This window comes from Alphaproteobacteria bacterium (assembly GCA_017308135.1).
In the GTDB taxonomy this organism is placed as follows: domain Bacteria; phylum Pseudomonadota; class Alphaproteobacteria; order CACIAM-22H2; family CACIAM-22H2; genus Tagaea.
The window spans coordinates 113,377-168,090 of the sequence record JAFKFM010000009.1 but is presented as its reverse complement, the minus strand read 5'-3'; the positions used below and the strand labels follow the sequence as shown (position 1 = coordinate 168,090).

The 54,714-nt window shown below is 64.5% G+C and carries 66 protein-coding genes (2 of these 66 cut by a window edge); 24 read left to right on the top strand and 42 right to left on the bottom strand.

What is annotated here, in order from left to right; translation table 11 throughout:
* The 34 genes from J0H39_14020 to J0H39_13855 form a co-directional block, all read right to left on the bottom strand.
* Positions 1-286: the 5' portion of a hypothetical protein gene (locus J0H39_14020; GenBank protein ID MBN9497869.1), read on the bottom strand. It extends 254 nt beyond the left edge of the window; only the first 286 of its 540 coding nucleotides appear in the window; the start codon lies at positions 284-286; its stop codon lies off the left edge, out of view.
* Between the two features lie 3 nt (positions 287-289).
* Complete coding sequence (locus J0H39_14015) at positions 290-682, bottom strand: peptidase M15 (protein MBN9497868.1); 393 nt, start codon at positions 680-682, stop codon at positions 290-292.
* 1 nt (position 683) lies between these two features.
* On the bottom strand, positions 684-893 hold the full coding sequence (locus J0H39_14010; GenBank protein MBN9497867.1) for a hypothetical protein: 210 nt from the start codon (positions 891-893) through the stop codon (positions 684-686).
* A complete protein-coding gene (locus J0H39_14005) occupies positions 890-1,561 on the bottom strand; it encodes a hypothetical protein (protein ID MBN9497866.1) in 672 nt (223 codons plus the stop codon). Before J0H39_14005 ends, J0H39_14010 begins: the two co-directional genes overlap by 4 nt.
* Positions 1,558-2,439, bottom strand: coding sequence for a hypothetical protein (locus J0H39_14000; GenBank protein MBN9497865.1), 882 nt, complete (start codon positions 2,437-2,439; stop codon positions 1,558-1,560). Before J0H39_14000 ends, J0H39_14005 begins: the two co-directional genes overlap by 4 nt.
* Before the next feature lie 207 nt (positions 2,440-2,646).
* The gene (locus tag J0H39_13995; protein MBN9497864.1) at positions 2,647-4,788 is read right to left on the bottom strand and encodes a hypothetical protein; all 2,142 of its coding nucleotides are present in this window, start codon (positions 4,786-4,788) and stop codon (positions 2,647-2,649) included.
* Entirely contained in the window at positions 4,775-6,103 is a 1,329-nt protein-coding gene (locus tag J0H39_13990) for a hypothetical protein (GenBank protein MBN9497863.1), read from the bottom strand. Before J0H39_13990 ends, J0H39_13995 begins: the two co-directional genes overlap by 14 nt.
* Positions 6,104-6,113: 10 nt before the next feature.
* Positions 6,114-6,983, bottom strand: a complete 870-nt coding sequence (locus tag J0H39_13985) for a hypothetical protein (protein MBN9497862.1) — start codon at positions 6,981-6,983, stop codon at positions 6,114-6,116.
* A complete protein-coding gene (locus tag J0H39_13980; protein MBN9497861.1) occupies positions 6,980-7,384 on the bottom strand; it encodes a hypothetical protein in 405 nt (134 codons plus the stop codon). Before J0H39_13980 ends, J0H39_13985 begins: the two co-directional genes overlap by 4 nt.
* Positions 7,378-8,211 carry a hypothetical protein gene (locus J0H39_13975; protein ID MBN9497860.1) on the bottom strand — a complete coding sequence of 278 codons (834 nt, stop codon included), beginning with the start codon at positions 8,209-8,211 and terminating at the stop codon, positions 7,378-7,380. Before J0H39_13975 ends, J0H39_13980 begins: the two co-directional genes overlap by 7 nt.
* A 5-nt stretch (positions 8,212-8,216) precedes the next feature.
* Positions 8,217-8,591, bottom strand: a complete 375-nt coding sequence (locus J0H39_13970; protein MBN9497859.1) for a hypothetical protein — start codon at positions 8,589-8,591, stop codon at positions 8,217-8,219.
* Positions 8,588-10,075, bottom strand: coding sequence for a hypothetical protein (locus J0H39_13965; protein MBN9497858.1), 1,488 nt, complete (start codon positions 10,073-10,075; stop codon positions 8,588-8,590). Before J0H39_13965 ends, J0H39_13970 begins: the two co-directional genes overlap by 4 nt.
* A 2-nt stretch (positions 10,076-10,077) precedes the next feature.
* On the bottom strand, positions 10,078-10,731 hold the full coding sequence (locus J0H39_13960; GenBank protein MBN9497857.1) for a hypothetical protein: 654 nt from the start codon (positions 10,729-10,731) through the stop codon (positions 10,078-10,080).
* Positions 10,732-10,743: 12 nt separating this feature from the next.
* The gene (locus J0H39_13955; GenBank protein ID MBN9497856.1) at positions 10,744-11,067 is read right to left on the bottom strand and encodes a hypothetical protein; all 324 of its coding nucleotides are present in this window, start codon (positions 11,065-11,067) and stop codon (positions 10,744-10,746) included.
* A 17-nt stretch (positions 11,068-11,084) separates the two neighbouring features.
* Entirely contained in the window at positions 11,085-12,011 is a 927-nt protein-coding gene (locus J0H39_13950; protein MBN9497855.1) for a hypothetical protein, read from the bottom strand.
* A gap of 71 nt (positions 12,012-12,082) precedes the next feature.
* Complete coding sequence (locus tag J0H39_13945) at positions 12,083-12,337, bottom strand: hypothetical protein (GenBank protein ID MBN9497854.1); 255 nt, start codon at positions 12,335-12,337, stop codon at positions 12,083-12,085.
* Between the two features lie 80 nt (positions 12,338-12,417).
* On the bottom strand, positions 12,418-13,611 hold the full coding sequence (locus tag J0H39_13940) for a hypothetical protein (GenBank protein MBN9497853.1): 1,194 nt from the start codon (positions 13,609-13,611) through the stop codon (positions 12,418-12,420).
* Positions 13,612-13,642: 31 nt separating this feature from the next.
* On the bottom strand, positions 13,643-14,545 hold the full coding sequence (locus tag J0H39_13935) for a hypothetical protein (protein MBN9497852.1): 903 nt from the start codon (positions 14,543-14,545) through the stop codon (positions 13,643-13,645).
* A gap of 49 nt (positions 14,546-14,594) precedes the next feature.
* Positions 14,595-16,622, bottom strand: a complete 2,028-nt coding sequence (locus J0H39_13930) for a hypothetical protein (protein MBN9497851.1) — start codon at positions 16,620-16,622, stop codon at positions 14,595-14,597.
* Positions 16,623-16,625: 3 nt separating this feature from the next.
* Positions 16,626-17,897, bottom strand: coding sequence for a PBSX family phage terminase large subunit (locus J0H39_13925; protein MBN9497850.1), 1,272 nt, complete (start codon positions 17,895-17,897; stop codon positions 16,626-16,628).
* Positions 17,845-18,120 carry a hypothetical protein gene (locus tag J0H39_13920; GenBank protein ID MBN9497849.1) on the bottom strand — a complete coding sequence of 92 codons (276 nt, stop codon included), beginning with the start codon at positions 18,118-18,120 and terminating at the stop codon, positions 17,845-17,847. Before J0H39_13920 ends, J0H39_13925 begins: the two co-directional genes overlap by 53 nt.
* A 147-nt stretch (positions 18,121-18,267) precedes the next feature.
* Positions 18,268-18,705, bottom strand: a complete 438-nt coding sequence (locus J0H39_13915; GenBank protein ID MBN9497848.1) for a hypothetical protein — start codon at positions 18,703-18,705, stop codon at positions 18,268-18,270.
* Between the two features lie 3 nt (positions 18,706-18,708).
* Positions 18,709-18,858, bottom strand: coding sequence for a hypothetical protein (locus J0H39_13910; protein ID MBN9497847.1), 150 nt, complete (start codon positions 18,856-18,858; stop codon positions 18,709-18,711).
* Complete coding sequence (locus tag J0H39_13905) at positions 18,855-19,055, bottom strand: hypothetical protein (GenBank protein MBN9497846.1); 201 nt, start codon at positions 19,053-19,055, stop codon at positions 18,855-18,857. The genes J0H39_13910 and J0H39_13905 overlap by 4 nt, the downstream gene beginning before the upstream one ends.
* Positions 19,052-20,107, bottom strand: a complete 1,056-nt coding sequence (locus J0H39_13900; protein ID MBN9497845.1) for a DUF1376 domain-containing protein — start codon at positions 20,105-20,107, stop codon at positions 19,052-19,054. The genes J0H39_13905 and J0H39_13900 overlap by 4 nt, the downstream gene beginning before the upstream one ends.
* A complete protein-coding gene (locus tag J0H39_13895; GenBank protein ID MBN9497844.1) occupies positions 20,104-21,018 on the bottom strand; it encodes a DNA cytosine methyltransferase in 915 nt (304 codons plus the stop codon). Before J0H39_13895 ends, J0H39_13900 begins: the two co-directional genes overlap by 4 nt.
* On the bottom strand, positions 21,015-22,502 hold the full coding sequence (locus J0H39_13890) for an AAA family ATPase (protein MBN9497843.1): 1,488 nt from the start codon (positions 22,500-22,502) through the stop codon (positions 21,015-21,017). The genes J0H39_13895 and J0H39_13890 overlap by 4 nt, the downstream gene beginning before the upstream one ends.
* On the bottom strand, positions 22,499-22,651 hold the full coding sequence (locus J0H39_13885) for a hypothetical protein (GenBank protein ID MBN9497842.1): 153 nt from the start codon (positions 22,649-22,651) through the stop codon (positions 22,499-22,501). The genes J0H39_13890 and J0H39_13885 overlap by 4 nt, the downstream gene beginning before the upstream one ends.
* On the bottom strand, positions 22,648-23,175 hold the full coding sequence (locus J0H39_13880; protein ID MBN9497841.1) for a hypothetical protein: 528 nt from the start codon (positions 23,173-23,175) through the stop codon (positions 22,648-22,650). The genes J0H39_13885 and J0H39_13880 overlap by 4 nt, the downstream gene beginning before the upstream one ends.
* The gene (locus J0H39_13875; GenBank protein MBN9497840.1) at positions 23,175-23,891 is read right to left on the bottom strand and encodes a hypothetical protein; all 717 of its coding nucleotides are present in this window, start codon (positions 23,889-23,891) and stop codon (positions 23,175-23,177) included. Before J0H39_13875 ends, J0H39_13880 begins: the two co-directional genes overlap by 1 nt.
* Before the next feature lie 20 nt (positions 23,892-23,911).
* Positions 23,912-24,508, bottom strand: a complete 597-nt coding sequence (locus J0H39_13870) for a hypothetical protein (GenBank protein ID MBN9497839.1) — start codon at positions 24,506-24,508, stop codon at positions 23,912-23,914.
* Complete coding sequence (locus tag J0H39_13865) at positions 24,505-24,810, bottom strand: hypothetical protein (protein MBN9497838.1); 306 nt, start codon at positions 24,808-24,810, stop codon at positions 24,505-24,507. Before J0H39_13865 ends, J0H39_13870 begins: the two co-directional genes overlap by 4 nt.
* Positions 24,810-25,133 carry a hypothetical protein gene (locus J0H39_13860; GenBank protein MBN9497837.1) on the bottom strand — a complete coding sequence of 108 codons (324 nt, stop codon included), beginning with the start codon at positions 25,131-25,133 and terminating at the stop codon, positions 24,810-24,812. Before J0H39_13860 ends, J0H39_13865 begins: the two co-directional genes overlap by 1 nt.
* A 67-nt stretch (positions 25,134-25,200) precedes the next feature.
* Entirely contained in the window at positions 25,201-25,551 is a 351-nt protein-coding gene (locus J0H39_13855; protein ID MBN9497836.1) for a hypothetical protein, read from the bottom strand.
* Between the two features lie 311 nt (positions 25,552-25,862).
* Here J0H39_13855 and J0H39_13850 point away from each other — a divergent pair, with 311 nt between their 5' ends.
* The gene (locus tag J0H39_13850) at positions 25,863-26,261 is read left to right on the top strand and encodes a hypothetical protein (protein MBN9497835.1); all 399 of its coding nucleotides are present in this window, start codon (positions 25,863-25,865) and stop codon (positions 26,259-26,261) included.
* 2 nt (positions 26,262-26,263) lie between these two features.
* On the opposite strand, the gene J0H39_13845 is transcribed toward J0H39_13850, so the two are convergent.
* On the bottom strand, positions 26,264-26,524 hold the full coding sequence (locus J0H39_13845; GenBank protein MBN9497834.1) for a helix-turn-helix domain-containing protein: 261 nt from the start codon (positions 26,522-26,524) through the stop codon (positions 26,264-26,266).
* Positions 26,525-26,619: 95 nt separating this feature from the next.
* On the opposite strand from J0H39_13845, the gene J0H39_13840 reads away from it, so the two are divergent.
* On the top strand, positions 26,620-27,243 hold the full coding sequence (locus J0H39_13840; protein ID MBN9497833.1) for a helix-turn-helix domain-containing protein: 624 nt from the start codon (positions 26,620-26,622) through the stop codon (positions 27,241-27,243).
* Here the strand turns inward: J0H39_13840 and J0H39_13835 are convergent.
* Positions 27,240-27,812, bottom strand: a complete 573-nt coding sequence (locus tag J0H39_13835) for a hypothetical protein (protein ID MBN9497832.1) — start codon at positions 27,810-27,812, stop codon at positions 27,240-27,242. The two genes, J0H39_13840 and J0H39_13835, sit on opposite strands and share 4 nt — an antisense overlap.
* Positions 27,813-27,969: 157 nt before the next feature.
* Here J0H39_13835 and J0H39_13830 point away from each other — a divergent pair, with 157 nt between their 5' ends.
* The 11 genes from J0H39_13830 to J0H39_13780 all read left to right on the top strand — a co-directional run bounded on the left by J0H39_13830 (position 27,970) and on the right by J0H39_13780 (position 35,397).
* Positions 27,970-29,445: a hypothetical protein gene (locus J0H39_13830; protein ID MBN9497831.1), complete on the top strand. Its 1,476-nt coding sequence runs from the start codon at positions 27,970-27,972 to the stop codon at positions 29,443-29,445.
* 11 nt (positions 29,446-29,456) lie between these two features.
* Positions 29,457-29,798, top strand: a complete 342-nt coding sequence (locus J0H39_13825) for a hypothetical protein (GenBank protein ID MBN9497830.1) — start codon at positions 29,457-29,459, stop codon at positions 29,796-29,798.
* A 4-nt stretch (positions 29,799-29,802) separates the two neighbouring features.
* Complete coding sequence (locus J0H39_13820; protein MBN9497829.1) at positions 29,803-30,087, top strand: hypothetical protein; 285 nt, start codon at positions 29,803-29,805, stop codon at positions 30,085-30,087.
* 100 nt (positions 30,088-30,187) lie between these two features.
* Positions 30,188-30,463: a hypothetical protein gene (locus tag J0H39_13815; GenBank protein MBN9497828.1), complete on the top strand. Its 276-nt coding sequence runs from the start codon at positions 30,188-30,190 to the stop codon at positions 30,461-30,463.
* A gap of 4 nt (positions 30,464-30,467) precedes the next feature.
* Positions 30,468-30,731, top strand: coding sequence for a hypothetical protein (locus tag J0H39_13810; GenBank protein MBN9497827.1), 264 nt, complete (start codon positions 30,468-30,470; stop codon positions 30,729-30,731).
* The gene (locus J0H39_13805) at positions 30,728-31,072 is read left to right on the top strand and encodes a hypothetical protein (GenBank protein MBN9497826.1); all 345 of its coding nucleotides are present in this window, start codon (positions 30,728-30,730) and stop codon (positions 31,070-31,072) included. The genes J0H39_13810 and J0H39_13805 overlap by 4 nt, the downstream gene beginning before the upstream one ends.
* Positions 31,073-31,088: 16 nt before the next feature.
* Positions 31,089-31,853, top strand: coding sequence for a hypothetical protein (locus J0H39_13800; GenBank protein ID MBN9497825.1), 765 nt, complete (start codon positions 31,089-31,091; stop codon positions 31,851-31,853).
* Between the two features lie 12 nt (positions 31,854-31,865).
* The gene (gene bet / locus J0H39_13795; GenBank protein ID MBN9497824.1) at positions 31,866-32,903 is read left to right on the top strand and encodes a phage recombination protein Bet; all 1,038 of its coding nucleotides are present in this window, start codon (positions 31,866-31,868) and stop codon (positions 32,901-32,903) included.
* Between the two features lie 154 nt (positions 32,904-33,057).
* Positions 33,058-33,249 (top strand): hypothetical protein, encoded by a 192-nt coding sequence (locus tag J0H39_13790; protein MBN9497823.1) that lies wholly within the window; start codon positions 33,058-33,060, stop codon positions 33,247-33,249.
* On the top strand, positions 33,249-34,883 hold the full coding sequence (locus tag J0H39_13785) for a DUF853 family protein (protein ID MBN9497822.1): 1,635 nt from the start codon (positions 33,249-33,251) through the stop codon (positions 34,881-34,883). Before J0H39_13790 ends, J0H39_13785 begins: the two co-directional genes overlap by 1 nt.
* A complete protein-coding gene (locus tag J0H39_13780; protein ID MBN9497821.1) occupies positions 34,876-35,397 on the top strand; it encodes a hypothetical protein in 522 nt (173 codons plus the stop codon). Before J0H39_13785 ends, J0H39_13780 begins: the two co-directional genes overlap by 8 nt.
* Before the next feature lie 2 nt (positions 35,398-35,399).
* Here the strand turns inward: J0H39_13780 and J0H39_13775 are convergent, their stop codons facing one another.
* Positions 35,400-35,648 carry a hypothetical protein gene (locus J0H39_13775; GenBank protein ID MBN9497820.1) on the bottom strand — a complete coding sequence of 83 codons (249 nt, stop codon included), beginning with the start codon at positions 35,646-35,648 and terminating at the stop codon, positions 35,400-35,402.
* Here J0H39_13775 and J0H39_13770 point away from each other — a divergent pair.
* On the top strand, positions 35,642-36,013 hold the full coding sequence (locus J0H39_13770) for a hypothetical protein (protein ID MBN9497819.1): 372 nt from the start codon (positions 35,642-35,644) through the stop codon (positions 36,011-36,013). The genes J0H39_13775 and J0H39_13770 overlap by 7 nt on opposite strands.
* A gap of 199 nt (positions 36,014-36,212) precedes the next feature.
* Complete coding sequence (locus tag J0H39_13765) at positions 36,213-37,307, top strand: site-specific integrase (protein ID MBN9497818.1); 1,095 nt, start codon at positions 36,213-36,215, stop codon at positions 37,305-37,307.
* A 504-nt stretch (positions 37,308-37,811) separates the two neighbouring features.
* On the opposite strand, the gene J0H39_13760 is transcribed toward J0H39_13765, so the two are convergent.
* The 4 genes from J0H39_13760 to J0H39_13745 form a co-directional block, all read right to left on the bottom strand.
* Positions 37,812-38,885, bottom strand: a complete 1,074-nt coding sequence (locus tag J0H39_13760; GenBank protein MBN9497817.1) for a UvrD-helicase domain-containing protein — start codon at positions 38,883-38,885, stop codon at positions 37,812-37,814.
* Complete coding sequence (locus J0H39_13755; protein MBN9497816.1) at positions 38,872-40,470, bottom strand: AAA family ATPase; 1,599 nt, start codon at positions 40,468-40,470, stop codon at positions 38,872-38,874. The genes J0H39_13760 and J0H39_13755 overlap by 14 nt, the downstream gene beginning before the upstream one ends.
* A 163-nt stretch (positions 40,471-40,633) precedes the next feature.
* On the bottom strand, positions 40,634-41,779 hold the full coding sequence (locus tag J0H39_13750; GenBank protein ID MBN9497815.1) for a site-specific integrase: 1,146 nt from the start codon (positions 41,777-41,779) through the stop codon (positions 40,634-40,636).
* Between the two features lie 460 nt (positions 41,780-42,239).
* Positions 42,240-45,062 (bottom strand): MobA/MobL family protein, encoded by a 2,823-nt coding sequence (locus J0H39_13745; protein ID MBN9497814.1) that lies wholly within the window; start codon positions 45,060-45,062, stop codon positions 42,240-42,242.
* A gap of 335 nt (positions 45,063-45,397) precedes the next feature.
* Here J0H39_13745 and J0H39_13740 point away from each other — a divergent pair, with 335 nt between their 5' ends.
* Positions 45,398-45,967, top strand: coding sequence for a hypothetical protein (locus J0H39_13740; protein MBN9497813.1), 570 nt, complete (start codon positions 45,398-45,400; stop codon positions 45,965-45,967).
* 235 nt (positions 45,968-46,202) lie between these two features.
* On the opposite strand, the gene J0H39_13735 is transcribed toward J0H39_13740, so the two are convergent.
* Positions 46,203-47,117 carry a LysR family transcriptional regulator gene (locus tag J0H39_13735; GenBank protein ID MBN9497812.1) on the bottom strand — a complete coding sequence of 305 codons (915 nt, stop codon included), beginning with the start codon at positions 47,115-47,117 and terminating at the stop codon, positions 46,203-46,205.
* Positions 47,118-47,333: 216 nt separating this feature from the next.
* Between J0H39_13735 and J0H39_13730 the strand changes: the two genes are divergently transcribed.
* The 8 genes in view from J0H39_13730 to J0H39_13695 are tightly spaced (at most 25 nt apart) and all read left to right on the top strand, a layout consistent with a single transcriptional unit that may run on beyond the window.
* On the top strand, positions 47,334-47,744 hold the full coding sequence (locus J0H39_13730; protein ID MBN9497811.1) for a hypothetical protein: 411 nt from the start codon (positions 47,334-47,336) through the stop codon (positions 47,742-47,744).
* A 25-nt stretch (positions 47,745-47,769) separates the two neighbouring features.
* Complete coding sequence (gene dctP / locus J0H39_13725; protein ID MBN9497810.1) at positions 47,770-48,801, top strand: TRAP transporter substrate-binding protein DctP; 1,032 nt, start codon at positions 47,770-47,772, stop codon at positions 48,799-48,801.
* Positions 48,802-48,825: 24 nt separating this feature from the next.
* Positions 48,826-49,338 (top strand): TRAP transporter small permease, encoded by a 513-nt coding sequence (locus J0H39_13720; protein ID MBN9497809.1) that lies wholly within the window; start codon positions 48,826-48,828, stop codon positions 49,336-49,338.
* A 7-nt stretch (positions 49,339-49,345) separates the two neighbouring features.
* Positions 49,346-50,635: a TRAP transporter large permease gene (locus J0H39_13715; GenBank protein MBN9497808.1), complete on the top strand. Its 1,290-nt coding sequence runs from the start codon at positions 49,346-49,348 to the stop codon at positions 50,633-50,635.
* Positions 50,608-51,819 (top strand): CoA transferase, encoded by a 1,212-nt coding sequence (locus J0H39_13710; GenBank protein MBN9497807.1) that lies wholly within the window; start codon positions 50,608-50,610, stop codon positions 51,817-51,819. The genes J0H39_13715 and J0H39_13710 overlap by 28 nt, the downstream gene beginning before the upstream one ends.
* A complete protein-coding gene (locus J0H39_13705; protein ID MBN9497806.1) occupies positions 51,812-52,993 on the top strand; it encodes a CoA transferase in 1,182 nt (393 codons plus the stop codon). The genes J0H39_13710 and J0H39_13705 overlap by 8 nt, the downstream gene beginning before the upstream one ends.
* Entirely contained in the window at positions 52,977-54,146 is a 1,170-nt protein-coding gene (locus J0H39_13700) for a CoA transferase (protein ID MBN9497805.1), read from the top strand. Before J0H39_13705 ends, J0H39_13700 begins: the two co-directional genes overlap by 17 nt.
* A protein-coding gene (locus tag J0H39_13695) for an MmgE/PrpD family protein (protein ID MBN9497804.1) crosses the window boundary here: on the top strand, positions 54,143-54,714 show its beginning. It continues 817 nt past the right edge of the window; only the first 572 of its 1,389 coding nucleotides appear in the window; it begins with the start codon at positions 54,143-54,145; the stop codon falls past the right edge of the window. Before J0H39_13700 ends, J0H39_13695 begins: the two co-directional genes overlap by 4 nt.

Below are 54,714 nucleotides of genomic sequence, written 5' to 3'. Positions count from 1 at the left end.
ATTCCGCGCGCATCGTCTCGTTGACGGCCTTGAGCCGGTCGGTTTCCTCGCGCCAAAGGAACGCCTCATGCGTGTTCCAAGATTCCTGCATTTTGAGCGCAAGGGCCGGGTCCGCCTGGATTGCCGCCAGCGCGGCCGCACCGTCCGGCTTACCTGTGACGGACTTTGCAACGCCGATCAGCTTGTCGGCGGCATCGGCGGCCTTCGATTTGTCGTCGCCTGAAATCCAGCGAATAGCCGTCGGCACGAACTGGGCAAGGCCCAGCGCGATCGTGATCGGGTCCATGGCTCAATAGCTCCAGCAGGTCGGACGCGGCTGCCCCTCGGCCGGGGGCGCATCGTCGAGGTGGATAAAGCGCGGTTGCCCCGCACGCTGGCTGATGCCGACGCCCGTAAAGCCAAGCTCGACGGCCAGCGACATTAGCTTGAACGCATCAGGCCCCGCACACGGGATATCGACCGCGCGGCCCTGGCGATGCGCGCCAACGGTCGTCTTGCCCATTTCGCTGATGTGCTTCTCGCAGCGAAAGCCCGACGATATCGCCAGCGGCTTGCCGTAGCGCTCGCGCAGCCGGTCAAGGCGCTCGACCGTGCCCGCGTCCATTTCCGAGCGCCCGCCGCAGTTGCCGCACTTGCACGCGAACTCCTCGGGCTTGAAGTATTTGGCGTTCCAGTCGGTCATCTCAATCATCCTTCCGGCGGCCCATGCGCTCGTTGCGCGTGCGCCATTTGTGGATCTCGTTGGCGAGCCGGAATCCCATCCACACGACCGTCAGCACGGTCGCGATGTGGGGCAGCCAGCCCAGCGCCACGGCGCCGAGCGTCGCCACGCTGGCCGCATCCGCCATGCGCGCGACGGGCTCGTTCTGGTCGATGATCTGGTTGAGGTTCATGCTGGCCCCCATGAGGCGATCACCAGCGCCTGGGGCGCATTGTTCGAGGCTTGCGTCGCGGTGATCGAGCGCGCGGATTGCGCCGACGCGAAATCGTCGCAGGCCGTGGAAAGCGTGTTGTTGCCGGCACCGCCTTGGTCGGTGCGCTCGGTCAGATTCGTCCAGGTGTAGGTCGTGTTGCCGTTGTCGTAAGCGGCGGCGATCGCCACGCCGTCGGCGGGAATATCGATCGCCGCCGACACGGCGGCGCTGCTGTTCGTGGCGCTGGAAGTCGCGTGCGCGGTCGCGGCCGCATCGAGCAGGCGGAACACCGAAACCGAGCAGCGCAGATGCCCGGTGTTGAAGGTGACGACGACATTGCCGCTTGTGCCCGTGGGCACGGCGGCGGCCCAAAGCTCGACCGTGTGATCGTTGCCGTTGCCGGTCTGCTGCACCTTGACCCGCGACGCCGAAATACCCGCGACCGTCACGCTGGAGACCTCGGCGGGCGAACCCAAGCGCTGCCCCGCGATCGCGACGACGATCCGGCGCGTGGCGTCGGCCGCCCCCAGCGACAGCGACGAAAACGTATAGGTCGTCAGCGCGGTGTTTTGCGTGTCGTGCGCGACGTTCGTGACCGAGGCGGGAGTCGAGGCGGGCGGCGCCACGATGGGGAACGGGAACGTCATTGCAGCGCCTGGATATGCAGGTGCATGAACCCGTTGCATCGCGTGATGTAGCACATGAAATCGTCGCCGTTCGTCGTCGTGAACGAGCCCGTGACCTTCGTGAATCCGCTGGTCGTGACGGCACCCGCCGAGCCGTTGTTCGTGTACTGGACGACCATCGTGCAATCCGAGGCGGGCGGCGCCAGGGTGTGCGCCCCGCCGTTCGTCGCGTATTGGAAATTGCCGTTGGCCGGATCGGGCGTGAACGTGCCCGAGGATTTTGTGCCCGCGCTGTAGGGCGTGGCGCTGTAGCCGACCGCGCCAACGGTGCCGCCGCCGAGCTTCGCGGCGGGCACGGTCGGCACGACAACGGGGGTGCCGTCGGCCTTCACATAGGCCACCACGCGCATGTTGGCTGTCGTCTCGGCGCGCACCCGGGCAACGTCGCCGGCCGCCGTCGTGATGTTCGCGCCGCCGGGCAGGATCAACGATGTGGCGTGATGCGTCAGGGTCAGAACGTCGTCGAAAACGATGGTCCGTTCGGCGCCCGTGTTGGGGGCCGTGCCGAGGCCGGTGATCGTCGTCGTCCCGGTGACGTGGAGATAGTCGCCATCAGCGCCCGCCCAAATGTCGCAGGACGTTGCCGACGCGACGCTGGCGCCCTTCTTCACGCCCAAGGCCGCCAGGGCTGCGGCGGCAGACGTTGCCCCCGTCCCGCCCGCCGCGATCGGCCACACATCGCCCGACGTGCCGGCGTACATGGCCTTCAGAATCGCCATCATCTGACGTTGGGCGTTGTTGAGCCCCGACATCGGGCAGTTTTCCCCGATATTCACACCGCCGATGTCGGTGTTGTTCGCGGCCGTGGCGTCGAAATCGCTGATCTTGTCCTTGGACATCGGCTTGCCCCACGAAAAAGCCCGGCGTGGCGGCCGGGCTGTGGTAGGTTTCTCGGATGATGCGTTGGCACTACACGGCGAGCGGTTTCGTGGTGATGATGTCCACGGGCATGCTCATGTGTCTGATCGGCTGGGTCGTCGCGGGACGGCCCGAGCGCGGCCTTGCTTACGCGTTCTGGTTCCTGGTTTTGGTGATGCCGTTCTGTGTCATCGCGGATTGGCGCTCGGCTCGGAAAGAGCGGGCGGCGCAAAATCGGCTGGCGAGCGCAGCGGGGTCATTCCCGCCGTCGACTGTCCGAGAAGTTGCGCCGCGAGTTGCAGTGCCGCCTCGGATTTCGGGCCCAGCATCCTGAGTTTTTTCAGCGCGTCGAGATTGTTCGGGTCGGTCACGGCCTGAGCGAGTTTCAGCATGCCCTCGTCCGACATGCGCGAGGCCACGCGATCGCCGATGGCGCCGCCGACATCGAGCATGCGTTGCGGCGAGGTCAAGCGCCCGGCGGCGCGCGCGGCACCGCCGAACTGATCGCGCAGCGCCATCAGCCCGGTGATATCCGTCGCGGTCGGCGAGCCCTCGGGCAACGTGACCGCGACATGATCCAGGGTTTGCATCAGGCGCTGGAAGCCCTGCCATTGCACGGGCGTCATCGCGGCGCGCAGCACGTCGCGTTCGCGCTGGTTCGCCTCGTTGCCCCACACGCGATTGATGAACTGGCGCGGCGAGCCGTTGGCCGCGGCGAATTGATCGCGCAGATAGGTCGAGAGCCCGGCATTCCATTGGTCGATCTGCTGGGCGCGTTCGAATGCCGCGCGGGCCTGGGCGACGCCTTGCGGGCCGATCCGGCGAAAATCGAACAGGGCGCCGGCGTCGCGCGCGAGATTCGGCGTTTCCTTGTCGGCGAGCTGGCCGACGGGGCCGCCGGTCAGCGCATCGATCTCGGGCGACTTTCCGGCGAAAGCCTTGCGCGCGGCGGCGTAGTCCGGGTTCGCCGCGTCGAGGATCTTCAGCATTTCGTCTTTGGTGCGGGCGACGGCGCGACCGACGGAGTTGACGCCGGTCACGGTCTTATTGCCCTCGACCACGCTGTCCAGGCCGCGCTTGATGTAGTCCCAGGCGCGCCAATCGGGCGCCGATTGCAGCACGAGCTTGCCGTCGACTTCCTTGAAATACTGCGGCAGATCGCGCCCTTCCTCGGCCGCCAAACGCTGTGCCGAGGTCCAGGCGTCGCGCATCGACGGCCGTTTCATCAGCGTAGCCAGCGCGTCGTTCATGAAGGGCGGGGCTTCGTCGAGCGCCTTTTCGTAGGCCGGGCGCGCGACCGCGCGGCGCTCGTCAACCGCCTTCTGCACGGCCTTACCCGCCCCCTCGCGCAGCAGGCGCGCACCTTCCTCGGTCGATTGCACGGGCGAGATCGCGCCGGTCACGTCGTCCACGGCGCGCGAGACCTGACCGCGCTGGTTCTGGAAGAACTGGCGCATCACGTCCATCGCCGCGTTGTCGCGGGCAAGCTGGCGCTCGGTCACCATCGAACTCGGCAAGCGCGTGGCCTGCCCGAACGACAGATCGACGCCGATCGATTTGGCGTCGTCGCGCGCCTGCTGCGCGGCGGCTTGCGTTTGAGGCGCCGTCGCGGCCTTGCGATCGAACGGCGCGATTTTGAGCGGATTGCGCGAGAGCAGCGCCGAAATCCCGCGCGCGATGGCTTGACCGCCGCCACCCATCGCGGCTTGGCCCAGCGCGTTGTAGCCGTCGATATCCAGCGCATCGCGACCCGCGACCATGTTGCCGACCGCTTGGCGCGCAACGTCGGTCGCACCGGCGGCAGCGGTTGCGCCTGGCACGCCGCCCAGGAACGGCGCGGTCGCGATTCCCGCCGCACCGGCGGCCACACCGGGCAAAGTCGGGCCGAATTCGCTGCCGAGCCACGGCCCGAGGCGTTTGACCGCATCGATCGGTCCGGTCGCGCCGCGCACCGACGGGATCGCGCGATTGATCCGGCCGTCCTTGCCGACATAGACGATATTGCCGTCGATCACGCCGAATTGCTGTTCGGGAATGCCCATCTGGCGCGACAGCACGCGGATCTTGCCCTTGTCGTCGGGCGGCAGGCTCGACAGCACGGCGGCCCCGCCGGACGCGCCGAACGCGGGGTCGTCGCGGATGACGGTCGAATCCGGGATTTTCGTGCCCGCCGGGGCGGCGCGCAGCTCCGCGCCCGGCAACGCGCCGGGCTTGTCGAACGGGTCGACGAAATTGCCCGCGCCTTGCGGCGGACCGGGCGGCAGCGCGGCGGCACGCGCGGCCAGCGCCGCCGGCGCATCGAACGGATCGACGAACTCAGCGGCGGCCATATTTCACCCGCCACTGGTTCAGGATTTCGCCGTCGCTGACATTGGGATTCGCGTCGCGCGCCTTCTCCATGAATTCCGGCAGGAACACCGGCAGATTGCTGTTCGGGTTGACGCCGAGCAGCGGGGTCTTGTTGCGCCAGTCGCGCCACGCGATGGCCGCACCCTCGAAGGATTTCTTCGGGCTGCTGGCGCGGTACTCCTCCCAGAATTGATGCTGGTACTGGTCGAGCTGGGCCAGCGCATCGGCCGAGCGCAGCAGGAAATCGCGGGCGGCGGGCGTGTTGCCCAGGCTCGACACCGTGCTTTCGATGCGCTTGGCGTCGTTCTCGGTCTGCGGGCCTTTCTGCGCCTGCATCTTGGTCAGCACGAGGTTTTGCATCGTGCCGACGAAGGCCTGGCCGTCGGTCACGCGACCCAGCAATTGCTTGGCGGCGGGCGATTCCGTGTTGAAGCCGAGTGCCGCCGCCGCGTTGCCGATCTGCATTTGCAAGGCGGAGGGCAATTCGCGGCCGTCCGGGCCGGTCGTGGCGATGGTGCGCGCCATGGCGAGCTGATTGCGCGCGTCGTTCGCCGCGTTGCCGCGCTCGCGCACCGTCTTGTATTCGTCGACCAGCGCTTTGCCGTAATCGGACGCCTCGGCGCCGTCCTGCTTTTGATCGATCGTCACGGTCGTGCCCGGCGGCGTGCCCAGGCGCGTCACGTAGTCGCGCGCCGCCTTCTGATATTCGGGCGTGCCGGGTTGCAGGCCCGCCGCCGACAGTGCCGTTTCGAAGCTGTTCGGCGCATTCGGCTTGGCGGGCGCGGTGAAGATCGGCGCCTTCGACAGCGGATCGAGCAGCGTATCGCCCGCCGAAAGCTTGATCGGTTCGCGCTTGGTCAACGTGCGTTGCGCGACCATCTGCATGCCCGCGTCGGGGCCGAGCGCGCGCAACGTTTCGATCTCGGCCGGGCTGAAACCCATCTGCTGCGCGAGGGAAGGCGGCAATGCGGCCGCGTTCGCGCGGGTCGGGCCGCCGGTCATCGTCTCGGGCATCTTGGGGGCCGCGAACAGCGCGTCATAGGCGCCGCGTCGCGCCGCGCGATCGTCGCTCTGGCGCTTGGCGTCGGCGATCTGCAAATCCTGAAGCTCGCCGACGCGCCGGGCCTGCCGGTACTGACCGTAGCTCGCCATGCCGTTTTGAAGCGCGGCACCCAGCGCTTGGCCGAGCGAGACGGGCTGCGCCGACCAGCCGCCCGCCTGCATCAGGGGTGCGGCGAAACCGAGCAGAGCGGCGGTTTTGGGATCGTCGAGACCGCCGAGCAACGAAGTGGTCATGTCCGCCCCCTTAGATCAGACCGAGAAGCGCGCCGCCGGCCGCGCCGTATCCCGCACCCAGGCCGGTCATCTGGCCGAGGGCGGCGCCCGACAGCGCGCCGCCGAGCAGGCTCGCACCCTGGTTGCGATACATCGGCGTCTGCGTGACGGTCTGCCCGCCATAGCTGCCGCCCGCGACGAGCGAGGCGTAGCGGCGCAACGCTTCGTCCGGGGCCGCTTGGCTGAAATTGAAGCGCTGGATCTGATCGCCCAAATCCTCGGCCGCCTTGCCTTCGCGCGCAGCACCCACGCTCGCCAGCATCTGCTCGGGCAGGAACTGCGCGCCGTAGGTCTGCGGGGCCAGCGCTTGGCCCTGCATCTGGCGCGTGCGTTCCTGATCGTAGTTCTGGAACGCGAGCGACGACGTGGCGTCGGCGAGCGCGGAAGCGCTGGCGTTGGCATGCGCGCCGCCGCCGTAGCGTCCCGCCGCCGCGAATTGGCTATCGACGCGCGGCCGCACCTCGTTCGAGATGCGATCGACCATCGCCGAGAAATTCGGGTTGCCGGCGGACAGGAAATCGCCGTTGAGCGTCGCGGTCAGGTTGGTGTTGGCGGCCCCCAGCAGCGGGCTCGCCGCGTTCGCCTTGTTCTCGGTGCCGAGCAGCGCCGCCTCGGTCTGGTTCGAGAACGGGACGACGGTCGAATTCGGGTAGAACGAATAGCCCGATCCGTCGCCGAACTGGTCCTTCGCCTTGGCGAACACGTCCTGAAGCTGCGCCGCGTTGTAGGGCGTGGCGCTTTGCGTCGAGGTCTGCACGGTCGAGCCGCCGGAACCGGCGCCGGAGCCGCCGAGGAAGGCCGCGCGCGTCGTGTCGCGCGGTGCGCCGGGGATATGGGTCATAGCGCGCGCTCCAAAACGATATGGGCGATTTTGTAATCGGGCAGGACTTTCACCCACCCCTTGCGCGCGCGAATCCTCGACGTGGCGCAGCCCTGAAGGCGCGCCCAATCCTCGATTTCGGCGATCAGATGGATCCACTTCACGCGGTGTTCGCCGACGCAGCCGACGATGAAACACACCTTGCGTTGCGGATAGGAGACCACTTCGGTCAGCACGGTCGCGAGCAGATCGGCGCCGTCCAGCACGATCCACAACTGGAAATCGCCCGATGCGATGCGGGCCTTGATGTCGTCGGCGGTCATCTCGCCGGCCGAAGTCTCGGCCGTGCGTTCGATATGGGCGCGCACCAGCGGCCAAGCGCGTTCGGCGTCGGCCGTGGGCACGTTGTGCAGCTTCACCATTGGATATCCGGGATGACGAAGCGGTTGCCCTGCCAGGAATTATAGGCGCCGGGCTTGTAGACGATCGCGCGGCGGATCGCGTCGCGGACGATCTGGTCGGTCGTGGTCTCGCCGCCGAACATGCCGGTGCGCTGGAACGGCGCTTGGCCCTGCTCCCCGGTGCCGCCGCGGCTGTCGCTGGCGAAGCCGTCGGGGTCCGTCGGTGTGCTTGGCGCCTCGTCGGCGCCCATGTACTCGGACATCACCCCGCCTTTTGCAGCGTCAAGCGCATATCCAGCGAGCGTGTTGCCGGGTTTTCCAGCCGCAACCGCAGCGTTTATGAGCGAATAGCCGGGCACGAGAGCGCCGAGCGCCAAATTGGTAAGCGTCTCTCCGGGGCGCGCGGCCATGTCCTGAAAGTTGGCAAGAACGTTGTCGCCGATCATGCCCAAAAAGCCGCGCGTATCGGCATATGCTGGCATCGATTTCGGGCCAACTTGATTTGAGGCAATCGCCGAAAACGGATCGATAATATCGGTCGCCGCAGCCGCCTCATTGATCGCGCCCACCAAATCATTGGTCGCGTTTTCGGAACCGGCGCGATCGGCGTCGGTTTGGTCGCCGCCATAGCCGTAGTCGGATGCGCCGCCCATCGGATCGCTGGTGTCGAAAAACTCCAACAACCCCGTGCGCGGGTTGATGGTGCCGGACCCGCCGCGCGCCTTGAGCAGCGCGGCCTCCTGGGGCGTGATATGGGCGATCAGATGGTCGCCGTTGCGGCCCGCCCGGCGCAGACGTTCGGCGTCGTCCAGCAGGCCCGGACGATCTTTGACCTTCGCGGTGATCATGTTTTCTATCCGATGATGACGGCGCGGAACGTGCGATCGGTCTGCGAATTATTCGCGTGCCGGACCGTCAATTGCCCCGCCTTCATGTCGCTCGCCTCGACATAGAGCGTGCCAGCACCGATCTCCGCCGCCGCATTGGCGGTCATCGGCATGAAGCCCACCCACGAGTAATAGCCAAGCCGTTCGTCGACCAAGACCGTCGAATCGGCGTTGTCGGCCAGCGTGAAATCCGCATCCGCCGCGCGATGCACCGCGTTGACCTGACCGCGCATCGCCGAGTTGATGGCGCGCGCGGCGAGCGATATCCAGCGCGCCAAAGCCGGACCGTCGTCGCCCGGCGTGCGGTCCGGGACCGACGGAAATTGGTTCTTGCCGCTCATCGGCCGCCCGACGCGTCGGCATCGACTTGCGCAGCTTTGGCGTGCGTCCAGCTTCCGCCAGCCGCGATATCGACGCGCGCGCGCATGAACCGGGCATCGATGCGCTGCGGGCACATGCCGTCGACGCCCGGCCCGGTCGCGGTCGTGTAGCTCACCGCCGCTTGCGGGGTGTCGCGATAGCCGATCTGCGCCGTGACCGTGCCGCCGTCAACCAAGGGCCGCACGCCGCGCGCGAACAGGCGGCGCCCGTTCTTGCCGTCGGTCTCGCCGGTCTCGATCCGGGCCGCGAGATTGGCGCCCGAGAACGTCGCGTAGCGGTGCGAGCGATCGAAGGCCGAGAGTTGCAGTTTGCCGCCGGTCCAAAACCGGCTATCCGGCCCGAACGGCGAGGTATCGGTGTCGAAGCCCAGGCCGTCCGCGTTGTCGGCGTTATACCCGGCCGTCATCGACCGCCAGATCGTCTCGCAGTCGATCGCCGCCGTGGACCAGCGATCGTGCTGCCAATTATAGATCCACAGCTTGTCGGGATCGCCGTTCGCGCTGTTCTGCGTCGGCACCGCCCAGATCGCGAGCTTGTTGATCGGATCGGCTGCGCCCACGATGCGATGGACGTAGGTCTGATTGATCTCCGACCAGAACGCCTTATCGACCCGCGACGCGCCGATCGGGAGAGCGCGCTGCCCGTCGCACGCATAGAACCCGTCATCGGCGAGGTAGAACGCGGCCGAGCCGTTGTTGACGATGCTGTCCGGCGCGACCAAGCCCCGACGGCGATCGATCGGCGAAATCTGAAAAATGATGCGCCCGCCGACGTAATCGAGCCGGTAGAGCGCGGTATCCATGAACACGAGGCCCGACGCGCCGCCGACCGCGCCGCACAGCCCGGCGATCCAGCCGCCGACCGGCACGTCCTGTTGATCCGATTGCTTCGCGGCGGCCTCGCTCGTGCCGACCGTGGGCCAATCCGTCGGATCTTCGATCGCGGACCAGCGCAGCCGGTTGGGATAGTTCTCGAGCCCGCCCAGCATGACGAAGCCCGGGTCCATCACCGCGATGTGCCGCGCCTTGGGCGGCGATCCGGCGAGGTCGGCGAACGCGGTCGAGGAACCCAGCGTCCAGGCTTGCGGGTTCTCCGAAATCGTCGCCGCGATGACGATCTCGCCGAATTGCTCGTAGCGCCACGCCTCGTCGGTCGGCAGCGCATAGCCGCCGGATTTCGAAACGTCGGACCACGCGGCGCCGCCGAGCTTGTAGAGCTTCGATGCGTCGCCCGCGAAATTGGTGACCGAGCCCGCCTTGTCGCGCGCCGCGAATGCGCCCTGGCACCGCGCGGCGAGAGCGTCGGAGAACGTCGAGAGCGAGGCGAGCGGGCCGTAGCTGTCGGGGCCGCGCGCGAACACGCCCGACGCGACGGAGGCGAACGCGCCGTCGATCGGCGAGGCGTCCGGCCGGTATTCGGCGAAAGGCAGCGTGACGACGGCCATGCTTAGCCCGTCGCGATATTGAAGCCCGAGCCGATCGAGATATCGATCGCCGGGCGCAGCGGTGCGCCGTTCCACACCGCGCGCGCGTTTTCGCCCTTGATCGCCGCGATCGCGCGATCGTAGAGCCCGAGCCACGTCGCGATGCGCAGGTCGTTCTTCATGAACGGCTCGGCCTCGATCAGCGAGCCGTAGAGATAGACATTCGGGTAGTTCGTCAGCAGCCAGTTGGTCGTGTTGCTGTCCGACAGCGCGGGGATCTTGCCGTAGTAGAACGGCTGGACCGCATAGACCGCGTCGGGGATCGGACCGAGATAGAGATTGGCGCCGACGATCGCGTAATGCGTGGGGCGGCCCTGGCCGTTGCCGGCATAGGTCGTGCTGAACTGGTCGAGCGCCATGCCGGTGATCGGCGTGTTCGTCGTGTCCGCGATCTGGAAGGCCCGCGGCTCAATGAAATCGGCAGGCAGCGGAATCGTGCGCTGGCCCGCTACGGTCGAGATGTTGGGGCCCGTCACCTCCATCTGGCGCACGCGCAATTCGCGGTTCACGCGCGCCTCGCACAGCGCGACGAAATCCGCGATCTGGGCGGTCAGGTCCGCGCGCGCGATCCAGTCGGCCAGCGAGGCCTTCAGATTGGCGTAGGTGTCGAGCGCCATCGCCGATCCGCCTTACTGCGCCGCGACCTTGGGGGCGGCTTGCTTCTTGGCGGGCTTCGTCGGCGCGGGCTTGGCCGCTTCCGGCGCCGCGACCTTGGGGGCGGCTTGCTTCTTGGCGGGCTTCGTCGGCGCGGGCTTGGCCGCTTCCGGCGCCGCGACCTTGGGGGCGGCGTCCAGCGCGGCGTTGGCCTTGTCGGCGTCGATCTCGCCCAACGTGCGATAGCCTTCGGCGCGCGCCGCCGATTCCTCGGCTTCGTTGTGGACGCGGCGGCGATCCTCGAGATCGTCCCAGCCCTTCGCGCCATAGAGCGCCTTGGGGTATTCGGCGTAAGCCATGTTCTGTCCTTTCGGGGTTAAGCCAGGATGCGCGCGGCCGGATTTTCGGCGAGGTAACGGCCGACCTCGCGCGCTTGGCGGATCGGCTCGGGCTCCGGCGCATCGAAGCCCGGGAAATGCTTGTTAAGCACCGCGATCACTTCCGGCGTCAGCAGGTCGTCGATCGCGATTTCGGGAACGGCCGGCGGTTCGGCGCCCGCCATCATGGCTTGCGCGCGCGCCTTGCATTCCAGATACCCGGCATGCGGCGGCGACGTGTCGCCCTGGGTCGCTTCGATCTGGTCGATGCGCTTCACGAAATCCGGGTTCGGGGCGCCGACGATTTGCGCCAGCGCGCCCGTGATGGTCGGCGCCGGGAAGCCCAGGCGCGCGGCGATGGCCTTTGCCTCGGCGATGCGCTGGGGTTGGAGCCAGAGGTAGAAATCGTGCCAGAACTTGAGTTCGCGCATGTTCCCGGTTTTCTTGGGGCAATCCAGGAACTCGGCATCGACGAACGCGAGATTGCGCTCCGTCGCCAGAACCCACACCTCGGAAAGCCAGGTGTCGCCCCACCAGAACGGGAAATGCTCGGGGAAGATGCGCTCGCCGGCCGCCTCGAACCAGGCATGCGACGTGATGGGCGCGAGCGTCAGATCGTCGCCCTTCGATTTCCACCACCACAGGCCCTTGGGATTCGCGCGCCAGGCCTCGGCAATCGGCTTGTCCCAGTCCTTGGACAGGCAAATCGCGTCATCGATGAAGCAGGCGTAAACATCGCCCGGCACGTCGCGGCAAATGCGGTTATGCAGCGCGTCCAGCGACACAGGACACTCGCCGACGCGATAGCCGAGCGGGAGCTTGGCTTGCAGGTTGTAGAGCGTGCCGATCGTCGCCTTGTCGTCAACGTCGCACGCCACGACATAGCGTACGTCGTTTTCGCCGCTTTCGTTGTCCCGCAGACTCATGAGGGCGGCCGTCAGTTGCGACGACCGCCCACGCGAGAGCAGGTGAACCGTGATTTTCACCCGGCCCGCCATCACGTCGAGGCCAGGCCCTTCGTGACGAGGGCCGCGCGCAGCGCGTTGACGAGGGCGATCATGCCGTTCGCCTGCGCGGACGTGAAGCCGTAGGTCGCGGCACCGGTCGTCGCCGCCGTGGTGGCGAGCGCGGCCGTGGCGGAGAGTGCCACCTGCGCCGTGCCTGCCGTGCCGTGGAAGCCGATCTTGTCGGCCGCCGCTTGGCCGAGGATCGTGCCGTCGGGGTTGTAGTCGGAGAGTTGCTTGGCCGCCATGATGACGGTTCCTTTCTGCGAATTTGGAAGGGGGATGGGGCGGAGCGCGCAGGCCCCGCCCCCTCATGCCGCCAGGGCGTTTAGCCGTCGGCGTGCATGCGCGCCGCGAGTTCGGCGCGGAGCGTCTTGTAGCCGTACAGCACGTCGACGCGGCACGGCATGTTGTCGTTGTTGATGTCGTAGGCCCGCACGATGCGCATCGAGATGCCGTCGAACACTTCGCGTGCGGCGAAGTCCACGCCCTTGGGCATCACGAGGTCCGCCGTGGCGAACGCGAACGCATCCTTGTGGAACGCGAGCGACGTGCGCAGCTTTTCGCTCGCACCCGCACCGACCTTCACGACCGCGCCCGAGTTGTCGGGATAGGCGGAGACGTTCTGGTTGGCGCCCGACACGACGATCGCGGGCGAGATCGCCAGCGAGGTCGCCGACGTGCCCGAATTCGCCGTCACCACGAATTGCTGAAGGTCGGACGTGACCTGCTTGGTCTCGGGGTGGACGCGATAGCAGCCCGCGAACGTCACGATATCGCCCTTGAGGAACGAGGTCGTGCCGGTCTGGATCGTGATGGTCGAGCCCTGCTCGGTCGCGCCATTGACCGTGTAGCCCGTCGTCTTGGCGGCCGTGCCCGTGGTGTGCAGCGGCAGGATCGTGTTCTGGTAGTAGTCGAACCCCGCCGAATGGCCCATGGCGCCGGTCTTGTACTGCTTGGCGACCGAGGCCGAGTCCTGGAACAGGCCCTTGGTGTCGTTGACCAGCTTGCGCTGATCGCGCGGCATCAACAGGCAGGTCCGATCGCCGTCGTTCGGCGCGAGTGCGAGGTCGAGCACTTCCTTGCCGGCGAGCGACGTATCGAACGTGAAAGCCGAACCGTCCTGATCGACGATCTGGTAAACGTCCTTGTACATCGAGATCGCGTCGGCCTCGATGCTCGCCGCCAGCGTCGTCATCGCGGGCTTGATGTAGCGCTTCGAGAAGTCGTCGATCGACAGCGTCAGATCGGCGGACGAGAAACGCATGCCGACATGCTTCTGGTTGTTGACCTGAAGCGTGGTCGAGCTTTCCGTCACGTCCTGCGCGGTCATCACGGCGCCGTCGGTCACGACGTACTTGTTCGGCAGGCGGATTTTCAGGCTGTCGCCGATCTTGGCGCCTTCCTGGGCATAGGACTTGTCGTATTGCCGGTTGATGTTGCCGATGAAGTTGAGCTCGGCATGCAAGATGCGCAGGGCCTCGCGGGTCACCTGCGTCGGGGTAAGGTACGTGGACGCCATGGATTTGTCCTCTCGGGACTAGGGGCTGCGGTTAGCGCCCCGCGACCTGCTTGTTCCGCTTCGCCATCCACGCATCGATCGAATCGCCGTCGGACGGTCCGCGCTGAGGTGCGGCGCGGCCGGTTCCGGCTTTCGGGGTCGGGGCGGGTTCGACGACGGGCGGAGCGACAGCCTTCGCGGCGGCGCGCTGCTTTGCGATGTGCCGGCGCCATTGCATCGCTTCGTGCAGAGTCTGCACGTCTCGCGGCGTTGCGGCTTGAAGTTCCTCGGTCGAGTAACCGAGCTCCTTGCCGAACGTGGTGAGTTCGCGGGCCTTGGCTTCGGACCAATCGGGAATGAGCTTGCGGATCTCGGTCTGGACGTTCGCGGCGCGCTCGGATTGCGCCTTGCGCTGCTTGCCTTCCAGCTCGTCCGCCTTGCGCGCAATCTCAGAAACCTTGCTCGCGCGCTGGTTCATGAGGGTTTGGCGCTGGGCGATCGCCGCGTTGCACGCGGCCGGATCCTCTTGGGCCCATCGATTCCAGTCGATCTGGTCGAAGCGCGCGAGATCGCGATCCATGACGGCGATTTCCGTCATGTCGCGATTGAACTCCCGAAGCACGCGTTGTTCCGCGGCGAAGGCGGCCTTCTCGGCTTCGTGGGACTTCCGGAATTCGGCCACTTCCTGCGTCTTGCGGGTGTAATCCGCTTGGCGCAGATAGCCGTCCTTCAGCTCCTTCGGAACCTTGTAGGTCTTGCCCTCGTGCTCGAAATCTTCGAGCCCTTCGTCGGCTGCGGCCTGTGCGGCATCGGCAAGGGATTCCTCGCCGCTATCGCCTCCGGCATCGCCGTGGTCGTCCGTCGCACGCTCGTGCAGCTCGGGTTCCGCGCCGCCTTGGGACGCAAGCGCGTCCGTCGCGGCCGGATTGTCCGGCGCGTTCGCCATATCGGTCATTGGTTTCCTCTGAGTTGCGGTGTGGCGGACTGCCGGTCCGGCCTGCGGTCTACGCCGTGCCCATCGGCATCCCGGCGGGTGCCGCTTGGCCCATGGCGGGCTGCGGCTGCGGGGGCGATGGGGGCGCGAGAATTTGGCGAATGGTGTCGAGCACGATGGCTTGCACGGCCTGCGGCGTCATGGCGGGCCCGACGGTTTGCAGGCGATCGGTCTCGGCCTTCATGCGGTTGGTTTCGGCGTCCATGGCGCCGGTCTTGGCGTCGCTGGTCGCGCGCAACAGCGCGGCTTGCGCCGAAACCATGCGCGGATCGGGCGGGGGTTGCGGAGCCGGCTGGCCGTTGAGCGGCGGCGGCAGCAGGGTTTGCAGCCGCTTGGCGATTTCATCCGCCCCCGGCCAATCGAGATTCTTGGCGAGCAGATCGCCGATCACGGCGGCGGCCTGCGGGAAGGCGCGCAGCAATTCCATCATCTGGTTCGCGGCTTCCTCGCGGCGCGTGGTGAAGGACGGGCCGACGTCGACGACCAGATCGTATTTGCCGGCGCTCAGGTCATAGATGCGCTTGGCGTTCTCCATCGCCTGTTGCTCGGCCATCGCGGGAGCGCGCTTGCCAAGCGTCACTTCCTCCGTCGTCGCGCCATCTTCGCCCAGGATGCGCACGACGCGGCCCGGCGTGTAGACCTTGGGGATCAGCTCGATCAGAATGCGGCCCGCGTGGTTAATCGCGCGCGCCATGTTGTCGAGGAAATGGAACGTCGAAACATCGCCCTCGCGTTGCCGCGCCAGGATGGCCTTGCCGCTCGTCTCGTTCGATTTCTGGCCGATCGAGGCGTTGAACAGCCCGATCACCGCCATCAGGTCGTCCGACGCGGCCTTGGCCTCGCTCATGGCGCCCAAGGCGCCGCCGGCGTCGAGCGGTTGGCGTTGCGGCTGCGTCGGCCCGTCGTACTGCACGAAGGGATGGCTGACCGAGTTGATCGTCGCCCATTTCGCGGCGTCAGTGTCGAACGCGTTGACCGGGCCGATGAACGGGGTGCGCGGGGCCAGCGCGACCAGCTCGGTCGACGTGGTGCGCCAATAGTTCAGCATGCGTTGCGGATCGGCGGCGTCGCGCAGCAGCGAGCGGAAATGCCGCTTGCCCTCGACATTCACCTCGTCGCCGTAGACCGGGATGATCGGGATGTATTGGCCCGCCCATTCCGTCGTTTCGAGGATCTCCGCACCCGTCATCAGGCGATGCGTGACCTTGAACCGATCGATCTGGCGCGAATCCTTGACGCCGATCCCCGCCGCATCGAGTTCGTCCTTGAGCGGGGCGAGCTGTTCTTCGTCGATCACCCGGCCGTCGGTCAGCAGCACGATCGTCCGGCGCTCGGTCGAGCGGTGATACCACTCCGCGACCATCACGCGGTCGCCGTCGCACCAATCCGAATCCTTCAACTCGGCATAGGCGCCCTGATCCCAATTGACCTTCTCGGCCTTCGGGAAGCGGCGCTCGAATTCCTCCTTTTCGAGGAAGTCGACGACGAACGCGTCGTTCCAATCCGAGGAATCGGCGGCGGTCGAGGCGGGGTCGCCATAGACCGTCAGCGGGTTCGCGACGCGCTCGATGACCAGATCGCGATCAAAGCTGTCGTCGCCCGCGTATTTGACCGCGATGCGGAAATACCCGAACCCTCCGGAAACCGCGCTGTCGGTCGCGGTGTCGTAGGCCACGTCGGCGCGCGACGCGTATTGGATATGCCGGATGATCCCATTGAACACCTTGGCGGTGTCGGGATCGGCCCCGCCATCGACGGGGCGCACGCGGATCGAGGGCTTGTTCTGGCGCGCGTCGTTGACGACCTGGCGGATGAACGTGGGCCCGCGATTGACGGTCAGGCACGGGCGCTTTTCGTTGAGCCGCGCGGTCTTGATTTCGGCCGGCCATTGCTCGCTCAGGCGCCAGAACCGCATATCGTCGAGGAACGCCTTGCGGTTCTCGTCCTCGGCGTCCGACGCGCGCTTGAACGCGTCCTTGCCCTGTTGGAGCAAGTCGTCGTCCTTGTCGTCGTCGTCTTTGGGTTCGGACGCGGCCATGACTCAGCCCATCCAGCCGGCGCCGCCGGCATGTTCGTGATGGCGCGCAGGTGCTGGTTTCGCCGGACCCGCCGCGATTTGCGGGAACAGGTGCGTGAAGCCCCACACGGCCGCGTCGAGGCGATCGGGGGAGCCCGTGCCCTGGTATCCGCCGGCGGTCATCAAGCACATCTGGTTTTCGAGCTCCGTGAACGTGCCGCAATGGCTGATGCGATTGAGGCTGTAGAGCGAGCTGATCGGCTCGGCCCGGACATGCTTGCCGCGCGACGCGCGAACCTCGAGAACGGGCAACGACGTGCGTACCGATTGCAGCGTGTGCTTGACCATGTCGCCGCCCTGGTTGACCTCGACGATCACGGCATTCGCCTCGTAGCGGTCGTAAGCCGCGATGGCCCGATCCGCCCATTGCCGGGGCGTGCCGTGCGCGGATAGGTCGTCGATCACATAGCCGCGCCCATCGACGCCCAGGCCGCAGACCACGATCCCGTGTTCGTTTGCCGTGTCCTCGCTCGACGTGGCGGGATCGACCGCGACCACGACGCGCTTCAATTCGGGCGGTGCGTTGCGCCGGTTGGCGTGGAAATTCGCGCGGTCCCAGATGGCACCGATCGCGGCGGGCTCGTACTCGCCTTCCCAGATATGGGCGTAGCGATCGGGGTTGCTTTTGAGATCGTGAAGGCGCTCGGTTTCGAGCACCGACGGAAAGAACGGGTTATCCGACCAGTTCGCTTTGACGACGATGGCGCCGGGCGGCGGCGATAGGCCGCGCAGCAGCTTGTCGAGCGGGTCCGCCGCGTTGCGCGGGTTCCAGCTCGCCCAGATTTCGGAGCCCTCGGCGCGCAGCGTGGGGCGCAGCATTTCGAGGGAGCGGGCCGACATCGTCTGGCCTTCCTCGATCCAGGCGATGTCGAAGCCCTCGAGCGACTTGATCGATTCCGCCGTGTGGTCCTGCATGCCCTGGAACAGCACGAGGCCGCCGCCGGGCGTTCGGATCTCGGTGTCGAGCGCTCGGAACGAGTCTTCGACCCCCATCCGCTTGATCTTGTCTTCGATCAGACGCTTGGCCGATTGCTTCAGCGTTTTCTGCACCTCGCGGATGCAGACCGCGCGCAAGCCCCGGCGGCGCAGCGCCGTCGCGACCAGCAATTCGCCGAAGAAGTGGGACTTGCCCGAACCGCGACCGCCCCACGCGCCCTTGTAGCGCGCGGGCGCGAGCAACGGCTTAAAGACCCTCGCGATTCCGAGCGGGATCGACGACGCGCCACTCGACGACATGGTTGATGGGTTTCTCCGGGTCGCCGACGTGTTGCGTCGGCATCACCTTGCCGAGCAGTGTCAGGAACGCCTGGGGGTTTTTCCTCGCCTGCTCGGCGAGGTATTTTTCGCCGCCGACCTTGTCGAACGCGGCGAGGATCGCGGATTTCACGTCGCGCGTGAGTTTGTTGGGCGTGCCCTTTTTCCGGCCGCCGCGACGCTCGCCGGGCTTCGATCCGGCCATGGGCTACTCCGCGCTAGTTTTGCCAAAAGAAAACCCCGCGGCGAATGAACGCGCGGGGCTGTGAGTCCGAACAAGGAGGCGCTTGGTGCAATCATCCAAGCTCGCAGAAAACCTATGGCACGACGCCGATTTCGTGCCAGAACTATTTCACGCCATTTGTGCCACTCGTGCCAAACGCTCCCGCTCCATCGCGACGTAGCGCGCGGCGAACGCGACCAGCGCATCGCCGTAATGCCGCTTCAACGTCCGCTCGGGGATGTAGCGGCGCTTCACGATATCCTTCCAATGGACCTTTCCCGCGCGCAGCCACAGCAATTCGCGCTCGTAGTCGTTGAGCGTGCGATGCGCCATCGCCGCGCACACCGCGTCGAGCCTGTCAAGCGCTTGCGCGCTGGGCGGTAGCGTGCCGACCTGGGCGCGCTCCAAGCCGTAGGCCTCGAAATATTCGTGGATGTAGGCCGGCATGTTCGACCGGAACCCCGCGGGCCATGTCCCGCGCTCCCGACAGGTCCGCGCCGTCACGAACGCCTCGCGCAGCAGGCCGATGATGGTCTTGCGCCATCCGGTCTCGGTTTCGTGGGTCATGACCTATCTCCGGCAGTAGATCGCAATGGCGATCTTGTCGTCGGTTTGCAGCAGGCGTGGCGCGTATTCCTCGACGCAGTGGCGGGGCCACCAAGCCGCCGCCACAAACATCACGATCAGAATCGCGACACACGCGATCGTCATAATTCTCATCGCTTCATCCTCCGTCCCCAGCGTTTCGCGGCTTCGTTTTTCAGCGCCTGCCGCAGCCAATCGTCCGTGACTTCCTCGACGTTGAGCACGACCACGCCTTGCTCGGCCCACGCGCGTTGCCGGAGCGCTTCAAGCCCCTCGCTCGACGTGGGCGCGGACGGCACGATGCGCGCGAGGCAGGAGCGGACGGCGGTCAACGTCCACCTCCTTGCGCCGGCGGCAACCCGAATTGCTCGGGCGTCGGGCGCGGGGTCTTGGCGCGCTCGGCCTCGGGCATGGCGAGCCAGGTCTTGGCGGCCGCGCTGAACGCCTTCGCGCGCGGATCATCGTCGCTCACGCTCGCCGCAGCGCCGGGATTGCGTTCGGTGTCCTCGATCGCGGCTTTGAGGCAGTACGCCAGCGATTGCGGCGGCTCCCGGCCCGACACGGCGAGGCGCCCCATCACGTCCCGGCACACGTCGCCGAACCGTTCGGGCGTGAGCTTGAGCGCCCGGAGCTTGCGCGCGCTGTCGGGATCGCCGCCGGCGAGGCGCTTGCGTCGGGCGCTTTCGCCGAAGGTCGCGACCAGCGCGGTGTCGAATTGCTCGACGAAGGCGAACTCGGCGTCGCTCAGCCCGAAACTTTTTTCGGGCGGCGCGTCGTCGTCGGCGCTTTCGGCCCGGATCGTAGATGACGATGATTCAGGAGATATAGATTCTCCCTTTCCTTCTCCCCTTTCCCTCTCCCCTCTCCCCTTAAGTCCCGACTTCCGTGGAATTGGGGGGGTGTTTCCGGCGGAAATGTAATGGCCGTCCATCGGCATTCCGTCGGAATTCCAGCGCTCGAAACTCGGAATTCCATCGGAATTCAGACCCGCTTTCCGGAGCCGGTCGCACAGTTTCTTGTGCGCGTTCCGGCGCTTACCGTCCAAAGCGTCGTTCGCCTTCTCCGCGACGACCGGGTGATAAAGGCGTCCGTCGCTGCACTTGACCCAGCCGCGCAGCGCGCCCTCGCGGACCTTCTTCCAATCGGTCACGCCGCGCCCGAACCCGGCGAGATTGGCGAGAATCTTGTCGTCGTCGGGCACGCTGGCGGCCGGAATTTGGTGCCACGAGGCGCACCAGAGCATGACGGCCGAGCGGAATTCCTCCGGGCCGGCGAGGGCGGCGAGGTCGCTGTCTCGCAGGCGCACAACGTCGAGCGGCATATAGGCGAAGTCCCGCAGGTCGGCATCGGCGGGCACGAGCGGGGGCGGCAGGGCGTCGGTCATGGGGTCAACCCTTGGGCGTCGGTGTGGCGGATGAAGCGGCCGATAAGCTCGGGGAAGATCGGGACGAAGGAGTCGCCGTAGGCGGCGAGACAGGCACGGCCAAGGCCGCGTCGAGCAGCCAGCGCGGCGGAAACCCCATCATCCATTCCACCAAGCGCAGGAGGTCCGCCGTTCCAGCCAGACCAGCGCGCGAGCATTGCTCCGATAGCGGACGGCTGTTCTTGGTCGCCGTCGCGTCGCTCGTCTTGCCGGATCGCCAGTCCCGCGCCAGCGGCGTTGCTCGCAACGCCGCCTTGAGGTTCATGCCCGTGCCTTGCGGGGGCGCCCAGGCGCCCCCGGCCTGTTTCGTCGGCGTCGGCAACAGCGAGCGTTCCAACTCGGTCTGATTGACACCCCGCGACCGTTTCCCGGAACACGGCCGGCAGGCTGGCAACAACGACCACTCGGTTTCGGCGATGGGGCGCACCGGCGTGCCAAGCACCCACCACGACCGGCCGGACTTCGTAGCCGAGCGCTTCCAGCGCATCGTGAACCCGGTCATAGCCTCGAGCTCGGAGCCCAGGAACGTTCTCAAGGCAGACCCAACGGGGTCGGAGTTCTCCGGCGATGCGGATGGCGTCGAAGAACAACCCGGTGCGCTCGCCGTCGACGCCTTTGCCTTTCGCGTTGGCGCTGCTGGCGTCCTGGCAAGGGGGAGATCCGCAAACAATGTCGATTGGTCCATGGTCGCGCGTCACCTGTTCGCCGGTAAGGGTTCGGACATCGGGATAGACGGGGACGCCGTAGCGCGCCGCGTAGACCGCGCGCCGCCACGGGTCGAATTCGCAACCAGCGACGACATCGATTCCGGCAGCATTGAAGCCGAAATGCCATCCGCCGGTTGCGCCGCAGAACAGGTCGAGCGCCTTCATGCGTCGCCCCCCGCATCCAGATCGTGGAAATTGGCGGTCGGGCCATCGAAGGCGACGCGGACCATGCCCACGGCGCCGTCGCGATTCTTGGCGATCAGCAATTCGGCTTTGCCCTGGGCCTCGCGGCACGCGTCGTTCCAGCGCATTTGCTTGTCGAGGAACGTCGCCTCGGTTTCCTTGGGCGAGCGCGTCGGCTCCGAACGCGTCAGGTAGTAATGCTCGCGATGCACGAAGATCACGATATCGGCGTCCTGCTCGATATCACCGGATCCGCGCAGATCGGAAAGCTGCGGCCGCTTTTCTTCGCGCAGTTCGTTAGCGCGGCTCAACTGGCAGAGCAGCACAAGCGGGATGCCGAGTTCCTTGGCGAGGCGTTTGAGGCCGCGCGTGTTGTGACCGATCGCCTGCACCGGTTGGCCCTCCAGGCCGCGCGCCGTGGCCATCAGACCCAAATGGTCGATGACGCCGAGGCCGATCTTGTTCTTGCGTTTGGCGCGCCGCAGCGCGGCGGAAATCTGCATCAACGAGACGCCGGGGCGATCGTCGATCACGATCGGGGTCTTCGCGAAACGGCCTTGCGCCTCGGTCAGCGTCACCCAGGCGTCTTGCCCCAGGCGGCCGTTGCGCACGGCCTCGAGCGCAATACCGCTGATCTGGCACACCGCGCGCCGGCCGATCTGCGCCGCGTCCATTTCCAGCGAGTGGAACAAGACGCCGGTCCCGTTCGTGGCGACATGCCGCGCGATCGCCACGCCGAGCGCCGTCTTGCCCATCGAGGGGCGCGCGGCGATCACGGTCAGCGTGCCGGGCTCGAGACCGCCAAGGCGCTCGTCGAGTTCGGTAAGCCCCGTGCGCAACCCGGTGAACACGCCCTTGCCCGCGCGATCCGCGCGTTCCAGCGCCAGCGACATGGCCCTGCCGAGATCGACCGGGCCCGTGCCCGCCTCGCCGCGCTCGACCAGATCGTAAAGCGCCTTTTCCAGGCCTTCGATTTGCTGGTCGGCGGTCGTGCCGATCTCGAATTGATAGGCGGCCCCTTCGAGTTCTTGGGCAAGCCCGATCATCTCGCGGCGTTGCCAAAGGTCGCGCAGTTGGCGCGCGTAATCCTTGGTGTTGACGATCGTCATCGCCGCCGCTTGAAGCCGGGCGAGATACGTCTTGCCGCCGAGCTTTTGAAATTCGGCATCTTCCGCCAGATACGCGGCCATCGTCGCGGCGTTGGCCTGGCGCCCTTGTTCGATCAGCGTCGCGATCGTCTCGAAGATCCGCGCATGGGTGGGGTCGGCGAAATGCTCGGGCCGCGTCGTGTCGGCGATGCCTTCGAACGCGCGATTGTTCGCCATCAGCGCGGCGAGCAGCGCCATCTCGATCTCGAAATTATGCGGGGGCACGCGCACGCCGCCCATCGAGAACGCATCGCCCTCGGGCGGGGCGCGATCGTCGGGCCCCTGGTAATCGTCGGGCGGACCGGCACCGTCCATCATCGCTTGATCTCCGCGCGCAGCAGCTTCGCCGTGGCCGCGACATAGGCGCGATATTTGGCGGTCTTGACGCCGCCCTTGGCCCGGCGCCATTCGGCGCGGGCGTGCAGGGTCCGGCGGGCCAAGCCGCGCAGGCGACGGGCGCGGGTCATGTGCCCACCTTCGGCAGAACCGACCCGACCTGTTTCCAGTTCAAGCCGCCGCGCGCGAAATCCCAGCACGCCATGGCATCGGCCGCGTTGTGGTCGTTCGGATTCCAGCCGAGCGTGCGGCAGGTCCGGATCACGTCGTCCTTCTTGGCCCGCGCATCGCCGCAGAAATGCTTGCGCACCTGCTGCACGTTGACCTCGAACACCTCGATGCCGAGGCGCATCAGCGTTTCCTCGGCGATGGCCGCGAAGCCCAGCAGCATGCGCACGGTGTTGGCACCCGCTTGGATCCCGGCGAATTTCGATCCCGACGCGAAGGGCAGCGGCGCCTCGAACACCGCCGTGTCCGGCTTGTGGAGCGAAACAAGCTCGGTGATCCGGTCGCGCAGATCGATATAGCGATCGCCGAATTCCGACCCGCGCAGCTCGAACGAGCCGCCGACCGGCCGGGGCTGGCCGCGCGAATCGGGTGGGCCGTCGCAAGCCCACCCGGTCACGCTCGCCAGATCGAGGGCGAGGATCGGCATCAGTGCGCCGCCGCTTGCGCCGCGGGCGGGGTCTTCGGCAGTTTGGCCCGCAGCTTGTTGACCTTAGCGATGTCGTCGACGAGCTGATCGTCGTCGCCCTTCAGCGCGCCCGCGAGTTCGATTTGCGCCGCCTCGTAGCTCGCCTTGTAGGCCAGGAATTCCGGGCTGCCGTCGTCGTAGAAATTCTGATAGCCCTTGCCGTTGCGGCCGTCGGCGTCGCCCTGGGATTTGGCACGCTCGATCGCCTCGGTCGAGCCGGGCGCGCCGTTGCCGCCCTTCGCCATGTGCGCGTCGCGTTCGACCTGATCGCCGATCGAGCGCGTCTCGCCGGGGGCCGCTTCGAACATGCCGAGTTGCGTGCCGATCTTCAGGCCCGCGAAGCGCGCGAGCTCGTTGCGCCGGCGCGTCTCGCGATCGATATCCTCAGGCTCGCGCTTGCGGGCCGCGAGCAGCCAGACCAGATCGGCGGTTTCCTTGCCCAGGATTTTCGCGGTTTCCTTGAGCTGCTTGCGATAGCGGCCGTTGGCGCGCGTCATCGTCGCCTTGGCGGCTTCCATGTCGTTGTGCTGCGCCTCGAGCATTTCGAGGGCCTCGCGCTTCTGTTCCTCGGTGTAGCTGCGCGCGGGCTCGGGCGCCTTCGCCTTGCGGCCCTTCTTCGTGGTCTCGGCGGGCGCGGCTCCTTCGGTCGGGCCCTTCGCGGTGAGTTTCTTAGCCATGGTCGGGGTTCCTTTCGGGGTTAGGCGGCTTGGGTGAACTTGTTGGCTTCGTTGCCCCATACGTCCCAATGCTCGCGGGGTTCGCGCGCGAACAACTCCGCACCGCGCGTGCCGGGCACCATCGCCTCAAGCATCGCGTGCGCGTTGTCGGGCTTGCGGGAGTGCTTGCGCTGGCGTGCCTCGATCAGATTGCGGGTGCGCGCGCAGATCTTCTTGTCCCAGCGCGGCGCACCGTTGACGGCGATCAGAAATGGGTCACAGGCGTTGCGCAGCACGTACCCGGTGTTGAACGCGGTCTTGCCGCGCGCGGTCGTCTTGCGCCAGGAGCCGCCGGTCACGTAGCGGAATCCCCAAACGCGCACGCATTGGATCGCGAAATCGAGACGCGGCCACGTCGCCCATACAAACAGCACGCAATCCGGCGTGGCGTGGTGGCCGACCGGCAGGCTCAGAATTTCCCTGTCGGGCATGCAGTCGTATTGCGCGCTCGCATTCTTGTGCTCGCCCTTCTTGCTCCAATTTTCGTATTGCCACGGCGGATCGATCAGGATGCGGCCGTAGCTGAACAACGGCAGGCCCTCGAACGGGCGGTTGGAAAGGACGACGAGCCCGCTCATCGCTTGGCCTTCCGCTTGCGCTGGATCTTCGTCGCCAGCACCGCGTGCTGGTCGTGATGCGCGGGTCGGGCGTTTGCGAGCTTGAAGCCTTTGGGCAGCTTCGTGACGACACCGCGCGGCACGCGATGCACGATCATCACGTCGCCCTCGCGCATCCTCTCGGCCTTGCGATGGCGCGCGATCATCACCGACAGCGCCTTGGCCGAACACCCGAAGCGCTCGGCGATCTGCGCGTTCGTCACGCCCTGCGCTTTCAATCGCAACGCGCGCGGAACATCGATCGGACTGCGCCGGACGTTCATCACGCGACCTCCCGCTTGTGCAGCGGCGCGCCGATCACGGTCAGGATCAAATCCGCGACCTCGGGAATGTGCTGGGCGAGGCGCAGGGCCGGTTCCAGCGTCGGCAGGTTGCGCCCGGCGATCCAGTTCTCGACCGAGCGCTGATCGCACCCGGCCCACACCGCGAGTTGCGGCTTGCCGTAGCGATCGGCGGCCGATGCGAGAACGCCGAGGAATTCGGCCTGCCACGAACCGGCGGCGTAGCGCGCATCGACAGCGCCACCCGCGATGGGCAGCAGCATTTCGCGCTGGCGAAGATCGCGATGTCCTGTCTTGCGTCTCATTTCGTCGTTCCTTTCGAAACTTTGCCGGAGCGATGCGGTGACGAAGGCGTGGGCAAGCAACCCGCGATCAGGTGCGGGCGTTGACGATCAATCGGTGGATTTCGTTGAGCACGCGCGACGGGTCCTCGCCGCTGTCGCCGGTCGAGGCGTCCAGCCATTCGAGAACCTTCGCGCGCAGTTCCGGGTATTGCCGCGCCAGCATGATGAAATGCGGCACTTGCGGCAGGTGTAGGCCTTCCTGCCAATTCGCGGCGGAACGCGGGGTCGCCGCCGTCTTGAACGCGATCACCTTCGCGGGTTCGCGCGCCAGCAGGCGCGGAATCATGTCGCGAAGATCCTGTTCGATGGCGACGGCGGCGACCATCAGCCGACCGCCTTTGCCGAAAGTTTCGGGATTTTTGCCGTTTCTTTCACGCATCGCGCCGCTCCATGCTTCGAGGCATGGAGAGGGGTGCGATGGAAAGTGGTGGGACGAAGGGACTGGGAAAGACACAAGGCTCGGCCGAGAAGGCCGTCGATCCGGCGATTGAGCGCGTCACCTTGCCGGGCTTGCGCTTGATAGCCGTTAACGAGAAGCCGGCCGCGAAGTCGCGAGGGACCAACGGGCTGGAACCCGTCGGCCTCGCGATTTGGCGCGCCGCGAACCGGCTGCGGCCGCGCTAGGGCGCCATGTTGCGGCGCTGCGGCCGGACCGGATAGGCTGGCCGGGACGCAACCGGGGGATTCGCAATGCGAAAAATCGCGCTCGCCACCGCTCTGCTGCTGGCGGCCTGCCAGACCGCCACGCCGCAGCGCAACGACGGACCCGTGACGGTCGACGGGCTGACGTTCCGAATGGAGAGCCCGCAGCGTCGGGCCTACGAGCGAATCTTGAACGAGACGCGGGGCTGCGAGGAGCGCAACCGCCCCTTGTTCAAGGCCCGCAGCGAGGCCGAGTTGACCAGCGTTTGCCGCTGCATCGATCGGGAGTTTGCCGACCGTCTGCCCGAGGAATTCATTCGGCGTCACGCGAACGAATTGCTGGGGCGCCCGGAGCCCATCACGGCCCGCGAGCGCAGCAACCTCATTGCCCGCGCCACTTCCGCGACGGCCGACGCTTACGAGGCGTGCGGTTGGCGGTATCCGTGAGGTCACGCCGCCTCCGACTTCGCCGGGGGCGGGAAGATGTCGGGGCGCAGTTCGTGCGGGGGGATGTTGGTCAGCTGCGCCATTTGGCCCACGCGCTCGGCGGGCACGTAGGACCACTGATAGACAGCCTGCGGCTTCACGCCCAGCGCAGCGGCGGCCTTGTGGGCGCCACCGGCGGCCGCGACGGCACGGCGCTTCGCCTCGATCAAGCGCGGATCGCGTTTGGTGGCGGGTGTGGTTTCGGGGTGCGTCGCGTTGACCATGTCGAGGAATGTAAAGCATTGCTTTGCAAAAGGTCAAGTACTGCTTTGTTTACCGCGTGAAGCAATGCTTTCACCTTGTCAACATGGCTAAATCATTGAGCATTACGCTGCCCAACCGGCTTCGTTTGGCGCGCGAAGAGGCGGGCATGACGCAACAGGCGGTCGCGGATCGGTTTGGGATCGACAAGAACTCGATTTCCAACTGGGAGCGCGACCCGAAGCCGGATGCGCGAAAGCCCGCGCGCCCCGATATCGAAAAGCTGCCGATGCTGGCGCATTTGTATGGGAAAACGATCGACGAGCTCTTAACCGGCAAGGCGCCGGTCCGGCCATTACCGCCGGTTCCCATCGTCGGCTATGTCGGTGCCGGGGCCGAGATTTTCCCGATCGACGACCACGCCAAGGGCGGCGGTCATGACGAGGCGCCCCCATTTCCCGGCCAGGAAGGCCCGGCCGTCGCGGTGTGGGTGCGCGGCGATTCCATGCTGCCGCAGATCGAGGATGGCTGGGTTCTGTACTACAGTCGCGATCGCGAGGGTGTGCCCGGCGCCTGCGTGGGCAGGCTCTGCGTCGTTCAGGTGCAGGACGGCCCGATGCTGGTGAAGAAGCTCGAGCCCGGCAAGCGCAAGGGCCTGTGGCGCTTGGTCAGCTACAACGCCAGCCCGCGCGAAGACGTGAAGCTGGATTGGGCCGCCCGCGTGCTGGCGATCGTGCCTTAGCGCCCCGCGCGCCGCTCGATCTCGTCGAACGCCCGGCGGCTTGTCGGGATGTTTAGTTCGACGTGCAGGGCGCGCAGCTCGGCCCGCGCCTCAAGAACGCCGGAAACGTCGAATTCCCAATCCCGGCCGCCCGCGATCGGCCCTACGCGCAGGAGTGCCGCCGTCGCGCCAGCCAGGATTTCGCGGGCCTGCCTCGTCTCCGCGCTGGGGGCCGCCGTGCAGATCCCGCCTCCGGCATCGCACACCGCGTAGGTCACCACCGCGTGCTTGGCGATTCGCAAGTGGAACTCCGGGCGCTTGGGCGGGAGGATCGGAATGGCCGGTATTATGCGTAGCCCAGGCTCCGGCTCGCCCTCGATCCAAAGAATGACCGGGCCCATGCCCTCGAATTCCCCCGCTCGCAGCGTTGGCGTGGCGAGCATTAAGCATTTGGCCGCGTCGGTCATGCCGTCAATGTTGCATGTGATGGACCACGCGCCGACGGTTTTGCGGATTTGGCGATTTTGACCATTCGCCACCAAGCATGGGGCAAGCAAAGCCGCGACTAGTCCGATTATCACGGCGCGCATTCGCAATCCCTCCATGCAACCCAAACGCTAGCGACTGAAAACATTAGCAAAAGGCGGCGCTCGCCCGAAAGCAAAGCAATGCTTGACAACTAGCAAAGCAATGCTTTACTTTCCCCCCACAGCCCAATCACGGGCACCCGCTGACACGGGAGGGGATATGAGCCAGGCCAGCCAGAAAATCATCCGCACGCCGAGCAAAGCGCATGGCGGCATCACGCCCGACGAAAAGCGCCGCATGGACGAGCACGCGAAGCTTTGGATTTCGCGCGCCATGCGCACCGACCCGATCGAGCCCGACAAGATCATCCCGGCGATCAAGGGCATGTACGCCGCCGCCGGTCTCAAAACCCCGCGCGTCGTGATCGTGCCGTCGCCGCTGGTGATGGCGTTCGCGTATGGCGCCGCCGCCGCGATCTGGCACGAGAACGCGCCGGGCTTGATGAAGCAAAGCGGACGCGCTGCGAAAGCCACCGGCGCGGCCACCGGCGCGGCCACCTACGCGGCCACCGGCGCGGCCACCGGCGCGGCCACCGACGCGGCCACCCGCGCGGCCACCGGCGCGGCCACCTACGCGGCCACCGACGCGGCCACCCGCGCGGCCACCGACGCGGCCACCGGCGCGGCCACCCGCGCGGCCACCGGCGCGGCCACCGACGCGGCCACCCGCGCGGCCACCTACGCGGCCACCGGCGCGGCCACCGGCGCGGCCACCGACGCGGCCACCCGCGCGGCCACCGGCGCGGCCACCCGCGCGGCCACCGGCGCGGCCACCTACGCGGCCACCGGCGCGGCCACCGGCGCGGCCACCGACGCGGCCACCGGCGCGGCCACCGGCGCGGCCACCTACGCGGCCACCCGCGCGGCCACCGACGCGGCCACCGGCGCGGCCACCGGCGAAAGCCCCATGCCCGGCAATGCGATCGACCTGCACGATTTCGCCGCGGCGCGAGCGTGCTTCGATCTCGCTGGCAAACTCGGCATCGCCTGCGCGAAGCGCTGGGCCGCCGTCTACCAGGGCGGCAACATGTGGGCCTATTACGACTGCTATCTGTCGGCGGCGCGCGACATTCTCGGCCTGCGCCTCAAGGAACACGACGCCTACGCGCATTGGGAACGGGCCGCGATCCACGGCGGCTTCCGCGTCATGCATCCCGAGTTCTGCATGGTGTCGGACTTTCCCGAAGTCCTGAAAGTCGATGCCGAAAATCGCCCTCATTGCGAAACCGGCCCATCGCATCGCTGGCGCGACGGCTGGTCGCTCTATCACTGGCACGGCGTGCGTATTCCCGGCGACTGGATCGAGGATCGCGCGTCGCTCACGCCCGAGAAGGCGCTGACCTGGGCCAATGTCGAGCAGCGCCGCGCCGCCTGCGAAATCCTCGGCTGGAATTCGATCCTGACGGCGCTGTCCGCCAAGACGATCGACCGCGACGAAGATCCGGAAATCGGCACGCTGATCGAGGTCGATCTACCGGGCTCGGGCCGCGAGAAATTCCTCCAGGTCCGCTGCGGCACGGGGCGCGAGTTCGCGTTGCCGGTCCCGCCCGCCATGAAAACCGCGCTTCAAGCCAATGCCTGGACGTTCGGCTTCGACGACGCCCGTCAATTCCTCAAACCCGAGATTCGCACCTGAAAGGAAAAATCATGAAGAAGTTCAACGAAGTCTGCGCGCAAGGCGACATCTACATCCGCAAGATCGCGGCGCTGCCCAAGGGGACGGTCGAGGTGCCGCGCGAGAACGGCAAGTTGATCGTCACGCATTCGGAAACCGGCCATCATCACGTGATGGAAGGCGAGGCGGTGACGCTGCGCCGGCTGCCCGACAGCATCATGGATTGCTTCGTCGTCGTGGGCGGCGAGGGCGGCACGCTCGAGCATCTGCGCCCGAACGACACGCACGAGACGATCAAGTTCGAGCCCGGCGTGTACCACGTGCGCCGCCAGCGCGAGTACACGCCCGAAGGCTGGCGCCGGGTCGAGGACTGATCCGATGGGCACGCTCCGCACCGAAGCCACGCTGCGCTACGGCGACGACGGCGAAGCTGAATTCGACCTGGAGGTCGAGTACGGCGACGGCCGGATCTACGCCGCAACCGGCTGGCGGACGAAATTGGACGGGTTGAAGCGCAAGCACGTCCGCGTGGGCGAGCCCATCGACTTTCTGCCGCTGATCGCGCGCGAAGTGCTGATGGAGCAGGTCGCGCGCGAGAACGCGGCGCTGATCCAGTCCACCAAGGACATGTACACGGACGGGCGCCGGGAGGACGCGGCGTGATCCGCCGCCTGTGGTCCCGCCTCACGCTGTGGCGTCGTGCGCGCGCGAATCTCGCGCGTCGCCGGGAAGCGATGCGCACCGGCCGGCCGATAGGTGCGCTGTGAGCAATCTTTTGCACAGGCTCGAATCTGTGATCGTGCATCGCGCCGGTCGAGAGACGGACTTCCTGGCTGACTGCGCTGCGATCAACGAGGCCGTCGAACTCTTGATCGAGTGCGAGCGGGTGTTTGGCGATCTGCTGACGTTTGATCGCGTTGAGCGCCCGGCATTCCGCAGCAAGCCGCTGGGCGCGCCAAACAGCACCGTCCGCATCGCCCAAGACAAGCTTATCGCGTTGGAAGATGCGGCGAGCGCCACCCTGGCGAAGTTGCGGTGACGCCATGACCTCCATCATCTGCCTCATCGCGGCTTGTCTGATCGCCGAGGGAACGGCCACGCGCTGCGACCGCGAACCCGGATCGATGGTCATCATCGAGCGCCCGATCACCTGGCGCGACACCGCCGACATGACCGGCACGCGGCTCCATTCGCGCGAGCAGCAGGCGTGCGCGCGGATCGTCATCGAGACGCCGTTCCCCGCGAATCATCGCCTCGTCACGTTCGGGGTTGAGCGGCGCAACATCCAGCAGGCGAGGGGAGAATGAGCGATGCGCGCCCCATCGATGCGCCGCAACCCGGCTTCTGGATGGTCCGCCTCGTGAAGGGCGGCCCGGAAGTGCCCGCGCGGATCTATCGCCACGTCACGGCGCGCGAGCCCGGCAACGAAACGAACGCCATGGAGCGTTCGCCGTTTCTCGCCGCCGAAATCGCGGGCGAGACCGTCGCGCTCGACGATGTTTGGTTGCGCACCGGCCGGCCGATCGACGAGGCCGAATACAGATTTCAGATCGCCGACCACGCGCATGCCCGCGAATGGCGCCCGCGCGATGCCAAAGCCCAACCCCGCCGCGCCATCGACCTGATGGCAACGGCACTCCCGTTCTAACTCGAAAGGAAATCCAATGGCCGAACCTGCTTACAACCTGTCGAACAATCCGCCCGACCCCATCGCCGATCTGCGCGACCGGCTGGCGGAATCCAACAAGCCGCTGCTGGACCGGGCCGCCGAGTTGCAGGCCGCCGCCAGCCGCATGCCGGAAATCACCGACGACAATTCGGCGGGCAAGGTCGCGGATTTCGTGAAGCTCGTTTCGGCGGCGATCAAGAATGCCGAAGCGTGCCGCGTCGATGCGAAAGAGCCGTTCCTGGCGAGCGGGCGCATCGTCGATACGTTCTTCAAGACCAGCGTCGTCGATCCGCTGGGTGCGCTGAAGATCGCAACCGAGCGCAAGCTGACCGCGTACCTGCAAGCCAAGGAAGCCGAACGCCGACGGGCCGCCGAGGAAGAGGCGCGCCGGGTCCGCGAGGAAGCCGAGGCCCGCGCGCGCGCCGCCCAGGAAGCCGAAGCGCGGGGCGCCACGCACGAAGCTGCCGCCGCGATGGACGCGGCCGTGGCGAAAGAGGCCGAGGCCGAAAGTGCGGCCGAGCAAGCCGCCGCGAGGCCCGCGGAACTCAGCCGCACGCGCGGCGAGATCGGATCGGTCGCCAGCTTGCGCCAGGTCTGGAAAGGCGAAATCGCGTCGCGCCAGGATTTGGATCTCGAAGCACTGCGCCCGTATCTGCCGATCGCCGCCCTCGAAACTGCGCTCAACGGTTTCGTCAAAGCGGGCGGGCGCGAGTTGCGCGGGGCGCGCATCTATCAACACACCAGCGCCGCCGTGCGCTGATCGGAGTGCATCATGACCGACACCCAAAACCAAACCGCCGGAACCGCGCTCGCGACGATTTCGCCGCCACGCCTGCCCTATCCCAAGGGCCTCGAAGAGCGTTTCGGCGTTGACCGCGCATCATGGAAGGCGCTGGTCGAAGCCGTGTTTCCCGCCGCCAAGACGCCGGACTCCGTCGTGCTGGCGCTCTCCTATTGCAAGGCCCGTCGCCTCGATCCCTTTAAGCGGGTCGTGCATATCGTGCCGATCTGGGATTCGGAAAGCAGCTCCATGAAGGAAACGGTTTGGCCGGGCATAGCCGAGCATCGCACGACGGCATTTCGGACGAAGGCTTACGCGGGCGCCGATGCCGCGACGTTCGGCGAAACGATCGAGCGCACGTTCGAGGGCAAGACCAAGAAGGGCGAAGTCAAGGCGACGGTGCGCTTTCCCGAATGGTGTCAACTCACGGTCTATCGCCTGATCGACGGCCAGCGCGTGCCGGTGCCGGGGCCGCGCGTCTATTGGTTGGAAACCTACTCGCGCATGGGACGGACCGAGGTGCCCAACGATATGTGGCAGAAGCGGCCGAACGGGCAGATCGAGAAATGCGCCGAAGCCGCCGCGCTGCGCCGGGCTTTCCCTGAAGAACTCGGAGACGAAGCTGTTGTCGAGGAAGCGGGTGCGTTTGATCACGCGCCGATGAAAGACGTGACGCCGCCGCCCGCGCCGACCCGCGAACAATTCGTGGCGCCCGAGCCCGCACCCGAGCCGACCGAGGCGGACGAGCGCGAGGCCGATCGGCTGACGCAGCGCTATGCGGAGACGGGCGACACGAGCGGCGTCGAACCGCAAGACGAGCCGGACCCCGACGCGCTACCGCCCTGGCCGCCGCAACCGACCTACAAGGCGGTCAAGGAAATCGCCGATCAGATCACCGATCCCGAAACGCTCACGGCCTGGGCGCTGGCGAACGAACCGAACATCGCGCGGCTCGCGAAGATCCAGCAGGCCAACGCGCGCGGTGCCATCGCCGATCGGCGTGCGGAGTTGGAGGCCGTCCCGGAATGAAATCGACCGGCCCCGCCGATCCCGGCGGCGCTGGCGACGGCTGACCGGGCGGCCCGTCGCGCTGTTGTCAGCGGCGCGGCAAAGCGAGGCGGCGGTTTTTCCCTCCCTGTACCGCCGCATAGACCCCGGACCCTTTCTCGAACCCAGGTGCCCCATGTCCAAATCGAACGTCATCAAGTTCCCCGAGATTCGCCGCCCCGTCGTCGTGCCGCATCCCTCGTCGAAGGAAATGCGCCGCCTCAAGCTCATGGTCGCGCGCGCGAAGGCCGGACTGCGGCGCGACAAATGCGTCACGTTCGGCCAGTTCCGCGCGCTGGTCGCGACCGGCAACGAAAGGGATGCGTGATGAAGGGCGCGCACCCGATCCCGGACGAAGCGGCCCAGCGCGTCGTCGCCTATGTCGGCACGACCGGCAGCGGCAAGACCTACACCGCCAAGGGCACGGCAGAGCGATTTCTGTCCGCCGGCGCGCGCGTCTGCGTGCTCGACCCGACCGGCGCATGGTGGGGCCTCAAATCCAACGCGGCCGGGAATGCCGCCGGGTTCTCCGTCGTGGTGTTCGGTGGGGATCATGCCGACGTGCCGATCGACGACACGACCGGCGCGGCGCTCGGCGACTTGATCGCCAAGAGCAACCTTCAATGCGTGGTCGATGTTTCGGCCATGACAATGGGCGGGCGCGTGCGGTTCGTGACCGCGTTCCTCGAAGCGCTTTACGCGCATAACCGCCAACCCCTTTATCTGATCCTCGACGAAGCCGACATGTTCGCGCCGCAGCGTCCGCTTCCCGACCAGACCGTCATGCTCAATCGCGTCGAACAGATCGTCCGGCGCGGGCGCATCAAGGGGTTTCGTCCGTGGCTGATTTCCCAGCGGCCGGCCGTGCTGCACAAGGACGTTCTCTCGCAAGCCGGGACGCTCGTCGCAATGAAGCTGACGGCGCCGCAGGATCGCGACGCTATCGGCGCTTGGATCGAAGGGCAGGCGGATCGCGACCAGGGCAAGAAGCTGCTTGCCGATCTGCCGCGCCTTAAGACCGGCGAGGGCTATGTATGGAGCCCGGCCGCCGGGCTGCTTGAGCGCGTCAAGTTCCCGGCCATCAAGACATTCGACAGCTCGCGCACGCCCGACGATGACGACGAGGTTGTGGAGCCGACACGCCTTGCCGAGGTCGATTTGACCGACATTCGCGCGCGGCTGTCACAGGTCCAGGCGAAGGCGGCGGATGCCGACCCGAAGGCGCTGCGGAAGAGGATCGCCGATCTCGAGGCGAAGCTCGCCCAGGCCGCGCCCAATCCAGCGATGATGGTGGCCGAGCATGCTCGGGGCGTTGCGGAGGGAATCGCTCAAGGCCGATTGCAAATGGCGAGCGAGTTTGGCGCGTCGATCGAAGCGGTGGTGCGCCAGTTTCGCGCGGCCACGCCGACGACCCCGACGCCGGCGCCCCGGCCGCTGCCCGTGGCTAATCACGCGCCAATTCAAACCCCGGTGGCCCAGGCCGCCAAGGGTGGCGCCGAAATGCGCATCCTTCGCGTGCTGGCCCAGCGCCATCCCGCGCGCTTCACTATCGCGCAATGGGCCACGCTCGCCGGCATGAAGAAATCCGGCGGCACTTGGAATACCTACGTCTCTCGCCTGCGCACCGCCGGCTATATCGACCAGAGCAACGGCATGGTTTGCGCGACGGCCGCCGGCCTTGCCGCAGCGGGATCGATGCCCGCGCAGCCGCAGACCGCCGCCGAGATCCAAGCGATGTGGCGCGAATCGCTCGGCGCCGCCGTCGGCCGAATGCTCGACAGGGTTCTCGAGGCGTATCCGAACCCGATCGATCGCACGTCGCTTGCCGAAGCGCTCGGCATGGCGGCGAGCGGCGGCACCTTCAACACGTATCTGTCGCGGCTCCGCTCGAACGGGCTCGTGACCTCCGATGGCCGCGGGGTTCTCGCGGCGGACATTCTCTTTGGAGGCGCCAATGGCTGACGTGACGCTCAAGCCGTGCCCGTTTTGCGGGGGCGAAAGTCTCAATCAGTTCTGGCACATGATGGGCACGGACGACGGCATGGTTCGTGTCGATAAAATTCAGTGCATGACCTGTCACGCGGAAAGCTCGAAAGCAGGCTGGAACACCCGACCGGCGCCGAGCCCGAGCGCCGTGGAGGCGGTGGATGCGCTGATCGCCGCACAGCACGTTACCGACCACGAATGGGTAAACGGCGGCTTGGAACGCGCCAACGAAGCTCGCGCCGCCGTCCTCGCCCGCCTGCGCGGCGCGGCGGTGCCGGAGTGGCGCGATATCAAGACTGCGCCGAAGGATGGGACGCCGATCATCTATCTGGATGCGCGCGACTGCATCGGCGAAGCGTTCTGGCAAGACAAAGACGAGCACGAGCCTGCGTGGTGGGACGAGGCCAACACTGAAACCGTCGCGCCTCTTTACTGGATGCCGCGCGCGGCAACGCCCAAGCCCGCCGCCCCGAAGCCGGAGGGCGGGTGATGCTAAATCCCGTTCGGCCCGACCCACGAGAAGAACGTCGGGCGCCGTCGGCACGACGGGCATTTGAACGGGCCCGCGTGTTTGGGTTGGGGCGCGTCCGGCCCGAATTGCGCGATCAACGCGGCCAGCGGAATAGACAGCGCCTTGGCGCAGGGCGCGCATCGGATCTCAACGCCGCGCGCGTCGCTGTTCTCGACCAGATCGCGCAACATGTCCGGCCGCTTGGCGTAGATGTCGAAGCCCAATGCCATGGCGGGACCGTAGCGCCGACCATGAACGCCGCAAGAACAAACCGACAGGCCACAATCCGTTGCGTTTCGGCGCCGCGCGTGACCGCAGCATGTGGGGGTGGGGAATGAAGGCGAGAACCGACAATCCGTTCGCCGGGCCGATGACGCGCGCGGACTACGCCGTGCAGCGCCACACGTTCGGCGTCACCATCAAGCGCACCGGCGATGCGATCTACGCCGCGTCGTGCGCCTATTTCAGCCGCCGATCGCGCGTTCGGTTCCGTCGATTTTGGGACACCTCGCCGCGCCACGAATACGGCACGCCGGGGCAGGTCGCGCATCGCGCTCGGCACATCAAGCGGCCGAAGATGGTGAGGGTGGGATGACCCGCCCCACGCTCGCCGAGATCCAGGGCCTGCCGCTCGACCGGCTTCCGTGGCCGCTGACCCTGGTTGAAGCGGCGGCACGGCTGCATGTTTCCGAGCGGAAGCTGCGCGATATCCTGGCCGAGCGCCCGCACTTCACGAAATTGGGGCGTGCCATTACCATCAGCGCCGCCCAATTCGCCCGATTGGAGTCTCAGCCATGCCCGCGCTCAAGCTCGTCCAGCGACCCGGCTCTGCGGTTTGGTACCTCCGCGGCTCTGTCGGAGGCCGCCGTCTGTTCGAAACTACGGGAGAAATTGAGCGCGGCAAGGCGGAAGTCGTCCGCCAGAAGCGGGAAGCGGAACTATTTGAAGCGCGAATCTCAGGTGGCCGCGCCCGTGATCGCGTTTCCTTCGAGCGGGCGGCGCTGAGCTATATCGAGGACGGCGCCGATACGCGGTCCGACGCCACGCTGTTCTACATCGAACGCCTTGAGGGCTATTTCGCGGGCTGGCAGATCGAGCATATCGATCAAGCCGCCGTCGACGAGGCCGTGCGCCAGCTCGTCGGCACCGATGCCGCCCCCGCAACGAAGAACCGAGGCGTGATCGGCCCACTGTCAGCGATCCTCAATCACGCGGCCCGGCGCGGATGGTGCGATGCCCCGAAATTCGAACGCAAGACCGAGCCCCGGCCGGTCACGCGCTTTCTGCTGCCAGAGCAAGCGTTGATGCTGGAATCGGCGGCGGCCCCGCATTTGCGTCCGCTGATCCGTTTCGCGTTCTGCACGGGGGCGCGGGCGGGCGAGATGATGGATTTGCAATGGGAGACGGTCGATCTCGCGGCGGCGCGCGCGGCGTTCGTCGACACGAAGAATGGCAGCGATCGCGCGGCGAGCCTTCCGCCGGCGGCCGTGGCGGTGTTGGCGGCACTGCGTCATCGCAATGGCGCCGTGTTCCGGCGCGACGACGGCGAGCCCTATGTCGATCGCGAGCGCCAGGAAGGCGGGCAGTTCAAGCGCGCGTTCGCGACCGCGTGCCGCAAGGCCAAGATCGAGGAATTCACGCCGCACGACATGCGCCACACCTGGGCGACGTGGTTCTATGGACTGAGCAAGGATCTGTTGCTGCTCAAGGCCGAGGGCGGTTGGCGGACGCTTTCGATGGTCGAGCGCTATGCCCACCTGATGCCGACCGATGCGCTGCCGATGATCTCGAGCGTATGGGGTGCGAGCCATCCGCGCTTGGGCCTGTTGCCTGTCGAGACTGGTGCAAATCTGGTGCAGTCGCCTGCGCTGAAATCCGTAGCGAATTGATCTAGCGACGCAATTCGGAACAAGGCCACCGCCTTGACATGGTAGGGGTCACAGGTTCAATCCCTGTAGCGCCCACCATCCGGACCTCCTGAAAAATCAGGCTTTTTCGTCGATCTTCACGCCCGCCGGGCGTGGGGCCGAAAAGGCCGTTTTTGCCCCGTTTTGCCCCTTCGTTCCCGGGGTTTCCCGCATTTCCCGCAGGTACACTTGGCCTCAGGATTGATGTCGGACAATTGGCGGCGTGCGGTCAGCGCCTCCTTGACGACGCTAAAGTAAAATTCGTGTTTGCTGATCAGAACCACGACTTCGCGTTGACTGATTGGGCGACATTAGGGGGCAGCCCACTAGAGGCAACTCTATTCACAGAGTGAGGCAACCCAGACGCAGCAGATATTGCCGTATCAAGCTCGCTATTGCGGCGAAGCCGCAGATTGATGGACTGCCGACTGGAAGCATCGACGCGAACCGCTTCGGACCGGCCTGCCCTTTCTGTTCTTTGGAGAGTTATTGTGCCCAGCGTGTAACGCCGGGTATTGGGCTAACCTTGTCGCACACGAAGCCGACACTATACCTCGCCCGGGTTGCAGCGACGTATAGCTTTGAGGCTACTTTCTCGATCTTGGAATAGTCTCCGGTGCCGAGCCAGTCCTTGCCTGCCTTGTGGGGGAAGATGAGCACCCGGTCGAACGTCAGCCCCTTCGATTCGCCAAAATTCATCGGGTTCATGGAGTCACATTCTTTGGTTTGACGGCTTAGGCGCAGCACCTGAGGCTGAAACCTTTCCCGATAAGCCTCGACTTCTTTAGCGCCAACTAAAAATACGCCATCATGGCCCGTCACAACCTTATTGCGGGAAACAGTAGCCTCGTCTTTGGGGAAAAACCGGTCAGCAAAATCTGCAATTTCTTGGTTGCAGCGGTGGGTTTCCGTGAGGAACTTCAATGTGGCAAGATTCTTCTTGTTCCATAACTTGAATTTATCAATTATTTTATAATCTTGGAATTGCCTATTCTTAGGCGAAGGATTGGTCCGGTAGGTCGCTTGCCGATGATCTCCGATCAGGGTCACATTGATTCCTGCACGCAGAATCTTTTCGACCAACTCCAAGTCCCAGCCCGCTAGATCTTGAACTTCGTCAATATAGATGCGGCCAAATCGCTCAGCTAGCCGCTTCATTACAGCGCCTTTCATCGCATCGTCGCACTCGCAGGCAAGTTGCGAAACTTTATCTGAATAGACGTATCCACGCTTATCGCAGAAGAAGATATCGGCTTTGGCTCGTGCGATGCCAATTGCAGACTTTGCATTAGTAAAATGAAATCCGGCCACAGGCTGGGTGAGGATGGCGCTCATATATGGCCGAACGCAATCACGCAGTAGGAACGTGTACCACGTCATAACAGATACACCCGGAGGGATGGCGCGCGCCCGGTCGTAAAATCTACGGGAAATCTCGTCGGTATTGTTGATCGTATAAGTCACAAGCGCACAGCGCTCAGCCGCTGCCAACGCGCTATCGACAATCGTGGTCGTCTTGCCGCCGCCAGCGGCCGCGATGATGATCTCACTCGATGGCACGCGCAATGTACTCCGGCACCTTCCAGTCAATATCGGTTTCGGCGAACTTCAGTGCGCAATCGGTCTTATTCGCGCCCTTGGTCATCCATTCGATAAGTGCCGCCTCGTCATCAAACTTGCGGCCGATTATTTTCTCCACGATATCGGCCCCATTAGACGCCACAAGTTGCGGCTCTAACGTCTTGCGGCTTTCGTCGTTGCTATAGCAGACGTTGATGTTGTTGAAGTCCTTGAAGGATGAATACTTCTCATTCAGCGCTTTCACATTTCCATCGTTGTCGGTCACGACGGCAACTGGATTGCCTAAAATGGCTGCGATTTCCAAAAACCGTTTGAAGGCTAAAGAGCCAACCTCAATGATGTCTACGCCATCTTCCATGGCGGATTTGCCCTTCAATTTTCTGTAGGAGCGCTGTACGACAAGCTCGTCCGATGGTCCTTCAACCAGAATAGCTTTACGGGCAAGCACAAGCCGCAACGTGTCGTAGCCCGGCAGCTTTTTGAAGTATTTCTGCGTGTCGGCGCTCAAGGCTGTCAGAGGTTTACTTTTGCCACCGTAGAACAAGTGGACGCCTTCGATGCCGAGCTTGTTAAGCACGAAGCTGCTGTGTGTGACGACTAGCACCTGCCGATCACCGCGCCTCGCGTCAATTTGACTTATTAATCGGGCTAGGTTCGTCGGCGATTGGTGACTTTCCGGTTCTTCGATCAGAAAGATGTGCGACGACATCGCTTTTTCCATAGCGATACGTAAGTTTACTGAGTTCTGTTCGCCCTTGCCAACCAGGGGCAGTGGGATGTCATCCAGCATCGGCATGATTCCAGAGTCCCAGCCGCCACGAGCGGTGGTATCCAGAGCGATCGATAAGACTTTATTGGTGATAGGGTCTTTCTTCGCCGAGAGTCCGTCGTTGATTTTCTTGACTCGTGGGTCGCTACCGAAAGCTTCCTTCATCAGGCGGTAGGATAGCCCCACATCGATTTGCTCGGGCCTGTCCAGCGTTTCCTTGACCGCGTTTACGAGATATCGAGTTGCATAGACGTTACCGGAAATCTGACTAGCGTCGATGAGCTTCGGATGAATTTTAACTTCGCGCGGAGAATAGGTATTGCCATCGAAGCCCGTCCAAACCCCACGGTAATATTCGATAGGTACCGTCCGCACCACTGCAGGGTCTTTGATATAGGCTGTGTAATCTGCAGCAAATGATGCCTGGTACTCGACTGCAAGCTTCACACCGTACGCGTCGGCTTTCTCCGAGTTGTTGATGCCCTTGAACTCAGCAAGATCAGCATCGTCACCGAAGAACAACTCAATGCTGAAGCCAGGAGGCGGGGCAGGCTTGCCCGCTTTCAGCGCCTCCACGTATTCCTTGACCACATCGCGGTTCAAAAGGTGCGGATGTAGCTCTTGCGCTAATGACCGCCCGTTGAGCTGTCCGGTCAGTGCTAGGTTGATAGCCTCCAGCAGTGTCGACTTGCCGCACTCATTGTCGCCGACGAGGATGTTCAGCTTCGGGTTCAGCACGACTTCTGAATTGCGCAAGCACCTGTAGTTTTTGATCACTACCTTCCTGATATACATTCGCTCCTCGCCCGGCTATTGCGCTGCCTCGCCTGATTGCCAAAGCAACTGCTTGTTCTATGGTCACACTTAGTCGGTAAATCTCCTCGCGTACTCGTCTAGGCGAACTCCAACTCCTATCTCGGGAATTCGCGACGTTTGGCCAGTCGCGATAGACTTGCGGCTATTTCTTAGGGGTCCTCGCCAACCGTTCCGCCACCGCGTCGGCTGCGCCGCCCAGATAGTCGGGATGGTGATGCGCATAGATCTCAAGGGTACGCGGCTGTGAAAGACCGAGCGCGCCAGCGATATCATGCATATGCTCTCCCGCCTGCGCCGACCATGTCGCAAAGGTGTGCCGCAGGACATGCGCGGTCACGCGATCCCAACCGCGCGTCGGTAACTCGGCCTTCGTGATCGCCCGCGCGAGCGCTCGCTTCACGGAAGCGATCTTCGCGCCGCAATAGTTCACGACATACGGGCAGGGCGGCCGTTTGGCCTTCTCGGCTTCGACCTTCGCCGCTTCGCGCGCCCGAGTCAGCGCGGCGTGCAGCGTCGCATTGATCTTGACGAACGGCCGACGCTTCGCCGTTTGCGGCCGGCCCGGCGGATTGAAATCGATCCGGTTATGGACGAGATCGATTTGTGGCCAGGTCAGATCCAGGATCGCCGCGGTCCGCGCACCAGTGTGCAGGCCAAGTTCTATGAAGAGACGCACATGCCCGTCGGCGGCGTCGAGCAGCGCGTTGGCTTCCTCCGACGAAAGCCAACGCTCGCGTGTCGGCGGCACCGCCGGCAGCGTGACGGTCGGCGCGTTTATCAGTCGCGCCTCGCGCACGGCGAGCTGGAGGGCGGCCTGCAGCGTGGTCAACTCACGGCGCAGCGTGCCGGGCTTGATCGGTGCGGGCGACGTGCGGCGCAAGCGTCGCGCATTGGCGTCGGCACGAAAGCGCGGATAGCCGACGGTGCAGGCCGCCTGCGTCACCGCGCTGACCGACTGCGTTCCGAAATATCCGACCAGATGCGTGACGTGCACCGCGGCGGTCGCGGCACTGGGCGCGCCATCGGGAAATGACTCGAGATAGGTCGCCAGCACATCCGCGATCGCGACATCCGCTTGCGCGCGCGGTGCCGCACCCAGCGCGTCGTTGCGCCGGTCGGCCGGTTTGCCGTCGGCCGCTATGTGCGCCGCGAGCGCCGCTTCAGCTTGTCGGCGATCGCGAGTGCGCGTGCTACGGCGGCGGTCTCGGGTGCCATCGTGCCAGCAGATGTACCAGGTGCCGCCTTCGGTGAGCTGCGTGAGGCGAGCGGGTTCGACGGGACGCGACATGCGAGTACCTCCTCGATAGCCCAAACCGGGATGCGAATCCTGCCGCCGAAGGGCAACCGGGGCAAGTCGCCGTTGCGGACCAGCTTGCGCGTTTTCTTGGGCGTATAGCCGAGAACTCGCGCGGCGGTCGCAACGTCATAGGTTGCCGTCTCTCCCCTTTCGGGATGGGGGACGGAACCGGCCGACGACGGGACGAAAGCGTCCCGCCGATGATGCCGATCGCAGGACCCGGCGCAGGGCGACGCGCCCGGGCGACCCGCGCCGCGTTCTTCGCGGTCGGGTGCCGGGGGCGGGGTGCCCTTGCCGAAATTGTCGTCCTGGTGCGACATCGACAAGAGTATCCACGCAGCGACTTAAAAACGGCCGTCGTGCCAACTCAGTCGATTTCCCGGTTTTTCGAAGCGCCGGTAAAATCACTATATTTCAATATGTTAAATGATATCGAAGCCTACGCGTGACATCATCGCCCGCGATCGCGTTCCCGGCTTCGCGTCGTGTAGAGCGCCGCGATCTGTGCTTTCGGAGATTGCGCGCCCGCCACGGGTAGCGGGGCGGGCGGTGCCGAAGCGTGAGGGGCCAACGTGGCTTTTGCGACCGCCGGCACAGGCTTGCTGACGACGGCGGATCGCTGCGTTTGGGGCGCTTCGCTAGGCTGCGTCTGCGGCCCCGCGCGCACGCCGGGCGTCGTCGGCGCGGGAGGTGTTGGCGGTGTCGGGTCCGGACGCCGACCCCAGAAACCGCGCACCGCGTCGAACGCGTTTCGTGCCTTATCTATCCATCCGCCTCCCGTCGAGGGTGGCGATACAGGCACCGTCGGCGACGGCTCGACGGATGCCGCTGCCGCGCGCGTGTCGGTGCGCTGCGTCTTCGCGGTTGGCTCGCTTCTTACATGTGCACAGGTCGGCTGATCGCGGTTGATCGCGCTTCCGGTCGCCGGCGATGGCGCGGTGGGCACTGGCGTGACCCGCTCGATCGGCGCCGGGTGGAATCGCGCGAGCGCCTGTCGATGTATCTTCTCGAGATGTGCCGTGTTGGAAAGGTAGCGCCACTCGATCGGGTCATGTGGCTTCACTTCGTAGGCTTTGCGTAGCAGCGTGCTGAAGCTCACGGGTCGATCGGGACGCGCGATCACGCCCTCGGGTTTCGGCTGGCGCCGCGCGTTGAGAAGCTGGAGAACCCGCACGTCCGACCGGAGCTTTGCGCGCGCATCGGCGATCTCTTGGAACGCTGCGCGTAGGCTGGGATCGTCACCGTAGACATCGGCGCGTCGGCCGTCGGCGGCGACGCGAAGGAGGCCTCTAGGACTTTCGATTTCGATCGATTGTCCGCGCTGTCTGGCTTGGGCTGCCAGGCCATGCCGCGAGATGATCGCTTTCACTGTCTCAGCGCCGAGGTTCAAAGTCGTGATCGATATCAGCGATCGGACAACCTTGTTCCAGAATCGGACATCGTAAGACGCGCCGCGTAACCATTCTTCGTCGCGTTCGCGTGGGTACTCGACCTGCCAGCCCTGATTCGTCGAATGCCGGAGACGCAGTTCGATATCGTCGCCGATCGTGATTGTCGCGACGCCTTGCTTGACATGAACGACCCGGACCATCTTGCCGTCGACGCCCTTACGCGGCACCCAAGGGCGCTTCAAGCGTTCGGCGATTTCCCGAAAGACCCATTCGGAGTCGACTTCGTCGAGCCGCCGATGTTTGTTCTCGCCATCGGCAAGCGCGGGCGGCGTCGCATCGGCTTGGCGACGGGCCATTTCATCGCGCCGCATTTCCGCTTCGAACTCCGCCAGTGCCACGAGAGCGGCCGCGACGCTTTCACCGGCACGCGTAAAACGCCGGAGGAAGTCGCCCGCTTCGAATTCTCGGACGAGGGCCGCGTCCTCGGCACTCACTTGAGCCGTAGATTGATCTTCGTTGAGTTGATCGAGGAAGCGTCCGCAAGATTCGACCGCGCGGCGTGCGGCGTCGATTCGACCGAAGCAGACGCCACGGATCATGCGAGCTCCGGTATCCCGCTCCTCAAGTAGGTCGAATTTCTCGGTCGCGCGCGCGATCGACTCACGATCCCGCACGTAACACCGGATCGCGCTTTCGATCGTGTCAAACAACAACGGCGGGACCGGTCGGGGCGCCGTGCCTTGGCCGCGGCGCAATAAGGCGGATTTCGCGGGCCCGAGATGAACGCTCGGCGCGTGTGTCAGCCCGATCTCGGCGGCGCGGCCTGGGAAGAAAATGCGATTCACTTCCGTGCCATCGCGACGAGCCGCTTCCGCGCAGACGTCGTTGACGATGTCCGCGAACTGGCGACGAAGATATGTGATCCACTCAGATCCCTGTGTCTTGCGGTCCTTGGTCGGCGCGAATGTCCATCCAGCCTCATCGTCTGTATTGCCCGGCTTGGTCAAAAACGGCCGCGTGCCGGCGACCAAATGCATGTGGTAGTTCCGATCGTCACCATGGCGGTCGGGAAGGTGCGCGGCGGCGAACCAAGGGAGGTTTCGTTCGCCGAACACGCGCCCGAAGCGCTCGATGATCGCCCGGCGATCTGATGCTCGGATCCAATGAGGAAGTTCGACAATCAGCCGATCTTGAACCCGCGCATCGCGACGCGTTTCTTCCTCCACGGCCGCTTGCCAGAAAGCCTTGGTCGCATCCGGCGACAGGCCGATATTGCCGGCAATGATCGGGCCGTGTTCGTCCCGCTCGATCTCCTCGGCGCGCTTGGAATATCCACCGGATCTTTCGATGTAGCGCTGGTGCTTCAACGCCCGTGAAAGTGCCCGCTTATCCGGATCGATCTCGCGGCCGAGATGGGCGACCGCCTTGGCAAAATCCGACGACAAAGTTTGGCCAATCGGTGTCCGCAGAAACGCGTGGCCGGTGGGCAGAGACCACATGCGCGTCGAGCGATGGCGTTTTGCCTCCGGAACGGATTTGAGGTGCCGGACTTCTCGGCGACTTGGCCAAAGAGCTATGCGATGTCCTCGACGAACGTCGCGCGGGATTTGCGGCGCCGGCTTCTTCGAAGTCGAGCTCATCCGCAGATGGAAAGTGGAGGCTTTGGTAGCCGTTGGAGTGACACCAATCGATAGCGCGCGATAGCCGCATTCGGTTGTCGGCGCGACGATTCGCGCAGGCCGCGGCCGCGCTGCCGACCAATTGAATCTGACCATGGGGCCGCGCGGGCCATTCATGAGCGCGCGGATCGCGCGCAATTCCTCGCTCTCGTCGAGCCGTCCCGCGCGCGGCCAACCGTCATTTATCAGGTCATCGAGGCTCATTTTCTCGTCTCCAAACGTCGATTCCGCGTTGCCTGGCTCAGGCAATGCGTAATTGCGCCGTTGCCGCCGGTCCCCGTCGGCAACGGAGGCGTGCGGCCGCTTGCGCGGCCGCCTGCCGGTTGTGCGCGCGGGCGCCCGACTTTGCCGGGCGCCACGCACGCGGCCAGTTTGGATCCGACACCCTTAAAACCATCAGCGATCGGCCGCCGCGACGGGGGGCATAGGCGGGCGTCGAGACGTTTTCGGCGGGGCGACGCCCCGTTTTAAGGGGGTGGCCCGACAATGATTTCCATGACCTTGCCGGTCGTCGGCACGGCTCAAACACGGAGATCAAGATGTCTGAGAAAATCGAGTTGAATCAGCCCCCTGAGAATGCCGCGCCAGAGACTTCGGAGAACGGGGCCGCCAACCGGCGGCCGGCGAAAAAGCGGCCGCAATCCGCCCCGGGCGAAGGAGCGCCCGGGTTGCCCGCCGGGCCAAGCGTGGACGGTTCGGCCGCGCCGGCCTCCGATCTGGCGGGAGTGCCTGCCGTGTCGGCGTCGGCGCGGCAGGTGGCCGAGTTCCGGCTGGACGACGTGGAACTCCCGCCGAAATCGGAGGCGGAGCTACGCCAAATCGGAAAAGCCAACGAACTGGTGGGTGAGCGTGCGACGCTTGACGCGAAGGTCAAGGAGATGGCGGCCAAGTTACGGGATTTGCGCCGCCAGCATCGGAAGACGATCAATGACGTCGAGACGCAAAATCGTATCGTGACGGCGACTGGGTTCGCAGAGGCTGTACCAAGCGATTTGCGTCAGCGCGGGTTCAACGAAGATCGCATCAAACGCTTGCTGACGATGATCGCGCGGACCCCGCTAACGCCGGACGGGGTTGCCGCGCTGATTGCGCCATACATGGTGAAGTGACGCCGTCGGTTAACCTCAAGAAATGGGGAGGGTAGCCGATGAGAATTCGGACCATTCATCCCACGGCGCGCGCACCGCCACATTAGACGCAGTAGCCATGGCCAATCAGCGTAATCGCAAAATGGCTAATCGGTAGCAAGTCACAGGTTCTATCATTGCAGTAATAATCTGTTGGACCATCGAAGTGCTTGCAGGGCTCTTATCGCAAGTTGCCGATCAATGCGCCGCTTTGCTGTTATCCGGGAAAGGTCGCTACGCGTCGCAATATCCAAGAATGCGTCCGCCCGAAGGCGTCGCGAAGAACCGTTTCGAGCGCTTCGGCCGACAACGCTTCGACTCGCCGCGCAAGATCCGTGAATTCGCCTGATCGCGTGACGACATGTAGTGCGCGATCGAGTGCCGGACCGGGAAGGGGACGAATAGCAACGTCCGCCAATTCTGCGCGTCCCTGGAGGATACATAGCGGTGTCGTAACCGCCCATCCAAGCCCTTCACCGACGGCTGAACACACGGAGCCAGACGAATCAAGTTCGAGGCGTTGTGGCGCATCGACGCGATTGCGTGCCAAATGGGCCTCAATTGTGCGGCCGATGATTGAGCGAGCAGTGTAGCGCACGAACGGCATGCGCGCGGCGAGCTCCTTCAAGCTCAACTTCTCATGCGATTTTGCCTGCGCCGCCGGAAGGATTAGAACAAAAGGCTCGAGGAGAACGCGACGGCGTTCGACACCGACAACATCCTCCATGGGATCGCTTGTGACGACCATGTCGAGTTCACGCCGTCGAAGGCCTTGTGCAAGCTCCGGCGTCAACCCTGTCCAGATACGGACATCTTCCGAAAGGCCCTGTAGCGCTCTGGCGAGCGTGGCGATCGCCGCGGTTACCGATACGATCAGACCGATGCGCAAGCTGGGAAAGGTTTCGCGCGTCACCCGACGTAAACCGTTGCGAAGGCTCTCCATTTCGACAAAGATTCGCTGCCCATGCCGATGTGCGATCCGGCCGGCGCTGGTCGGGCGGATCGGACGCAATGTGCGATCTAGCAGCTCCACACCGAGATCCCGCTCGAGCAGTCGAACCGCGCGCGAGACTCCAGGCTGCGTCATATGCAGGCGCCGCGCAGCAGCGGTAAAGCTGCCCTCATCGACCACAGCTACGAATACTTCGAGCGCGTGCGCGTCTGGCAGAGGAAGCCTACCGCGAGGTCGCTTACGATGCGAGGACGTCATCATTATACCAGTTATGTAATAATTCTCATGTGTTTTGATTATGCTATGCGTTCTCGGTTGCGTCTACGGACATTGAGGCAAAGACTTCGGGGATCAAACAAAGCCCGATTACGGGCGTATGATCGTGGGAGATCGCTCATGCAGCTCGCCGACCTCAAAGCGGTGAACGTCAACGACCTGCCGTGGCAGGAAACGCGCTTTGCCGACAACGTCATCAAAGTCTTGAGTTTTCGTGACGGCGTCCTTTTCGAGATCCAGAAGTTCGAACCGGACTCATACACGTTTCCGCATAAGCACGGCTTCCGGCAGCTTCGCTACATTCTGGAAGGCGAGATGATCGTCAACGGAAAGACATACGGCCCCGGCACGCTGATCGACTTTCCCGAGAAGGAAATTTACGAGGTTCATTCGCCGAAAGGCGGCCAGTGGATCGTCGTCCAACTCGCTGGTACGACGACAGGCGAAGTCCCCGTCGACCCGACAGGGCTTCAATACGGCAAAGCGCCGACGCGCGACGATATCGAGAAGAAACGGGCTGCCAAGGCCTGAACCGCAATCAACTAAGGAGGAAAAAATGCCTCGTTCATTCGCGGCGTTGCGTTTATTCGCGGCCGCAGCCTTTGCCATGATGTTAGCGCCCGTCTCGGTGTCGGCGCAGATCACGCTCAAGATCGCCGACTCGTTTCCCAAAGGCCATGTCATTTACGACATGGTCGTCGACGTAATGATCCCCGCGCTCGAAGAGGGCGGTAAGATCAAGGTTCAGTACTTCCCCGCCAATCAGCTCGGCCAGATGCGCGACATCATCGAAGCTGCTCGCACCGGTGTTGCCGATATCGCTTACGTGGCGCCGGGCGTCGTTTCCGGGCGCATGCCGGCGTCCAATTTGCTGTCGCTGCCCGGTCAGTTCGAGTCGGGCGAACATTTGGCGCGCGTATTCACGCGTGTTGCAGCCGGCGCATTGAAGCAAGAATACGATCGATTGGGTATTCGGATCATCGCCGCTTCCGGGACGCCGCCCTATCAAATCTTCACCCGCAACAAGCAAGTTCGCCTACCGGCCGACGCGCGTGGCCTTAAGCTTCGTGGTGGTGGCGGCGACGCCGACGACTTCATGCGCGAGCTCGGCATCAGTGTGATCAACTTGCCCGCTTCGCAGATGTACGAATCTCTCCAGAAGGGCGTGATCGACGGCGCCGCATATCTTCAAGCGACAGCTGCCGCAAACCATCTTCAGGAAGTGACCAAGTACGCGACGGAAGGCGCTCCGCTGATGAGTTTGCTGGCGCTCTACTTCGTCGATCAGCAGCGCTTCAACAGCTTTCCGCCTGACATTCAGGAGATCATCCTGAAAGCCGGTGAGAAGTTCGCGATCGCGATGGGTGCCGAGTATGATCGCCGCGACCGTGAAGCTAAGAGCATTTTCACGTCGGCAGGCGGACAGGTGCACACACTGACGCCGGCAGAAATCCGGGCTTGGCAGGATAGCTATCGCGATGCACCGGAGAAGATGATCGCCAAGTTGGAAGGGCGCGGCTTCCGGTACGTGCGCGACGTCTACAACGAATTGCAGAGCGCGCGTGCTGCCATTCGTCCGTCCAACTAATTGATATGGGGAAGGGTATCGGCCGTGATTGATGCATTGGGCAATGCGATTAGATATGCCGAGCGTTCGCTTCTTGTGCTCGCTTGTGTAGCTCTATTCGCGCTGACTTTGCTCACCACGGCTGATGCCCTACTGCGGTACATCTTCAATGCACCGATCACTGGCTCGCACGAACTCGCCGACGAGTTTCTTATGCCAGCGGTCATCTATTTTGCGCTGACTTATGTTTACTCATCCGGCGGCCACATCCGGATCACGATCGTTAGCGACTTGCTGCCCATCGGCATACAACGAGCTTTGTTGTGCATTTGGGACGCGATTGCTGCAGCCGTTTTCGCCATGATCGCGCATGGCGTCTGGCACCGAATGTGGGAGTCCTATGAGTTTCGCGAGTACTCAACGAGTCCTCTCGACTATCTGTTGGCGCCGTCTTACGCGATCGTTGCAATCGGAGCCACGCTGATGGCCATCCGACTTGCGCTCGCTGCGATCACTGCGCGTCATCCAAAGTCCGGCACCCTTTCCTTGGATCATTGAGCATCTCATGCTTGAGTTCAGCGTAATTGGGTTACTTCTTGTTCTACTGATGTTGGGAATGCCGGTGGCGTTCTCGCTGCTGATCGCCGGAACGGTCGGAATACACGCGACGGTCGGATTCTCCGGGATGTATTCTCAGCTATCGTCGACCGCCTACCGATCGGCGGCTGAGTCGACGCTCGCCGCAATCCCTCTCTTCATCCTAATGGCGGAGTTGATGAGCAAGGGCGGCATGGCCCGCGATGTATTCAATGCGGCAAACAAATTCTTTGGAAAGCTTCCAGGCGGCGTGTCGATCGCCACCGTAATCGCCAGCGCGGGATTCGCGGCAGTCTCGGGTTCCAGTACCGCAGCAGCTGGATCCTTGTCGGCAATCTCAATGCCGGAGTTCCGCCGACTTGGTTATGGGCTGTCCGCTGCGACCGGAATTATCGCCGTCGCTGGCACGCTCGCGGTGATGATTCCGCCAAGCATCGCTTTCCTTATCTACGGGATCATGACCGAAACATCGATCGGCCGATTGCTGATTGCCGGCATCATTCCGGGATTGATGACAGCGGCAATTTATTCGATCGGTATCTATATTTGGGCGCGGCTTGAGCCGCAGACATTGCCGCGTGGTGAAGACGCCACGCGCGCCGAGAAGCTGGAGGCTTTGCGCGGAATTTGGGGCTTTCTCGCGATCATTGGTCTCGTTTTTTTCTCGCTCTACGGCGGTGTTGCGACGACGACCGAGACTGCCGCCGTCGCGGCCTTTTCGACACTCGTTTATCTTTCCCTTGCCGGGCGCCTGTCGCCCGCCAAGGTGTGGGAAGCGCTCGTCATTTCGATTCGACTTTCCACGATGATGCTCACCATCGTGATCGGCGCAATCTTGTTTGGCTATTTTCTGACGATCACGCGGTTGCCGCAGGATCTGATCGCTGCGATTGGTGCAAGCGGAATGGCGCCTTGGATGATTTTGGCGATGATCCTGATCGTCTATTTGATCCTTGGTTGCCTGATGGATCAGATCGCGATCCTGCTCATTACCTTGCCGGTCACCTTTCCACTCGTCGTGGCCCTCGGATTTGATCCGATCTGGTACGGCGTCATCGTCGTCAAGACGGTGGAGATTGGTCTCGTGACCCCGCCTGTGGGCATGAATGTATTCGTTGTCAGCGCTGCGACCGGCGTTCCGCCATCGCAGGTATTTCGCGGCACGGGCTACATGCTGATCTTCGAAGCAATCACGTTGGCGCTTTTGCTTTCGTTTCCCGCGCTCTCGACGTGGCTTCCCTCGCAGATGATGAACTGATTATGCAGCCATTAACCGGATTCCGGATCCTCGATCTGACGAAGCTCCTGCCGGGCCCGTGGTGCACGATGTTGCTCGGCGATCTTGGCGCAGAAGTGGTGAAAATCGAAAACCCTTATGGCGGCGACAATGCACGCGCGTCGGCACCTTACTATGAAACGGCGAGCGGTCGAGAGAGCATCTACTTCGCGAATCTCAACCGGAATAAGCGCAGCATCACACTGAACCTAAAGACGGCGGACGGAAAGGCGGCGTTTCTGGCGCTGGCCAAGGATGCCGATGCGGTGGTCGAGAGTTTCCGGCCCGGTACGATGGAGCGGCTTGGTCTTGGATACGATGTTCTGCGCGAAGCGAACCCGCGATTGATCTACGCGGCGATCAGCGGCTATGGCCAGACCGGCGCTGGGCGGGATCTCGCGGGCCACGATCTTAACATCGCCGGATTGACGGGGTTATTGCAGCTGTCGTCCGCGCATACCCCTGTGTTGCCGGGAATTCTCGTGGGCGACTATGCAGGTGCAACGATGGCCATCGCCGGGATTCTCTCGGCGTATATTGATCGCCTACGCCACGGCCGCGGCGCCTTTATCGACGTGTCGATGCTCGATGCCGCCGTCGCATGGACATCCGTGCAAATGACTTGGGCTTTCGCCGGCAGAATGGGTTCTCGGACGACGGGCGCCATCGAAGGATGGGGCGGCAATCCGCGCTACAACATCTATCGCACGCGGGACGGAAAGTATCTGACCGTGTCGCTGCTCGAACGGAAGTATTGGGAGAGCTTTTGCCGTCATTTCGATCGAGTGGATCTGATCGACGCAAACGAGACCGAAGCCGATCGCCTGACGGGCCACCGCGAACGTGGACCTATCTACCGGAAGTTCCTCGAAGATTTATTCGCGCGTAAGGATCGCGACGAATGGATCACCGAACTCGCCAAGTTGCATCTACCGATTTGTCCGTTGTTCACCCTCGACGAGGCCTTCACCGCACCCTTCGGTCGGGAGCGTGGCCATTTTCCGATGATCCCGTTCGACCGGCTGGGAGTCGATATCCCCCAGCATGGCTTTCCGTTTCGGATGACGATGAGCGACGGTGCGGACGCCTTCGCCTGGCGCATGGCGCCGCCGGCGTTGGGGCAGGACAACGAGATGCTTCAGCCGCACGAGTCAGACAATGGTTGATCGCCCGATTCGACCACTTGCGATCGAGATCGCCTCCGGCTTCGGACCTGCGACGGTTGCGGGGAAGCTGCTTGCCGATGTTGGCTATCACGTCGTCAAGATAGAGCCGCCGCAAGGCGATCCGATGCGTGAACTGGCGTCGGCTCGCGCGCGGTTGAATCTATGGGATCTCCTCTGTGGCTCGAAAGATTCGGTCGTTCTCGATATCTCGCGCGGACGATGCGTGTTGGACGTGCTGCTAGACACGGCCGAAGTACTAGTCGTCGATCGCGACGCTTATCGAAGTCTGGATGCCGAAGAGGTAATGCGGCGGGAGAAACTCACAACTTGCGTGGTCTCGGCATTCGGGCTCGACGGACCAATGGCGGACTGGCGCGGCGGCGAGGAAATCGTCCAAGCCGTCTCCGGAATCGTATCGATCACCGGGCATATCGGCGGCAAACCTGTAAGAATCGCAGGAGCAATGCTGACGCACGCGACAGCGAATCTTGCCGCCGCCGCAATTCTGGCAGACGCGACGGCGAAGCGCCGTGGCATGCCCGGCGCACTACTTGACGCGTGCATGTTCGACACCGCGCTTGCTTTTCAGACATCAGCGATTCCTGCATTCTTTATCGACGGGAAGCCGCCCTCGGGAATTGGGAATCGTCATACGATGGCGGCGCCCTGGAACTCGTTCGCATGCCGCGATGGCTGGGTGATCATCTGTGCGGGCAATACACCGACATGGCTGCGCCTATGTGAAACGATCGCTCGCCCCGATCTTGTGGCCGACCCGGCCTATGCATCGCAAGGCGATCGGGTACGCAATGTCGACGCGCTCGAGCGCGAGATCGAATCGTGGACTCGCGTGCGGTCGATCGCGGAAGTCGAGGCGGCGTTCGACGTCGCCGGCATTCCATGCGGACAGATTTTCCCGCTTGAAACGGTTCTCGACCATCCTCAGTTCGCCGCGCGGGCCCTGCTGCGTAACACAGAGGGTCGTCGTATCGCGGGCGGTATCTTCTTTCGTGATGGAACACCACTGCCGGTGCACGCTGGAGCCGCCGATCTAGGCGACGGAACGCGTGCTGTGATGCGCGGCCGCTTGGGCGTACCGGCGGCGCAATACGCGCAATGGCTTGCCGAGGGGATATTGCGCGAACGGGACGAGTGTTATGTCGCTGCCGTTTGAAGGTATCCGTATTCTCGATCTTGGGATCAGTACTGCCGGTCCCTACGCGGCGCGTTTCTTGGCCGACCTCGGTGCCGATGTGATCAAAGTCGAGCCGCTTGACGGCGAGAACGCGCGCAATCTTGGGCTTCGCTTCGGGGGGACGGGATACCTCTATCACGTCAATAACTACAACAAACGAAGTGTGACGCTGGCGGTGCAAACCGCCGAAGGTCGGGCGATGTTTCTCGATCTCGTCAAGCAAAGCGATGCCGTGATCGAGAATTTCGCAATCGGAACGATGGACCGTTGGGGGATCGGCTACGAGCAATGTCGCGCGGTTAATCCGTCGATTATCTATTGCTCGGCAAAGGGATTCGGTGGGAACGGGCCGCTGCGCGACAAGAAGGCATTCGACACAGTCACGCAAGCGATCTCGGGAATCATGCGCTTGACGGGAATGCCTGATACGACGCCATTGAAGGGCGGTCCTTCCGTTTGCGATCTCATGACGGCGACGGCGGGCGCGTTTGCTCTTGCGGCGGCGCTTCAAAGCCGCAAGAGGGGCGAAAGCGCGCTTGTCGATGTCTCATTGTTTGACATGGGAGCGTGGTCGTTGCTCCCGTTGTGGCCCCATTCCGGCGACGCCGATGGTTCGCCATTGAACGCAATCGGCAATGATCACCCGACCGAGTCTCCATTCGGCTCGTTTGATTGCACGGACGGGTCCATCTTCGTGGCGGTCGAGCGCGACGCCCAGTGGCGTGCGCTTGCGATAAAAATCGGCTTGCCGGAAACATGGTCTCGGGAAGTCCGTAAAGCGCAATCCTCGCGTATCGGCGGCGCGCTTCGCGAGTGGGCCGCACCGCGCAGCGCGATGGCTGCCGCAGTAGAGCTTCAGGCCGTCGCGGTACCGGCATCGCCGATCCTCGATCTGTCGAAGGTCGTTGACCTTGAGATCGTGAAGCATCGCAACTTGCTACGCAACGTCACGCATGCTGCCTATGGAACGATTCCATTGATCGGCTCGCCGGTTCCGCGCCGTGACGGTCCGGGCGACGGAATTCGCTGGCCGGCGCCGGAGTTGGGTGCTGACAATGACGCGGTCCTCGGTGACTTGATCGGCAGGTCGGATGAACTCCCTGCGCTGCGCGCGCGTAAGGTTGTCGCATGAGTGGCGTCGTTGGTCGGGGCGAAACGGCGGCGCTCCAGGACATCGTATCGCTCGCCGCGGGGACGTTGAAGAAAGGCATACGCGAAGACGTTTATCACGCCGGTAAGCGTTGCTTGGTCGATTGGGTCGGTCTCGCATTGGCCGGGACGCGCGAAGCGCCGGTTGTTCGCCTGATGGAAGCGATTGATGGCGAAGGCGGGAGCAGCCGCGCGCTTGGTCTGCCTGAAGTCTCATTGACTAGCTACCACGCCGCGCTTGTGATGGGCACATCAAGCCATGCGCTTGACTACGATGATACGGATTTCGTCAATCTGATCCATGTCAGTTCGACGATTTGGCCAGCCATATTTGCGTTATCCCGGCACCGAATGATCGACGCCAATACGGCGATGCTCGCCTTTGTCGCTGGTTACGAGGCCGAGGACCGAATTGGCCATTATCTCGGCCGTAAGCTGACCAAACAGGGTTGGCACGTATCCGGTGTCGTTGGGCATTTCGGTTCCGCCATATCTGCGGGATTGGCGTTGGGTCTTACGTCGGACCGCTTGACGCATGCGGCGGCGATATG

Coding starts and splice junctions, on each gene's coding strand:
- J0H39_14015 (MBN9497868.1), bottom strand. CDS start 682: ATGACCGACTGGAACGCCAAATACTTCAAGCCCGAGGAGTTCGCGTGC.
- J0H39_14010 (MBN9497867.1), bottom strand. CDS start 893: ATGAACCTCAACCAGATCATCGACCAGAACGAGCCCGTCGCGCGCATG.
- J0H39_14005 (MBN9497866.1), bottom strand. CDS start 1,561: ATGACGTTCCCGTTCCCCATCGTGGCGCCGCCCGCCTCGACTCCCGCC.
- J0H39_14000 (MBN9497865.1), bottom strand. CDS start 2,439: ATGTCCAAGGACAAGATCAGCGATTTCGACGCCACGGCCGCGAACAAC.
- J0H39_13995 (MBN9497864.1), bottom strand. CDS start 4,788: ATGGCCGCCGCTGAGTTCGTCGATCCGTTCGATGCGCCGGCGGCGCTG.
- J0H39_13990 (MBN9497863.1), bottom strand. CDS start 6,103: ATGACCACTTCGTTGCTCGGCGGTCTCGACGATCCCAAAACCGCCGCT.
- J0H39_13985 (MBN9497862.1), bottom strand. CDS start 6,983: ATGACCCATATCCCCGGCGCACCGCGCGACACGACGCGCGCGGCCTTC.
- J0H39_13980 (MBN9497861.1), bottom strand. CDS start 7,384: ATGGTGAAGCTGCACAACGTGCCCACGGCCGACGCCGAACGCGCTTGG.
- J0H39_13975 (MBN9497860.1), bottom strand. CDS start 8,211: ATGATCACCGCGAAGGTCAAAGATCGTCCGGGCCTGCTGGACGACGCC.
- J0H39_13970 (MBN9497859.1), bottom strand. CDS start 8,591: ATGAGCGGCAAGAACCAATTTCCGTCGGTCCCGGACCGCACGCCGGGC.
- J0H39_13965 (MBN9497858.1), bottom strand. CDS start 10,075: ATGGCCGTCGTCACGCTGCCTTTCGCCGAATACCGGCCGGACGCCTCG.
- J0H39_13960 (MBN9497857.1), bottom strand. CDS start 10,731: ATGGCGCTCGACACCTACGCCAATCTGAAGGCCTCGCTGGCCGACTGG.
- J0H39_13955 (MBN9497856.1), bottom strand. CDS start 11,067: ATGGCTTACGCCGAATACCCCAAGGCGCTCTATGGCGCGAAGGGCTGG.
- J0H39_13950 (MBN9497855.1), bottom strand. CDS start 12,011: ATGAGTCTGCGGGACAACGAAAGCGGCGAAAACGACGTACGCTATGTC.
- J0H39_13945 (MBN9497854.1), bottom strand. CDS start 12,337: ATGGCGGCCAAGCAACTCTCCGACTACAACCCCGACGGCACGATCCTC.
- J0H39_13940 (MBN9497853.1), bottom strand. CDS start 13,611: ATGGCGTCCACGTACCTTACCCCGACGCAGGTGACCCGCGAGGCCCTG.
- J0H39_13935 (MBN9497852.1), bottom strand. CDS start 14,545: ATGACCGATATGGCGAACGCGCCGGACAATCCGGCCGCGACGGACGCG.
- J0H39_13930 (MBN9497851.1), bottom strand. CDS start 16,622: ATGGCCGCGTCCGAACCCAAAGACGACGACGACAAGGACGACGACTTG.
- J0H39_13925 (MBN9497850.1), bottom strand. CDS start 17,897: ATGTCGTCGAGTGGCGCGTCGTCGATCCCGCTCGGAATCGCGAGGGTC.
- J0H39_13920 (MBN9497849.1), bottom strand. CDS start 18,120: ATGGCCGGATCGAAGCCCGGCGAGCGTCGCGGCGGCCGGAAAAAGGGC.
- J0H39_13915 (MBN9497848.1), bottom strand. CDS start 18,705: ATGACCCACGAAACCGAGACCGGATGGCGCAAGACCATCATCGGCCTG.
- J0H39_13910 (MBN9497847.1), bottom strand. CDS start 18,858: ATGAGAATTATGACGATCGCGTGTGTCGCGATTCTGATCGTGATGTTT.
- J0H39_13900 (MBN9497845.1), bottom strand. CDS start 20,107: ATGACCGACGCCCTGCCGCCCCCGCTCGTGCCCGCCGATGCCGACCTG.
- J0H39_13895 (MBN9497844.1), bottom strand. CDS start 21,018: ATGAAGGCGCTCGACCTGTTCTGCGGCGCAACCGGCGGATGGCATTTC.
- J0H39_13890 (MBN9497843.1), bottom strand. CDS start 22,502: ATGATGGACGGTGCCGGTCCGCCCGACGATTACCAGGGGCCCGACGAT.
- J0H39_13885 (MBN9497842.1), bottom strand. CDS start 22,651: ATGACCCGCGCCCGTCGCCTGCGCGGCTTGGCCCGCCGGACCCTGCAC.
- J0H39_13880 (MBN9497841.1), bottom strand. CDS start 23,175: ATGCCGATCCTCGCCCTCGATCTGGCGAGCGTGACCGGGTGGGCTTGC.
- J0H39_13875 (MBN9497840.1), bottom strand. CDS start 23,891: ATGGCTAAGAAACTCACCGCGAAGGGCCCGACCGAAGGAGCCGCGCCC.
- J0H39_13870 (MBN9497839.1), bottom strand. CDS start 24,508: ATGAGCGGGCTCGTCGTCCTTTCCAACCGCCCGTTCGAGGGCCTGCCG.
- J0H39_13865 (MBN9497838.1), bottom strand. CDS start 24,810: ATGAACGTCCGGCGCAGTCCGATCGATGTTCCGCGCGCGTTGCGATTG.
- J0H39_13860 (MBN9497837.1), bottom strand. CDS start 25,133: ATGAGACGCAAGACAGGACATCGCGATCTTCGCCAGCGCGAAATGCTG.
- J0H39_13855 (MBN9497836.1), bottom strand. CDS start 25,551: ATGCGTGAAAGAAACGGCAAAAATCCCGAAACTTTCGGCAAAGGCGGT.
- J0H39_13850 (MBN9497835.1), top strand. CDS start 25,863: ATGCGAAAAATCGCGCTCGCCACCGCTCTGCTGCTGGCGGCCTGCCAG.
- J0H39_13845 (MBN9497834.1), bottom strand. CDS start 26,524: ATGGTCAACGCGACGCACCCCGAAACCACACCCGCCACCAAACGCGAT.
- J0H39_13835 (MBN9497832.1), bottom strand. CDS start 27,812: ATGCGCGCCGTGATAATCGGACTAGTCGCGGCTTTGCTTGCCCCATGC.
- J0H39_13830 (MBN9497831.1), top strand. CDS start 27,970: ATGAGCCAGGCCAGCCAGAAAATCATCCGCACGCCGAGCAAAGCGCAT.
- J0H39_13825 (MBN9497830.1), top strand. CDS start 29,457: ATGAAGAAGTTCAACGAAGTCTGCGCGCAAGGCGACATCTACATCCGC.
- J0H39_13820 (MBN9497829.1), top strand. CDS start 29,803: ATGGGCACGCTCCGCACCGAAGCCACGCTGCGCTACGGCGACGACGGC.
- J0H39_13810 (MBN9497827.1), top strand. CDS start 30,468: ATGACCTCCATCATCTGCCTCATCGCGGCTTGTCTGATCGCCGAGGGA.
- J0H39_13805 (MBN9497826.1), top strand. CDS start 30,728: ATGAGCGATGCGCGCCCCATCGATGCGCCGCAACCCGGCTTCTGGATG.
- J0H39_13800 (MBN9497825.1), top strand. CDS start 31,089: ATGGCCGAACCTGCTTACAACCTGTCGAACAATCCGCCCGACCCCATC.
- bet (MBN9497824.1), top strand. CDS start 31,866: ATGACCGACACCCAAAACCAAACCGCCGGAACCGCGCTCGCGACGATT.
- J0H39_13790 (MBN9497823.1), top strand. CDS start 33,058: ATGTCCAAATCGAACGTCATCAAGTTCCCCGAGATTCGCCGCCCCGTC.
- J0H39_13785 (MBN9497822.1), top strand. CDS start 33,249: ATGAAGGGCGCGCACCCGATCCCGGACGAAGCGGCCCAGCGCGTCGTC.
- J0H39_13780 (MBN9497821.1), top strand. CDS start 34,876: ATGGCTGACGTGACGCTCAAGCCGTGCCCGTTTTGCGGGGGCGAAAGT.
- J0H39_13770 (MBN9497819.1), top strand. CDS start 35,642: ATGCCATGGCGGGACCGTAGCGCCGACCATGAACGCCGCAAGAACAAA.
- J0H39_13775 (MBN9497820.1), bottom strand. CDS start 35,648: ATGGCATTGGGCTTCGACATCTACGCCAAGCGGCCGGACATGTTGCGC.
- J0H39_13765 (MBN9497818.1), top strand. CDS start 36,213: ATGCCCGCGCTCAAGCTCGTCCAGCGACCCGGCTCTGCGGTTTGGTAC.
- J0H39_13755 (MBN9497816.1), bottom strand. CDS start 40,470: ATGTATATCAGGAAGGTAGTGATCAAAAACTACAGGTGCTTGCGCAAT.
- J0H39_13750 (MBN9497815.1), bottom strand. CDS start 41,779: ATGTCGCGTCCCGTCGAACCCGCTCGCCTCACGCAGCTCACCGAAGGC.
- J0H39_13745 (MBN9497814.1), bottom strand. CDS start 45,062: ATGAGCCTCGATGACCTGATAAATGACGGTTGGCCGCGCGCGGGACGG.
- J0H39_13740 (MBN9497813.1), top strand. CDS start 45,398: ATGTCTGAGAAAATCGAGTTGAATCAGCCCCCTGAGAATGCCGCGCCA.
- J0H39_13730 (MBN9497811.1), top strand. CDS start 47,334: ATGCAGCTCGCCGACCTCAAAGCGGTGAACGTCAACGACCTGCCGTGG.
- dctP (MBN9497810.1), top strand. CDS start 47,770: ATGCCTCGTTCATTCGCGGCGTTGCGTTTATTCGCGGCCGCAGCCTTT.
- J0H39_13715 (MBN9497808.1), top strand. CDS start 49,346: ATGCTTGAGTTCAGCGTAATTGGGTTACTTCTTGTTCTACTGATGTTG.
- J0H39_13705 (MBN9497806.1), top strand. CDS start 51,812: ATGGTTGATCGCCCGATTCGACCACTTGCGATCGAGATCGCCTCCGGC.
- J0H39_13700 (MBN9497805.1), top strand. CDS start 52,977: ATGTCGCTGCCGTTTGAAGGTATCCGTATTCTCGATCTTGGGATCAGT.